At 69.3% G+C, this 57671-nt stretch carries 37 protein-coding genes and 2 pseudogenes (1 of these 39 running past the window's edge); 33 read left to right on the top strand and 6 right to left on the bottom strand.

Features of this window, described 5'->3' with window-relative positions; all coding sequences use genetic code 11:
- From BLU84_RS07705 to BLU84_RS07630, 16 genes are all read left to right on the top strand, one after another.
- Positions 1–8701 carry the 3' portion of a non-ribosomal peptide synthetase gene (locus BLU84_RS07705; protein WP_083382400.1) on the top strand. Its footprint begins 818 nt before the window's first position, so only the last 8701 of its 9519 coding nucleotides appear in the window; its start codon lies beyond the left edge, outside the window; the stop codon is at positions 8699–8701.
- Between the two features lie 16 nt (positions 8702–8717).
- Positions 8718–10526, top strand: a complete 1809-nt coding sequence (locus BLU84_RS07700; RefSeq protein ID WP_074864588.1) for a carbamoyltransferase family protein — start codon at positions 8718–8720, stop codon at positions 10524–10526.
- Positions 10527–10537: 11 nt separating this feature from the next.
- The gene (locus BLU84_RS07695; RefSeq protein WP_074864587.1) at positions 10538–12622 is read left to right on the top strand and encodes an SGNH/GDSL hydrolase family protein; all 2085 of its coding nucleotides are present in this window, start codon (positions 10538–10540) and stop codon (positions 12620–12622) included.
- 122 nt (positions 12623–12744) lie between these two features.
- Positions 12745–13770, top strand: coding sequence for a TauD/TfdA family dioxygenase (locus tag BLU84_RS07690; protein ID WP_074864584.1), 1026 nt, complete (start codon positions 12745–12747; stop codon positions 13768–13770).
- Positions 13771–13817: 47 nt separating this feature from the next.
- The gene (locus tag BLU84_RS07685) at positions 13818–15428 is read left to right on the top strand and encodes an MBL fold metallo-hydrolase (protein ID WP_074864582.1); all 1611 of its coding nucleotides are present in this window, start codon (positions 13818–13820) and stop codon (positions 15426–15428) included.
- A gap of 271 nt (positions 15429–15699) precedes the next feature.
- The gene (locus tag BLU84_RS07680) at positions 15700–16962 is read left to right on the top strand and encodes an efflux RND transporter periplasmic adaptor subunit (RefSeq protein ID WP_083382399.1); all 1263 of its coding nucleotides are present in this window, start codon (positions 15700–15702) and stop codon (positions 16960–16962) included.
- A gap of 72 nt (positions 16963–17034) precedes the next feature.
- A complete protein-coding gene (locus BLU84_RS07675) occupies positions 17035–17757 on the top strand; it encodes an ABC transporter ATP-binding protein (protein ID WP_074864578.1) in 723 nt (240 codons plus the stop codon).
- Positions 17757–20186 (top strand): ABC transporter permease, encoded by a 2430-nt coding sequence (locus BLU84_RS07670; RefSeq protein WP_074864576.1) that lies wholly within the window; start codon positions 17757–17759, stop codon positions 20184–20186. Before BLU84_RS07675 ends, BLU84_RS07670 begins: the two co-directional genes overlap by 1 nt.
- Positions 20187–20480: 294 nt before the next feature.
- Positions 20481–21206, top strand: a complete 726-nt coding sequence (locus BLU84_RS07665) for a thioesterase II family protein (RefSeq protein ID WP_074864573.1) — start codon at positions 20481–20483, stop codon at positions 21204–21206.
- Positions 21203–22027, top strand: coding sequence for an SDR family oxidoreductase (locus BLU84_RS07660; RefSeq protein WP_074864570.1), 825 nt, complete (start codon positions 21203–21205; stop codon positions 22025–22027). Before BLU84_RS07665 ends, BLU84_RS07660 begins: the two co-directional genes overlap by 4 nt.
- Before the next feature lie 48 nt (positions 22028–22075).
- Entirely contained in the window at positions 22076–25057 is a 2982-nt protein-coding gene (locus tag BLU84_RS07655; protein WP_083382398.1) for a non-ribosomal peptide synthetase, read from the top strand.
- A gap of 111 nt (positions 25058–25168) precedes the next feature.
- Positions 25169–26410, top strand: coding sequence for an LLM class flavin-dependent oxidoreductase (locus BLU84_RS07650; protein ID WP_074864566.1), 1242 nt, complete (start codon positions 25169–25171; stop codon positions 26408–26410).
- 116 nt (positions 26411–26526) lie between these two features.
- Positions 26527–28986 (top strand): penicillin acylase family protein, encoded by a 2460-nt coding sequence (locus tag BLU84_RS07645; RefSeq protein WP_074864564.1) that lies wholly within the window; start codon positions 26527–26529, stop codon positions 28984–28986.
- The gene (locus BLU84_RS07640) at positions 28983–30758 is read left to right on the top strand and encodes a cyclic peptide export ABC transporter (protein WP_074864562.1); all 1776 of its coding nucleotides are present in this window, start codon (positions 28983–28985) and stop codon (positions 30756–30758) included. The genes BLU84_RS07645 and BLU84_RS07640 overlap by 4 nt, the downstream gene beginning before the upstream one ends.
- Entirely contained in the window at positions 30755–32110 is a 1356-nt protein-coding gene (locus tag BLU84_RS07635) for a hypothetical protein (protein WP_074864561.1), read from the top strand. The genes BLU84_RS07640 and BLU84_RS07635 overlap by 4 nt, the downstream gene beginning before the upstream one ends.
- A gap of 54 nt (positions 32111–32164) precedes the next feature.
- On the top strand, positions 32165–32953 hold the full coding sequence (locus tag BLU84_RS07630; protein WP_083382397.1) for a hypothetical protein: 789 nt from the start codon (positions 32165–32167) through the stop codon (positions 32951–32953).
- A gap of 103 nt (positions 32954–33056) precedes the next feature.
- Here BLU84_RS07630 and BLU84_RS07625 read toward each other — a convergent pair whose 3' ends face one another.
- On the bottom strand, positions 33057–33830 hold the full coding sequence (locus BLU84_RS07625) for a thioesterase II family protein (protein ID WP_074864555.1): 774 nt from the start codon (positions 33828–33830) through the stop codon (positions 33057–33059).
- A gap of 310 nt (positions 33831–34140) precedes the next feature.
- Here BLU84_RS07625 and BLU84_RS07620 point away from each other — a divergent pair, with 310 nt between their 5' ends.
- The 4 genes from BLU84_RS07620 (at position 34141) to BLU84_RS07605 (ending at position 37509) form a co-directional block, all read left to right on the top strand.
- Positions 34141–35295 (top strand): alkene reductase, encoded by a 1155-nt coding sequence (locus BLU84_RS07620; protein ID WP_074864553.1) that lies wholly within the window; start codon positions 34141–34143, stop codon positions 35293–35295.
- Positions 35296–35462: 167 nt separating this feature from the next.
- Complete coding sequence (locus BLU84_RS07615) at positions 35463–36110, top strand: DUF4166 domain-containing protein (RefSeq protein ID WP_074864550.1); 648 nt, start codon at positions 35463–35465, stop codon at positions 36108–36110.
- A complete protein-coding gene (locus BLU84_RS07610) occupies positions 36107–37042 on the top strand; it encodes a nucleoside hydrolase (protein ID WP_074864549.1) in 936 nt (311 codons plus the stop codon). The genes BLU84_RS07615 and BLU84_RS07610 overlap by 4 nt, the downstream gene beginning before the upstream one ends.
- 224 nt (positions 37043–37266) lie before the next feature.
- The gene (locus BLU84_RS07605) at positions 37267–37509 is read left to right on the top strand and encodes a type B 50S ribosomal protein L31 (protein WP_074864548.1); all 243 of its coding nucleotides are present in this window, start codon (positions 37267–37269) and stop codon (positions 37507–37509) included.
- A gap of 177 nt (positions 37510–37686) precedes the next feature.
- On the opposite strand, the pseudogene BLU84_RS28390 reads toward BLU84_RS07605, so the two are convergent.
- A pseudogene (locus BLU84_RS28390) lies at positions 37687–37746 on the bottom strand (hypothetical protein); the annotation flags it as partial.
- A 452-nt stretch (positions 37747–38198) separates the two neighbouring features.
- Between BLU84_RS28390 and BLU84_RS07600 the strand changes: the two are divergent.
- Positions 38199–39479: a citrate synthase gene (locus tag BLU84_RS07600; protein WP_074864812.1), complete on the top strand. Its 1281-nt coding sequence runs from the start codon at positions 38199–38201 to the stop codon at positions 39477–39479.
- A 114-nt stretch (positions 39480–39593) separates the two neighbouring features.
- On the opposite strand, the gene BLU84_RS07595 is transcribed toward BLU84_RS07600, so the two are convergent.
- A complete protein-coding gene (locus BLU84_RS07595) occupies positions 39594–40616 on the bottom strand; it encodes a hypothetical protein (RefSeq protein WP_139174768.1) in 1023 nt (340 codons plus the stop codon).
- A 65-nt stretch (positions 40617–40681) separates the two neighbouring features.
- Complete coding sequence (locus BLU84_RS07590; protein WP_074864546.1) at positions 40682–41335, bottom strand: hypothetical protein; 654 nt, start codon at positions 41333–41335, stop codon at positions 40682–40684.
- On the opposite strand from BLU84_RS07590, the gene BLU84_RS28385 reads away from it, so the two are divergent.
- Positions 41289–41831, top strand: coding sequence for a DUF6053 domain-containing protein (locus BLU84_RS28385; RefSeq protein WP_425479336.1), 543 nt, complete (start codon positions 41289–41291; stop codon positions 41829–41831). The genes BLU84_RS07590 and BLU84_RS28385 overlap by 47 nt on opposite strands.
- On the opposite strand, the gene BLU84_RS07585 is transcribed toward BLU84_RS28385, so the two are convergent.
- Complete coding sequence (locus BLU84_RS07585; protein WP_074864545.1) at positions 41740–44289, bottom strand: penicillin-binding protein 1A; 2550 nt, start codon at positions 44287–44289, stop codon at positions 41740–41742. The two genes, BLU84_RS28385 and BLU84_RS07585, sit on opposite strands and share 92 nt — an antisense overlap.
- 599 nt (positions 44290–44888) lie before the next feature.
- Between BLU84_RS07585 and BLU84_RS07580 the strand changes: the two genes are divergently transcribed.
- The 11 genes from BLU84_RS07580 (at position 44889) to BLU84_RS07530 (ending at position 57527) form a co-directional block, all read left to right on the top strand.
- Positions 44889–45947, top strand: a complete 1059-nt coding sequence (locus BLU84_RS07580) for a pilus assembly protein PilM (RefSeq protein WP_074864544.1) — start codon at positions 44889–44891, stop codon at positions 45945–45947.
- Positions 45947–46774, top strand: coding sequence for a PilN domain-containing protein (locus BLU84_RS07575; RefSeq protein WP_074864543.1), 828 nt, complete (start codon positions 45947–45949; stop codon positions 46772–46774). The genes BLU84_RS07580 and BLU84_RS07575 overlap by 1 nt, the downstream gene beginning before the upstream one ends.
- Positions 46771–47469 (top strand): type IV pilus inner membrane component PilO, encoded by a 699-nt coding sequence (locus tag BLU84_RS07570; RefSeq protein WP_074864542.1) that lies wholly within the window; start codon positions 46771–46773, stop codon positions 47467–47469. Before BLU84_RS07575 ends, BLU84_RS07570 begins: the two co-directional genes overlap by 4 nt.
- Positions 47469–48011, top strand: a complete 543-nt coding sequence (locus BLU84_RS07565) for a pilus assembly protein PilP (RefSeq protein ID WP_074864541.1) — start codon at positions 47469–47471, stop codon at positions 48009–48011. The genes BLU84_RS07570 and BLU84_RS07565 overlap by 1 nt, the downstream gene beginning before the upstream one ends.
- Positions 48012–48071: 60 nt before the next feature.
- Positions 48072–50135 carry a type IV pilus secretin PilQ gene (locus BLU84_RS07560; protein WP_425479335.1) on the top strand — a complete coding sequence of 688 codons (2064 nt, stop codon included), beginning with the start codon at positions 48072–48074 and terminating at the stop codon, positions 50133–50135.
- Between the two features lie 319 nt (positions 50136–50454).
- Positions 50455–51489 (top strand): AAA family ATPase, encoded by a 1035-nt coding sequence (locus tag BLU84_RS07555; protein WP_074864540.1) that lies wholly within the window; start codon positions 50455–50457, stop codon positions 51487–51489.
- Between the two features lie 55 nt (positions 51490–51544).
- The gene (locus tag BLU84_RS07550; RefSeq protein ID WP_074864538.1) at positions 51545–52441 is read left to right on the top strand and encodes a DUF58 domain-containing protein; all 897 of its coding nucleotides are present in this window, start codon (positions 51545–51547) and stop codon (positions 52439–52441) included.
- Positions 52441–52902, top strand: coding sequence for a DUF4381 domain-containing protein (locus tag BLU84_RS07545; RefSeq protein ID WP_074864537.1), 462 nt, complete (start codon positions 52441–52443; stop codon positions 52900–52902). Before BLU84_RS07550 ends, BLU84_RS07545 begins: the two co-directional genes overlap by 1 nt.
- 100 nt (positions 52903–53002) lie before the next feature.
- On the top strand, positions 53003–54016 hold the full coding sequence (locus BLU84_RS07540; RefSeq protein WP_074864536.1) for a vWA domain-containing protein: 1014 nt from the start codon (positions 53003–53005) through the stop codon (positions 54014–54016).
- Positions 54013–55770, top strand: coding sequence for a VWA domain-containing protein (locus BLU84_RS07535; protein ID WP_074864806.1), 1758 nt, complete (start codon positions 54013–54015; stop codon positions 55768–55770). Before BLU84_RS07540 ends, BLU84_RS07535 begins: the two co-directional genes overlap by 4 nt.
- A 5-nt stretch (positions 55771–55775) precedes the next feature.
- On the top strand, positions 55776–57527 hold the full coding sequence (locus BLU84_RS07530; protein WP_083382395.1) for a BatD family protein: 1752 nt from the start codon (positions 55776–55778) through the stop codon (positions 57525–57527).
- Between the two features lie 40 nt (positions 57528–57567).
- Here the strand turns inward: BLU84_RS07530 and BLU84_RS28380 are convergent.
- Positions 57568–57642: pseudogene (locus BLU84_RS28380) on the bottom strand (DUF6053 domain-containing protein); the annotation flags it as partial.
- Between the last annotated feature and the right edge of the window lie 29 nt (positions 57643–57671).

The following is a 57671-nucleotide window of genomic DNA, read 5'->3' as shown; positions in this document are numbered from 1 at the left end:
GTCGGCGGCGCCGATCGTGCATTCGCTGCCGCTGGACTTCGAGCGGCCCAAGGTCAAGAGCCAGCGCGGCGAGCTGTTCCGCAGCCGCGTCCCCGCGGCCCGGCTGGGCGAATTGCAGGCCTTCGCCGAACGCCAGGACATCACTTTGTTCATGCTGCTGCACGGCGCGTTGTCGCTGGTGCTCGCGCGCTACGGCTCGGAGCCCGACGTGGTGGTGGGCACGCCGGTGGCGAACCGCGGCAGCAGCCAGCTCGACGAGCTGATCGGGTTCTTCATCAACACCCTGGTGCTGCGGGTGTCGTGCGAGGAATCGCAGAGCGTGCGCGAGTTCTTCGCGCAGGTGCGCGAAGTCGATCTGGGCGCGCAGTCGCGCCAGGACATTCCGTTCGAGATGCTGATCGAGCGCCTGGACATCCCGCGCAGCACCGCGCACACGCCGTTGTTCCAGGTGATGCTGTCGCTGGACAACAACGCCCGCACCGCCAGCAGCGGCGGCGCGTTCGAGGTGGAGGCGGTGGACGTCGGCATCGGCCAGGCCAAGTACGACCTGACCTTGAACGCCGGTATCGGGCCGCAGGGCCTGGAGCTGAGCTGGGTCTACGACACCTCGCTGTTCCGCGCCGAGACGGTGCGCCGCCTCGACGGCCATCTGGACGTCCTGCTGCAGGCGCTGACCGGCGATCCGCAGCGGCGGCTGAGCGAACTGGATTCGCTCGGGCCGGAGGAGCGCGCGTTCGTGGCCGACGACCTGGTCGGCGAGACGGTCGCGATCGACCCCGAACTGCTGCCCGACCGCCAGGTCGCGGCGACCGCGCGCCTGCGCCCGGATGCGGTCGCGGTGCGCGCCGGCGGCGCGGCGCTGAGCTACGCCGAGTTGGACCGCCAGATCGACCACGTGGCGAACCTGCTGGCTGCGCGCGGCATCGACCGCCAGGATCGCGTCGGCATCGTGCTGCCGCCGTCGCCGGCGATGGCGGCCGCGGTGCTGGCGTGCCTGCGCGTCGGCGCGGTGTACGTGCCGATCGATCCGGCCGCGGCGCAGAAGAAGATCGACCACATCGTCGCCGACAGCCAGATCAAGCTGCTGCTGACGGTGTCGACGCTGCCGGACTTCACCCGCGCCAGCGGCGTGCAGGCCTGCTACCTCGACGAAGCGCTCGAGCGCGCCGACTGGCGCGCGGCCGCGCCGGCGCCGGTGGCGGACTGCGGCGCCGACGATCTGGCCTACATCCTCTACACCTCCGGTTCGACCGGCCAGCCCAAGGGCGTGGCGATCGCGCGCGGCGGCCTGAGCAACTACCTCGGCCACTGCCTGCGCGTCTATGCCGGCGAGCGCTTCGAGGAAGCGGTGATGAGCTCGCCGCTGAGCTTCAACGCCACCATCACCACCTTCTTCACTCCGCTGATCTGCGGCGCCACCTTGCGCATCCTCGATGCGCGCCAGGAAGCGCTGGCCCGCGAGCTCGGCGAGCTGATGCTCGGCGATGCGGTGTCGCGCCTGTTCAAGCTGACGCCCGCGCACCTGGACCTGCTGCTGCGCTACTGGCGCGAACAGGACGAGACGCGGCGCGGGCGAGCGCCGGTGCAGGTGGTGATCGGCGGCGAGCAATTGCTGAAGAAAACCCTGGAGCCGTTCCTGGATCGGCTCGCCGCGGGTTCAACTTTCGTCAACGAATACGGCCCGACCGAGACCGTGGTGGGCTGCTGCACCTACACCGTGCGCGAGCGCGCCGACTTCGCCGGCGACGGCGCGGTGGTGCCGATCGGGCGGCCGATCCAGAACACCCGCCTGCAGTTGTTGCGCGAAGGCGGCCTGAGCCCGCTGGGCGCTACCGGCGAGCTGTTCATCGCCGGCGCCGGCGTCGCCCGCGGCTACCTCAACCAGCCCGAGCTGCAGCAGCGCCATTTCGTCGAGCGCGAAGCCGGCGGGCGGGCGACGCCGTTCTACCGCAGCGGCGATCTGGCGCGTTACGGCGACAATGGGCAACTGATCTTCGTCGGCCGCAACGACGAGCAGATCAAGCTGCGCGGCTATCGCATCGAGCCGGCCGAAATCGAAGCCTGCCTGTGCGCGTTCGCCGGCGTGGCCGAGGCCTGCGTGCTGCTGTCGGACCGCCTGGCGACGCCGTCGCTGGTGGCGTATGTGGTCGCCCCCGGCGCCGCCGGGCGCGAGGACGCGCTCGCCGCGCAACTGCGCGATTGGTGTAAGGCCGGGCTGGCGGCGCCGCAGGTGCCGGCGGCGTTCAAGTTCGTCGCCCAGCTGCCGACCACGGCCAACGGCAAGGTCGACAAGCGCGCGCTGGCGGCGCTGCCGCTGAATCTGCAGCCGACGACGTCCTACGCCGCGCCGGAAACGCCGATCCAGCAGGCGCTCGCCGAACTGTTCGCTGGCCTGCTCAAGCACGAGCGGGTCGGCATCCACGACAACTTCTTCGACCTCGGCGGCGATTCGATCCTGGCGATCCAGACGGTGTCGCGCGCCAAGAAGGCGGGGCTGCAGATCACCACCCGGCAGATCTTCGAACATCAGACCGTGGCCGGGCTGAGCAAGGTCGCGGTGAAGTTGGGCAGCCAGACGGTGGGCGTGGAAACCGGCGCCGGCCCGTTCGCGCTGACGCCGATCCAGCAATGGTTCGTGCACGCCCAACCGCAGACGCTGAACCACTACAACCAGAAGCTGTTCCTGGAAGCGCCGGCGCAGCTGGACGGCGCCGCGCTGGCCAGGATCGTCGAGGCGCTGCTGCGCCGGCACGACGGCCTGCGCTCGACCTTCGCCGAGCGCGATGGCGCCTGGGCCGCGCACGAGCGGCCGTTCGACACCGCATTGCTCGAACGCAGCGTGGCGGTGGAAACGCTGCCCGACGGCGTGGAGGAAAGCCGCCGCTTCATCGCCGCGCGCTGCAACCACTACCAGGCCAGCCTGAACCTGGAGCACGGGCCGTTGTTCAAGGCCGTGCTGTTCGCCGGCGAACGCGGTTCGCGCTTGCTGATCCTGGCCCATCACATGGTGGTGGACGGCGTGTCCTGGCGCGTGTTGCTCGAGGATTTCGAGCGCGCCTGGCGCCAGCTCGCGGCCGGCGAGCCGATCGCGCTCGGCGCCAAGGGCACGTCCTACCAATACTGGAGCGGGTTGCTGGCGCGCACCGCCGCCGGCGATGCGGTCGGGCAGGAACGCGATTACTGGCGCGAGCAACTGGCGGCCGACAACTTCGGCTTCCGCGAGTTCGAGCCGGCGCAACCGCCGGCGGTGGCCAGCGGCAAGCAGGTGGTGCTGGAGTTGTCGGCGGACGACACCGCGGCGCTGCTGACCCACGCCAACACGCCGTACGCCACCCGCACGCTGGAACTGCTGCTGGCCGCGGTGTACCTGGGCCTGGCGCCGTGGGCCGGCCGCGACGCGTTCGCGGTGGAACTGGAAGGCCACGGCCGCGAAACGCTGGAAGCCAACCTGGACCTGTCGGAAACCCTGGGCTGGTTCACCTGCATGTACCCGCACGTGCTGCGCGGCGTAGCCGGCGACGTCGGCGCGACCTTGCGCGCGATCAAGGAAGACGCCCGCGCCATTCCCGGCGGCGGCATCGGCTTCGGCATGCTCAAGTACCTGGCGCGCGAGCCGTCGCTGCAGGACGAGCAGCGCGCGCCGCACATCGTGTTCAACTACCTCGGTCAGCTCGACCAGGGCGGCCCAGCGCAGTCGGCGTTCGCCCTGGCCAACGAAGACGCCGGCGCCGAGATCGCGCCGAACGCGCGCCGCGGCCATCGCCTGGTGATCACCGCCTTCGCCCTGGGCGGCCGCATGCGCCTGAACCTGGACTACAGCCAGGACGAGTACAGCCAGGCCACGGCCGCGGCGATGGCGCAGTCCATCGTCGCCGCCGCGCAGGCGCTGGTGGAGCATTGCGGCAAGCAGCACGCGCGCGTGTTCACGCCTTCGGACTTCCCGCTGGCGGCGATCGGCCGCGAAGCGCTGGACCGGCTGCAGGCGGCCGAGGAGATCGGCGATCTCTACCCGAGCACGCCGATGCAGCGCAGCATGCTGGCGGCCAACGAGCTGCACCGCTCGGCCTATGTCGCGCAGTTCTATCCGATGTTGCGCGGCGCGCTGGACCCGGCGCTGTTCGCCCAGGCCTGGCAGGGCGTGGTCGACCAGTACGTGGTGCTGCGCACCCGCTTCGTGGTCGAGGACGGCGTGCAGCATCAACTGGTGCGCAAGCGGGTCGAGGCGGCGCTGGAGTACGTGGACCTGTCGGATTGCGGCGAAGCGCAGCAGCAGGCCCGATTCCGCGCCCTGTGCGAACGCGAGGAAACCCTGGGCTTCACCGGCGCCGAGCCGGCGATGTACCGGATCGCGCTGGTGCGGTTGAGCGCGGATCGCCACCGCCTGTTGTTCACCAGCCACCACAGCATCCTGGATGGGTGGTCCATTCCGTTGCTGTTGAACCAGTTGCTGCACAACGTCAAGCAGCTAAGTCGGGGCGAATCGCTGAAGCCGGCGGCCGAGGCCGATTACGACGCCTACATGGCCTGGTTGCTCCGGCAGGACGCCGATCGCGCGGCCGAGGTCTGGCGCGATTATCTGGCCTGCGATGTCGCTCCGGCGACCTTGAAACTGCCGCGGCACGACCAAGGCGAGCATCCGACCCACGCGCTGTCGCAGGAAGTCATCGACGCCGAACAGACCCGGGCGATCCGCGACTTCGCCCGCAGCTACGGCGTCACGTTGAACACCTTGGTGCAGTTCGCCTGGGCGCTGGTGCTGCGGGCCTACAGCGGATCGTCGGACGTGACCTTCGGCGCGGTGGTGTCCGGCCGGCCGCAAGAGGTCGAGAACGTCGACCGCATGGTCGGACTGTTCATCAACACCTTGCCGGTGCGGGTCAAGATCGAATCCGGCCCGTCCGGCCCGCAGCTCAATGCGCTGCAGAAGGTCTTCCACCACAACAACGGCTACGCCTTCCTGGCCTACAGCGAGATCAAGCGCAACGCCGGCTTCAGCGGCGAGGCGGCGCTGTTCGAGACCTTGATCGACTTCAAGAACTATCCGATCAACGAGCACGAATCCGACGGCGGCGGCGCCGAACTGGCGGTGGAAGCGCCGGAAGGCTACGGCACCAACAGCTTCGATATCTCGCTGACGGTCGGCGTGTACGAACGCATCATGTTCAACTGCAACTACCGCAGCGACCTGTACGACGCCGGCTATGTGGCGCAGATGCTGTCGTACCTGTCCGAAGCGCTGGTCGGGCTGGCGCAGGGCCGCGCGGTCGAGACGATCGTGCCGGCTCTGCCCGATCTGTCCGAGCCGCCGGCGCCGGCGTTCGCGCCGCCCGCGCACGCCGAGGCGGACGCGGACCTGCCGCTGCACTGCAGCTTCGAGCGCATCGCCGCGGCGTCGCCCGGGCGCGCCGCGCTGAGCTGCGGCGACCGCACGCTGAGCTTCGGCGAACTCGATGCGCTCGCCAACCGCATCGCCCGCTCGCTGATCGAGCAGGGCGTCGGCGCCGGCGAACCGGTCGGACTGATGTTCGAGCGCGGGGTGGAATCGATCGCCGGCCTGTTGGGCATCTTTAAGGCCGGCGCTGCTTACCTGCCGATCGATCCGGCCTACCCGGACGAGCGCAAGCGCTACATGATCGAAGACAGCGGCCTGCGCCACCTGTTGTGCGCCGGCGATAGCGGCCCGGCGGCGCTGAGCGGCGTTCGCCAGCATCCGATCGACCGCGCCGAGGCGCTGGCCGGATTCTCCGCCGAGCCACTGTCCGCCGCGCCGCCGGCGCCGGCGAGCCTGGCCTATGTCATCTACACCTCCGGCTCGACCGGCAAGCCCAAGGGGGTGATGGTCGAACACCGCAACCTGCGCTATCTCGCCGACGGCATGCGCGCGCTGGGCTTCGACGGCAGCGGCTGCTGGGCGGCGGTGGCCTCGTTCTCGTTCGACGCGTCCTTGCAGGGCGTGTGCCATCTGCTTCAGGGCGGCCACCTGGTCGTGCTCACCGACGAGGAAAAGATCGACGCGGACCGGTTGCGCCAGCGCTTGCTCCAGCATCGCGTCGACGTCGTCGATTGCACGCCGACGCTGCTCGACAGCTGGCTGGAGCAGGGCGCCGAGGACGTGCTGCCGAGTCTGGTGATCGGCGGCGAAGGCATCCCGGAGGCGTTGTGGCGGCGGCTGGCCGAACGCCGGCGGCCGGGAATCCGCCACTTCAACGCCTACGGGCCGACCGAGTGCACGGTCAACGCCAGCATGGCCGAGATCGAAGGCGAGCGGCCGCACATCGGCCGTTGCCTGGCCGGCGCCTATGGCTTGGTGCTCGATGCGCAGGGTTCTCCCTGTCCGGTCGGCGTGGCCGGCGAGCTCTACCTCGGCGGCCGCGGCGTCTCGCGCGGCTATCTGGGCAAGGACGAACTGACCGCGCAGCGCTTTCTCGCCGACACCGTCAGCGGGCGCGCAGGACGGCTGTATCGCACCGGCGATGCGGTGCGCCTGTCGCCCGACGGCGATTTCGAGTACCTCGGGCGCCTGGACGATCAGGTCAAGATCAACGGCCACCGGATCGAGCTGGACGAAATCGCGCGCGTGCTGGAAAGCCATCCGGCGGTCGAATCGGCGCTGGTGCTGACCAGCGACGCGGACACCGGCCGCACCCAACTGGTGGCCTGCGTGCGTTCGCCGGAGCGCGCCGACAGCGCGAGCCTGCCGGCCGAGCTGAGCGACTGGCTGCGCCAGCGCCTTCCGGCCTACATGCAGCCGAACCGCTACGTCGCGACCGACGCCTGGCCGATGACCGGCAACGGCAAGATCGACCGGCGCCGCTTGCTGGCGGCCGCTTCGGCGCAGGCCGCGGCCGGACGCGCCGAGGCCTCGGCGAGCGCCGCGGAAATCCTGCTGCGCGCGCTGTTCGCCGAGGTGCTGGGCCGGGATTCGGTCGGGCTGGACGAGAATTTCTACGAACTCGGCGGCGACTCGATCCTGGCCATCCGCCTGATCGCCAAGGCGGCCAAGGCCGGGATCAAGATCAGCATCAAGCAGTTCGCCGCCCATCCTTCGGTGCGCGCCCTGGCCCAGGCCTGCGCGGGCGAAGCCGCTACGGCGCCGCAGTCGCGGTTGCGCGAGACCCTGCACGGATTGTTCGCCGAGGTGCTGGGCCGCGACAGCGTCGGCGCGGACGAGAACTTCTACGAACTCGGCGGCGATTCGATCCTGGCCATCCGCCTGATCGCCAAGGCGGCCAAGGCCGGGATCAAGATCAGCATCAAGCAGTTCGCTGCTCATCCCTCGGTCGCGGCGCTGGCGCGGGTGTGCGGGCAGGCCGCGGGCGAAGGCGAGGGCGCCGCGGTCGAAGGCGCGCAGCGGCTGCTGCCGATCCATCACAAGGTCGTGGTCGAGCAACTGCACGTCGGCGCCGAGGTGTTCGACCACTTCAACGGCGGCTCGCTGTTCGCGGTGCCGCGCGGCTTGGACCAGGCGCGCCTGGACGAGATCTACCGCGCGCTGCGGCGCAAGCACGACGCGCTGCGGCTGGCCTTCGACCTGGCCGGGACGGAACCGGCCGCGCGCTATCTGCCGGCCGATGCGGCGGTATTCGCCGACGCCGTGTCGGTGCGCGAGGTCGATGCGGGCGAGGCCGACATCGCCGCGGCGGTGAGCGCGCTGTGCCGGCCGCTGCAGAGCGGTTTCCGGCTGGCCGAGGGCGGCTTGTTCAAGCTGGTCCTGATCCGCGCGTCCGACACCGACCGCTTGCTGATGCTGGCGCATCACGCCATCGGCGACGTCGTGTCCTGGCATGTGCTCGTCGCCGATCTGGCCGACGCCGTCGGCCAGGCGCTGCGCGGCGAAACCGTGCGCCTGCACGGCAAGAGTTCGTCCTACCAGGCCTGGGGCGACTACCTGGACGCCTGCGCGAAGAACGGGACGTTCCGCGCCGAGCTGGATTACTGGAAGGCGCAACGCGATCCGGCGCGGTTGGCGCCGGTGGCGCTGGATGCCGAGGTGACCGCCGAGCTGGGCCATTGGCGCCAGGCGCCGCTGGCGCTGGATGCGCAGGCTACGGCCGATCTGCTGGAAAGCGCCGCGGCCTATCCGGGCGCCGACGTCAACGCGCTGTTGCTGGCGGCGCTGTACCGCGGGCTCAAGCGCTGGAACGGCGGGCGCGGTTACTGCGTCCTGCTGCAGAGCCACGGCCGCCATGCCGACGCGACCGCGCTGGACCTGTCGCAGACGGTCGGCTGGTTCACCCAGAACCATCCGCTGCTGCTGGATTTCGACGCGGCCGGCATCGACCGCGACATCGCCGCGGTCGGCGCCACCTTGGCCGGTGTGCCCAATCGCGGTCTGGGCTACGGCGTGCTGCGTTTCCTTGCCCGCGAGCCGGCGTTGCAGCCCGCCGGGGCGGAGCCGTTCCAGGTGCTCTTCAACTATCTGGGGCGTTTCGATTCGATGGTGCGCGACGCCGCGCCGCTGACGTTCCTGGCCGAGGACATCGGCCCGATCAGCCATCCGCGCCTGCCCAGCTCGGTGCCGATGGGGTTCCAGGGCGGCGTCTATTCGGGACGGTTGTCGATGAACCTCGAATTCGACGCGCGCCAGTTCTCCGACGAGCGGATGCGGCGGCTGGCCGCCTGCGTCCGCGACGAGTTGTTGGCGATCGTCGACTTCTCGCGCGAGTTCCAAGCCGAAGCAAGCGCTTCCGACATCACTTGACACAACGAGAGCAAGCATGGATACGCCCAAAAACAGCAAGACGTCCCGAGTCGTGATCGGCCTGTCGTTCGGCTATCACGATTCGGCCTGCTGCATCCTCAAGGATGGCCGCCTGGTCGCAGCGGTACAGGAAGAACGGTTCAGCCGGGTCAAGAACGACAAGTCGTTCCCGAAGAAGAGTTTGCGCTACTGCCTGAGCGAGGCCGGCGTGAGCCTGGACGAGGTCGATTGCATCGCCTACTACGAGGAGCCGGAGAAGAAGCTGTCGCGGCAGATCTGGATGGGCAGCATCGACGACGCCGATCCGGTGCGCAAAGCCGACGTGATGAAGCACCTGTGCGCGCAGAGCCCGCAGCAGACCATCCGCGACGTGCTGGGCTACGGCGGCGCGATCGAGATCGTCGACCACCATCTCTCGCACGCGGCCAGCGCGTACTACTTCTCCGGTTTCGACGAGGCCGCGGTGCTGACCGTGGACGGCGTGGGCGAGTGGGCGACGACCAGTTACTGCGTCGGCGCCGGCAAGGAGCTGACCTTGTTCGAGGAAGTCGCCTTCCCCGATTCGCTGGGCCTGTTCTACAGCACCATCACCAGCTTCCTGGGGTTCAAGGTCAACAGCGGCGAGTACAAGGTCATGGGCCTGGCGCCGTACGGCAAGGAGATCTACGTCGACCGGCTCAAGCAGCTGATCCAGGCCGGCGAGAACGGCCAGTACCGCCTGGACATGCGCTATTTCGATTTCCTGCGCACCAGCCGCATGTACTCCGACGCGCTGATCGAACTGATGGGGATCGCTCCGCGCGTGCCGGAATCGGACATCGACCAGGTCCACATGGACATCGCCAAGAGCCTGCAGGTGGTGCTGGAGGAGATCCTGCTCGACAAGGTGCGCTATCTGCACGGCAAGGTGCCGAGCAAGAACCTGTGCATGGCCGGCGGCGTCGCGCTGAACTGCGTGGCCAACGGCAAGATCCTGCGCGAAGGGCCGTTCGAGAACCTGTTCGTGCAGCCGGCCGCGGGCGATGCGGGCTCCGCGCTCGGCGCCGCCGCGGTGGCCTGGGTGCGGCTGTTCGACGAACGCCCGGCCCAGCGCGATATGCCGCACGCCTACCTCGGCCCGAGCTACAGCGCCGACGAGGTCTATCGCCTGCTCAACAGCACCGGCGTGCGCTTCGACGACTATCGCGGCAGGCAGGACGAGCTGATCGAATTCACCGCCGGGCAGATCGCCCAGGGCAAGGTGATCGGCTGGTACCAGGGGCGCATGGAGTTCGGCCCGCGCGCGCTGGGCGCGCGCTCGATCCTGGCCGATCCGCGCGACGGCGACATGCGCGAGAAGATCAACGCGCTGGTCAAGATGCGCGAGGCGTTCCGCCCGTTCGCGCCGGCGGTCAAGGCCGAATCGGCGCGCGAGCATTTCGCCCTGACCTCGGCCTCGCCGTTCATGCTGCAGACCTGCGACGTGGAATCGCTGCTGGATTTGCCGGCGATCACCCACGTGGACAACTCCGCGCGCGTGCAGACGGTCGAGGCCGACGTGAACCCGCGCTTCCACGCCCTGCTGTCGGCGTTCGAGCGGCTCACCGATTGCCCGATCCTGCTCAACACCTCGTTCAACGTGCGCGGCGAGCCGGTGATCTGCACGCCGCTGGACGCGGTGATCTGCTTCGTCAGGGCCAGGATCGACTTGCTGATCCTGGAGGACTTCGTCATCCGCCAGACCGACATACCGGAGATGTGGCGCGTGGGCGTCGGCAACACGCCGGTCGTTCCGCCGCGCAAGGACGCCCGCGCCATCGGCCACGCCGTTTATACCTTTCTGTAGGAATCACCGTCATGTCGAACAATCATGCGTTGAAACAGCTGTCCGACGAGATCGCCGCCCAGGTCCACCGCGGGCAGAGCGGCGATTTCGCCCAATTGTTGAGTTTCGCCAAGCTGATGGGCAACGCGCCGGCGGCGCCCGCGGCGGCGGCCGATGCGCCGGGCCGCATCGGCATCTGGAAGCTGGACGCCGACGCGGGCGTGTTCTCGCGCGACGTCGCGGCCACGTCCGACTGGGCGTATTGGGCCCAGGTGCAGAACATTCCCGCCAAGAGCGAGCGCCAGCGGATCTTGTTGCTGGGCGAATCGGTGGCGCGCGGCATGTTCTACGATCCGGGCTACACGCCGGCGCAGGTGCTCGAGCAGCTGATGTCCGGCCACCTGGGCGGCGAGGCGCCGCAGGTGATCGATCTGGCCCGCACCAACGCCACGATGGCGACGCTGCGGCGGATCGCCGAGCAGGCCGAACAGCTCGCGCCGGACATGGTCGCGATCTTCGCCGGCAACAACTGGGCCGGCAATCGCTCCTACCTCGGCGAAGGCCACGCCTACGCCTTGCTCGCCGGCCTGCGCGAGGGCGGCATCAACGGGTTGCGGCGCAAGCTGGAGACGATCCTGGCGGCCGAGATCGGCAAGCTGGTGGACGCCATCGCCGAGCTCTACGCGCGCCGCGGCGTGCCGGTGTGCTGGGTCCTGCCGGAGTTCAACCTCGGCGACTGGCGCGACCCGAAGGTGTACGTGCACTGGCTGCAGACGCCGGAAGCCAACGAGCGCTGGCTGGCGCTGCTGGCGCAGGCCGAAGCGGCGCTGGCGCAAGGCGAATTCGCCCAGGCCCGCATCGCCGCCGAGGCGATGCTGGCGCTGGATCACGGCGACTGCGCGACCACCGCCTATGTGCTGGCGGCCTGCCACGAAGGCCTGGGCCAGGACGGCGAACGCCGCCGCTATCTGGAGATGGCCAAGGACGCGTCGATCGTCGATTTCACCCGCAGCTACTCGCCGCGCATCACCGCCGCGATCCGCCGCCAACTGCTGGAAAAGGCGGCCGAGAAGGGCCACCGCGTGGTCGATCTGCAGCAGGTGTTTCCTGCGGCCACCGGCGAGGCGATCGCCGGCAAGGAAATGTTCCTGGACTACTGCCACCTGACCAGCCAGGGCATCCGCATGTCGATGGCCGCGCTCGGCGAAGAGCTGCTGCAGCAGGGCCTGGCCAAGCCGGCATCGCTGGAGGCGCTGCTGCCGCACGCGCCGTGGCCGAGCGATGCCGACGAGGCCGACGCGCATCTGCTCGCGGCGATCCACAACGCGCATTGGGGCCAGGTCTACGACGTGGTGCTGCACTACTGCCGCCGCGCCGCCGACAAATCGGCTTCGGTGCTGGAGCTGATGGGCATCATCGTGGAAATCCAGAACGAGCGTTTGCCGGTATGGATGAACGCGCGCGCCACCGAACTGCTGGAGACGGTGTCGCCGCAGATCAAGCGCTATCTGTTCTCGATGGAGTTCAAGTGCCTGGACCGCCTGCTGCTGGACGCCTTCGCCCAGTGCTGCGCCGAGCACGGCATCGACCTGGCTTCGCGTGTGTCCGAGCTGCGCCTGCGCGCGCATTCGCTGGGCACGCTGGGGCGGGTGGACCTGCTGGATCCCTACTACCACAGCACTTCGTTCTCGAACCAGCAGTTCATCGACGGCGGCGTCAACCAGCGCAACGATTTCTTCAAGGGCTACGAGCCGGTCAGCGAGTTCTGCTTCGTGTCCGACGCCTCCGATGCGGCCACCTTGCGGATCACCCTGAAGTCGGCCGACGGCGCCGACGGCGCGCAGGCGCAGTTGCGCATCAACGGCGAGACCTGGGGCGAGCTGGCGCTGAGCGGGCAGTGGCGCACGCACGAGATCGAGGTTCCGCTCGCGCGGGTCAAGCCCGGCGTCAACCGCGTCGACCTGGTCTGGCCGACCCCGTCGCTGGACGGTTCGGCCCAGATCGATCAGATCGGCCGCGACATCCGCCAGAACGCCATGTCGGAGATCTACCCGATCTACGGGCATATCTACGCCATGGAGGCGCACGCCGGCGCGGGCCGGGCGGCGCTGGCGTGATCGGTTTCGGCGCAGTCCGCGCCGTCGCGCGCGGCGCGGCTTCGGCCTCGCCGCCGCGTCCGTTCCTTGTCCGCTGCCGTGCTCGGCCAGGCAGCGTCCGTGTCCGCAATCGGGAGTGATCCATGAGCGTCCTATCCGAATCGCCCGTCCTGTCCACCGACATCGAACCCCAGTTCGCGCCCGGCAAGCCGGTCATCGTGCACGCGCCGGCGCTGCCGGACATGGACGCGGCGCGCGACTGGCTGGACGGCCGGCGCGAGGCCTTGCTCGCATTGCTGCGCGAGCAGGGCAACTTCCTGCTGCGCGGCCTGCCGGTGTCGTCGGCGGAAGACTTCGCCGTGGTCCGCGATGCGCTGATCGCCCATCGCGCCCAGTACAAGGAGAAGGCCACGCCGCGTAGGGGCTACGGCAACGACATCTATTCGTCGACCGAAATCCCGCCGATGCATGTCATCCGCCAGCACAACGAGAACAGCTACACCCTGGATTTCCCCGGCATGCTGGCGTTCTGCTGCCTGCAAGCGCCCGACAGCGGCGGCGCCACGCCGATCGCCGACGTGCGCAAAGTGCTGTCGGCGGTGCCGCCGGAGCTGGCCCAGCGGTTCCGCCGGCACGGCTGGCTGCTGCTGCGCAACTACAACAGCCAGGTCAGCCTGCCGTGGACGACGTCGTTCGCGACGACCGAGCGGGCCGAGGTCGAGGCGTATTGCGAGCAGCATCTGATCTCGGCGACCTGGAACGACGACGACAGCCTGACCACGCGGCAATACCGCCCAGCGGTCGTCGCCCATCCGGTCACCGGCGAAGAGGTGTGGTTCAACCACGTCGCGTTCTGGAACAGCTTCTCGCTGGACGAAGAGTTGCGCGAGGTGCTGGTCGAGAACTACGGCCCCACCGGGCTGCCGTTCGAGACCTTCCTCGGCGATGGCAGCGCGTTGAGCGCCGACGAGGTGGCGGCGCTCAACCAGGCCTACGACCGTTACACCTGCCGCGAATCCTGGCAGCGCGGCGATGTGATGGTGGTCGACAACATCCTGTGTTCGCACGGCCGCGAGGCTTACACCGGGCAGCGCCGGGTGGTGGTGGCGATGGGCGAGCCGATTTCGATGCTGGACTGCCCGCATTCCCCGCCGCCCCGGGCCGCCTGAGCGGCCGCGGCGCAGACCACGTTTTTGCACATGGAAAGCGGATGCATATGAGTGAGCGCGAACTGTACCTGCGGGAAGACGTCTACTTCGAACCGCTGTTCAACCAGTGGTACGCCTGGCCGTACCTGATTCCGCCGGTGACCGCGGCGCGTTATGTCGAGAACACCCACCTGCGGATCATGAAGTCGTTCGTCAACAACTATCAGCTGCACATCATCGCCGCGCAGGAGCCGACCCTGACCGGCGGCGAGTTCCTGTCGTGCACCGAGCAGCAAGTGGACGACATCAAGCGCCTGGTCGAGCGCATCGAAGGCCAGCAGAAGGATCTGCTGGAGCTGTCCGCGGCGGTGCGCGAGCTCGACGACCTGCTGCTCAAGCACACCAGCGGCGAATCGTTGACGCCGCTGTACGAGAAGGTGCCGGCGCCGCTGCGCGGCTATGTCGAGCTGGTGTTCGACCGCGAGCACCGCGCCTCGTTCCGGCTGATCGAACCCTTGCTCTATCGCAGCGCGCTGTACAAGCCGCAGCTGCAGTCGCTGTCGTTCGGCTCGCTGACCCGGGTCGGCAGCCGACCGTTCGTGCTGAGTACGCCGCGATTGCCGGACGAGAATCACCTGCAAGTCGAGGCCGATTTCAACGCCGGCATCGTCGACCGCATCTTCAAGGCACGCCAGCAGCCGATCGCCGAAAGCGAGCTGGAGGCGATGTTCGCCGCGCATCCCAACGCCGGCGGCCTGCATTACCGCGACCTGTTCACCGCGCAGCCGCCGGCGCGGGGCCCGCGCCCGGTCGAATCCGGGGTGCGGCTGGAGTACACCGGCCACGCCGGCTTCCTGATCCGCTCGCCGCAGGCCTCGATCCTGATCGACCCGGTCATCGCCACCCGCGATCCGGCCGGCGAGCACGACGTGGTCGGGTTCAGCGACCTGCCCGAGACCATCGACTACGTCTGCCTGACCCACAACCACCAGGACCACGTCAACTTCGAGACCCTGTTGCAGCTGCGCCACAAGATCGGCCGGGTGCTGGTGCCCAAGAGCAACGGCGGCAAGCTCGCCGACCCCAGCCTGCGCCTGCTGCTGCGCCAGTTCGGCTTCGAAGTGAGCGAAATGGACGAGTGCGACGAGCTGCCGGTGGCCGGCGGACGCATCACCTCGATCCCGTTCCTGGGCGAGCACGGCGACCTGGACATCCGCAGCAAATCGGCCTGGCTGGTGGAACTGGAAGGCCGGCGCATGTTCTTCGGCGCCGACTCGGCCAATCCCGACATCGCCCTGTACACCCACCTGAAGCGCTATCTGACCGACCTGGACGTCTACGCCATCGGCATGGAATGCGTCGGCGCGCCCTATACGTGGCTGTACGGAGCGCTGGCCACGCGCAAGGTCGGCAAGGCGATCAAGGACAGCCGACGCCTGAACGGGTCGGACGCCCGGCAGGCGTTCGACGTGATCGACATGGTCCGGCCCAAGCGGGTGTTCGTATACGCGCTGGGAATGGAGCCTTGGTACAAGTACTTCATGGGCATCGACTACAACGAGAACTCGACCCAGATGCGCGAGGTGGCGCTGTTCCAGGAGCAGTGCCGCGGGATCGGCCTGGAGGCCGAACCGCTGTTCGCCAGCCGCGAGTACGAAATGGAAGCGCTGCCAGCATGAATGACTGCGACGCGGTGCCGCGAATTGAAGTGATCGCCTTTACCGATTTTGGCTTTCTGCCTATCCTCGCGGAGGGGGTTTTTCCGGCTGAAAAACCGTCCCCGAGCCTGGGGCGGCAGCCCTTGCGCGCCCCGCCGCGGGCGTCGCGTCACGGCGATCGGGAAGGCTGGCGGGCGCCGCTGCGGCGCCGCTGCCGGGCGGCAGTCCGCAGGACGGCGGGCGTGAGCGTGGGTTGAGCGAACACCAGCTTGAGCGAAGACAAAGGAACGCAATGGATATTGTTAAGTCTAGGAACGCCGGATTCGCCCAGAAGTGGTTCGCGTCGAAGAAGTGGCTGCTGATATTCGCCGCGCTGGGCGTGGTGGTGTTCGGCTTCGCCCTGCGCACCAAGGCCTCCTCGATGAACATCAGCCGCGATGCGCTGGTCGTGGGCGTGGTCAAGAAGGGCCGCTTCGACGTCACCGTCGACGGCTACGGCGAGCTCAAGTCCAGCAGCACCCGCCTGATCACCAGCGTCAGCAAGGCCACCGTCGAGGAGGTCGTGCTCAAGCCCGGCGCCAAGGTCGTCGCCGACAGCGTGATCCTGCGCATGTCCAACCCGCAGATCGACCAGGACCTGGACCTGGCCCGGCAGCAGCTGGAGTCGGAAAAGATCTCGGTGCAGGAGATCACCCTGACCAAGCAGCGCGAGCTGCAGGACGAGGACGCCAAGCTGCTGGAGGCGCAGTCGCAGCTGGAGCTGATCGAGATGCGGCAAAAGGCGCTGGCCGACCTGGCCAAGCAGCGCATCCTCAGCCATATCGAGTACGCCGAGATCAACATGAAGGTGGAGCAGCAGCGCCGCAACCTGAAGATCCAGCGCGAACGCTACGCCACCTTGCAGCAGATCAACCGCGCCCAGATCGACATCCACAAGAAGATGGTCGAGCAGAAGCAGCTGGCCTACGACAAGGTCCAGGAGCAGAAGGACAAGCTCACCGTGCGCGCCGGCCGCGAGGGCACCTTGCAGCTGCTGTACGTCGAGCTGGGCCAGAGCATCGAGCCGGGCAAGGAGCTGGCCCTGGTCGGCGGCGACAAGGATCTCAACGCGCTGATCAAGATTCCGCAGTCCAAGAGCGACTCGGTCCGCATCGGCCAGCAGGCGCGCATCTCCATCGGCGGCAACCCGGTGCTGGCCAAGGTCGCGCAGATCAATCCCGGCGTGGTCGACGGCAGCGTCACCGTCGAGCTGCAGCCGCGCCAGGCGCTGCCCGACAACGCGCGTCCGAACTTGAACGTCGATGCCGTTATCGAAGTGGGGTCGTTCGACAACGCCCTGTTCGTCGACCGGCCGGCCAACGTGGTGGCCAATTCCTCGACCAACGTGTTCGTGGTCGACAAGGACGGCGACAACGCCGCGCGCGTCGCGGTCGCCTTCGGCCAGGAATCGGGCAAGCAGATCCAGATCAAGTCCGGGCTGGCCGACGGCGCCCAGGTGGTGTTGAGCGACGTGTCCAAGTACGCGGCGGAAAAGTCGGTGTCGATCGTCGACTGAGGCGCGGTGCGGCAAACCTCCGGCGCCCACGCCGGACGGCGGCAAGGATCGAACATTCTTACGGAGCGAGTCGTGAGCAATCCCAAGATCAAGGTGGAGAATCTCAGCAAGGTGTTTTCGACCGACGAGGTCGACACCTACGCGCTGGCGGACGTGAGCCTGAGCATTCTCGAGGGCGATTACGTCTCGATCTCCGGGCCGTCGGGCTGCGGCAAGTCGACCCTGCTGTCGATCCTGGGCCTGCTGGACACGCCCAGCGCCGGCCAGTACTGGCTCGACGGCATCGATGTCAGCCAGATCGGGCTGAGCCAAAGCGCGGAAATCCGCTGCGAGAAGATCGGCTTCGTGTTCCAGCAGTTCAACCTCATCGACGAGCTGTCGGTGGCCGACAACATCGCTCTGCCGCTGCGCTACAGCCGCAAGAAGCATTCGCGCGAGGAAACCGCGGCGCGCGTGGCCGATTGCCTGGGCAAGGTCGGCATGCAGAACCGCTCCGGGCACAAGCCCAACCAGTTGTCCGGCGGCCAGCAGCAGCGCATCGCCATCGCCCGCGCGCTGGTCGCGCAGCCGGCGGTGCTGCTGGTGGACGAGCCGACCGGCAACCTCGATTCCAAGAACGGCGACGCGATCATGGACCTGCTCGGCCAGCTCAACGCCGGCGGCACCACCATCTGCATGGTCACCCACGACCCGCGCTACGCCAATTTCGCCCACAAGCAGATCAACCTGCTCGACGGCAAGATCCAGCCGGGCGACGCCTACCACGGCGCCGGCCGTCAGGGCGAGGCCGCCTGATGCTGCGCTACGAGCTCTCCGACGCCTGGGTCGGCTTGCGCAAGCGGCCGCTGTTCGTGCTGAGCATCGTGCTGACCCTGGCGGTGACGCTGGGCATCTTGCTGTGCATGGTCAACCTCAACCAGGTGTTGCTGCTCAAGTCGCTGCCGTACCCGGACCAGGACCGTCTGACGGTCGCGGTCGGCACCGTGTACGAGAACAACGAGGTCAAGTTCGCCGACAACATGGCGTATCCGATCGCCGAGCAACTGGAAAAGCACGCCGACGTCGCCGCGCTGGCGCTGTTGAACTACAACGAGGAAATCGTCACCAACATCGACGCCCGGCCCAAGCTGCGGGTGACCAACGCGACGCCCAAGTACTTCCCGATGCTCGGCGCCACCTTCGCCAAGGGCGGGCCGTTCGCCGCCGGCAACGGCGTGGGCTCGAAGGATCCGGTCGCGGTGCTGAGCTACGAGGCGTGGCAGAAGTACTTCGGCGGCCGCGACAACATCCTGGAGGACAAGGTCGTCATCAACGACGTGGCCTACCGCATCGTCGGCGTCGCCGCGCGCGACTTCATCGAGCCCGAACTGTTCCAGGCCGGCCTCAAGACCCAGATCTGGCTGCCGTGGGAATTCAATTCCTGGCCCGAGGACGTGCGCAAGAGCTGGTCGGGCTTCACCGACCAGGTCAAGGTGTTGGCCTTGCTCAATCCCGGCCAGCGGCCGGTCGATGCCGAGCAGTCGCTCAACGGCCTGATCGGCGACCGCTTCCGCCAGGAGACGCGCGGTTCGACCTTCCTCAACAACGCCGATTACCGGATCAAGGTCGAAGGCCTGAAGTCGTATCTGGTCGAGGACGGCAAGGTCTCGGCGCTGCTGTTCCTCAGCAGCAGCATCGCGCTGGCGGTGATCGCCTGCATCAACGTGTTCAACCTGCTGCTCTCGCGCGCGGCCGAGCAACTGCGCCAGCTGGCGATCAAGGCCACGCTGGGCGCCAACAAGGGCCACATTTTCCGCCAGGTGTTCGCCGAGCATCTGCTGCTGATCGGCAGCTCGATGGCGCTGGCGCTGGCGCTGGCCGCGGTGGTCACCCACTTCATGAAGGAGAACATCGCCGGGCAGTTGCCGCGCATCGCCGAACTGGGCATTTCGCTGGTGACCATCGCGGTGGCGGTGGCGCTGATGGCGGCGCTGGCGCTGGCGTTCTCCGGCCTGGTCTCGCACGTGCTGGACTACCGCCGCCTCGCCGGCCAGCTCAAGGCCAGCGGCAAGGGCTCGGGCCTGCAGGTGTCGTCCTCGATCCGCAACTTCCTGGTGATCAGCCAGATCGCCCTGGCGGCGTTCCTGCTGGTCGCCATCGCCAGCGTGCTGAAGCTGTCCTACGCCACGGTGACCCGCGACCCGGGCTTCCGCGTCGACGATCTGGTGTTCGCCAATCTCAGCATCGGCTCGATGAATCCCAACCGCGACGAGCGGCTGCGCTACATCGACGACATCACCGAAAAGCTCAAGCAGCTGCCGCAGGTCAAGCAGGTCAGCAGCGCGCTGTTCGTGCCGATGATGAGCAACCGCTGGACCAGCTCGCTGAAGCTCGACGCGGCCGGCAGCCAGACCGTGTCGGTGGCGACCAACCTCATCGACGACACCTACCTGGGCGTGATGGGCGAGGAGATCATGCGCGGCAACAACTTCAGCCGCGAGGACGTGAACTATTCGGCCAAGAAGGTGCTGGTCAACGAGGAGCTGGCGAAGAAGATCTCGCCCGACGGCGACGTGATCGGCAAGCAGGTCTATTGGCAGAGCGACGGCCAGCAAGAGTTCAAGCCGCACCAGATCATCGGCGTAGTCCGCGATGTGGCGATCCCGCGCACGCCGCCGACCCCGCGCATGTATGCGACCCGCTTCAGCGGCCTGCGCTTCATCGTCGAACTCACCCCGGGCAGCACCTTGTCGCGGCAGGAATTCCTCGGCGTGCTCAGCAGCGTCCACAAGCAGTTCAACCTGTACGAGTACGAGCGCGTTCGCGACATCTACGACAGCCTGGTGCTCAAGGACCTGTTCATCGTCTGGGTGGCGATCGGGCTGGGCGTGCTGACCGTGCTGCTGGCGAGCATCGGCATCTACGGCGTGCTCAATTACGGGATCCTGCTGCGCCGTTACGAGCTCGGGGTGCGCATGTCGATCGGCGCGGGGCCGGCGCGCATCGCCGGGATGATCTATCAGGAGAACCTGATCCTGTTCGCCTACGGCGCGCTGGCCAGCCTGGTGATCCTGATCGTGTCCGACCGCTTGCTGGCCAAATACGCCGGCTACGAACTGCCGCTGTCGTTGAGCGCGGGCGTGGCCGGTTATGCGGTGATCGTGGTGTCGGTGGCCACGGCGTGTTTCCTGACCTTGCGCGCCATCGTGACCCGATGGCCGATTTTCGCCTTGCGCACGGACTGAACGCGCGGGCGGCGCGAAAGCAACACACGGGCGCCGGCCGACCGCTGCGGCGTCGATACGGCTCGCGCGCAGCGCGCGGGCCGGCGGTGCGCAACGACGCAGTCGGCGGGCGCGGCGGATCGCGCGGCGTGCGGCATCCAGGCGACGGATCGCTCTGCGACCCGGCGCCCGGGCGGCAACATCGGTGGCCTGGAGAGGCGGTGGGCGCGGCGACGCGGCCGTCGTCGATTCCCCGGCCGGGTTCTGTTTCGCTCCCGCATCCGTGGGATGGCGGGCGACATCAAAGGTGAGCTTATGGAAAAGATCCAGTTGATCTGCCTGCCCTTCGCCGGCGCCGGCGCGTCGTTCTTCAAGGAATGGAAGGATGTGGAGCCGACGTTGGAGATCCGCGCGCTGCAGCTCCCCGGCCGGGAAAAGCGCTTCCTGGAAACGCCGCACGTCGACGTGCACAAGGCCGCCGACGAGCTGATCCAGCAACTGCGCGACGACGATGCCCTGGATGCGCCGAGCGTGGTGTTCGGCCATAGCCTCGGCGCGGTGCTGGCGTTCGAGCTGGCGCGCCGGCTGGAAGACGCGGGGCGCGGCGCCTTGCTGGGCCTGGTGGCCAGCGGTTCGCCCGATCCGTGGACCCAACGCAGCGACCGCGCCACCGGCGTCGACGACGACGATGCGTTCCTGGCCAAGGTCTCGCAGTTCTCCGGCTACAACCATGAAGCGCTCGACGACCCGATGATGCGCGAACTGCTGCTGCCGACGCTGCGCGCCGACGTGCGCATGCACGAGGACTACACGCCGCGCAGCGCGGTAGCGCTGGGGGTGCCGGTGATGACCGTGCGCGGCGACGCCGACCTGCTGGTTTCGCGCGCCCAGGTCGCGGCCTGGGACAAGGCCTCCAGCGGCGCGGTGAGCCACGAAGAACTGGCCGGCGGCCACATGTACTTCATCGGCCAGCCCGCGCCGCTGCTGGCGCGGATCGCCGCGTTCGCGCGCGCCGCCGCCTCCGTGGAAACGGCGCGATGAGACTGCAGGGCAAAGTCGCCGTGGTCACCGGCGCCGGCCGCGGCCTAGGCCGCGAATGCGCGCGCGCCTTCGCCCGCGAGGGCGCCGACCTGGTGCTGATCGACGTGGGCGGCGACATCGACGGCGTTCCGTATCCGCTCGCCAACGCCAGCCAGCTGGCATGCTCGGAAGCGCTGTGCCGCGAGGAAGGCGCCTCGGTGTTGGCCGAGTTCGCCGACGTGCGGCGCATGGACCAGATCGGCCGCGTCGTCGACAAGGCGCTGGCGCGCTACGGCCGCATCGACATCTTGTTGAACAACGCCGGCATCGCCGCACCCTCGGGCAAGGTCGTGCACGAGATTTCCGAGGACGAGTGGAACCTGATGGTCGATGTCGACCTCAACGGCGCGTGGCGGATGATCAAGGCGGTCGGCAAGATCATGACCTCGCAGCGCGCCGGCAGCATCGTCAACATCGCCTCCACCGCTGGCACAGTGGGCTATCGAAATTTCTCCGGCTACGTCGCCGCCAAGCACGGCGTGGTCGGGCTGACCAAGGCCGCTGCGCTGGATTACGGGCCGGTCAAGGTGCGGGTCAACGCCATCTGCCCCGGTTCGGTGCGCGACGCCGAACACGTCGAGGGCCGCATGCTCTCGGAGATCGCGCGCTCGCTCGAGGTCGACGTGGCCGAGCACGAGAGCGTGTTCGTGCAGGCGCAGCCGATGAACGAACTGATCGAGCCGGCCGACATCGCCGATGCGGCGGTGTGGCTCGGATCCGATGCGGCGCGACGGGTGACCGGCAGTGTGGTGACGGTGGACGCGGGATTCACCGCGCGTTGAGCCGCGCGGATCGATCGGAAGCGAACGGACGGACTCTGGGAGCGTTTCATGTCACTTAGGCAACAACTGGCGGCCGCCGACGCGGTCGCCGGCCGCACCGACAGCCTGTTCGCACGCGCGCTCGGCGACGACGCCGGCGCGCGCATCCACGCGCTCAGCGCGCGGCTGGACGCGCCGTTGGACGAAGCCTTGCTGCAAACGCGCTTCACCGCCGCCGTCGCCGCATTGCGCGCGCAGCGGCCGGAGCTGACGACCGCGCCGATGCATCTGTTCGTCGAGCGCGTGCCGCATCGCGCCGACAGCGCCCAGGCACAGGCCTTGTGCGAGCGCGAGCTGCTGCGCAGCCCCGCGCCGGCGATGGAGCTGTCGTTGCGCGTTGTGCAGTTCGTGTTCGAAGACGGCGCGGCGCGGATCGTGCTGAGCGCCGCGCGCGCGTTCGCCGGCAAGGCCTTGTTGCTGCGGTTGTTGGCGCATCTGGTCGAAGGCGGCGGGTTCGAAGTCGCACCGGCGCAGGCCGCGGGTGAGGCTGGCGGCGCGCAACGCGACTGGAGCGATTGCCCGCCGCTGGCGGCGTGGGCCGCGCCGGGGCGCGGCGACGGCGCGGCCGCGTTGGGCCCGGTCGCGGTACGGGCCGGATTGGAGCAGGTGATGCCGGCGCTCGCACGGGTGCTGCACGCCTTCACCCAACAAACCGCGGCGTGCCTGCCGGTGTTGATCGACGCTGCGCCCGCCGCAGCGAGCGGCGGCGGCTGGGCGCTGCGCGATTTGAACGCGGATCGCGCGCACCCTGCGCGGATCGACGCCGATGCCGGCGCCGGCGAAACCTGGCTCGACGACGCGCGATTGAGCGCGTTCGCCACGGCCTGGGGCGGCGAAGCCGGATTCGCGCTCGGGCTGGTCGTCGCCGACGCCGCGCCGCTCGCGCTGGCCGGCGTCAGCGAGCTGCGCTATCGCGCGTTCCAGCGCCCGCCGTTGCCGATCACGCTGTTGGTAGAGCGTAGCGACGACGACAAGCTGGCGATTTCGCTTCACCACGAACTCACCGCACTCAGCACCACCGACGCGCACTGGCTGCTGAGCTGCGTCGCCAATGTCATGCGCGGCCTCGCCGCGGCGCCGGAACAAACGCCCGAGCGCATCGCCCTGCTCGACGAGGCCGACCAGCGCGCAGTGCTGGCGCTGGGCCGCGGCGGCGGCGAGCGGCTCGCCTCGCCGCTGCGCATCGACCAGCGCATCGCCGGACTGGCCGCGCTGCAGCCCGACGCGGCCGCGGTCAGCGACGCCGACGGCGCGCTGAGCTATGCCGAACTGGAGCGCGAAGCCGCGCATCTGGCGGCCGGACTGGCCGCGCGCGGCGTCGGCTGCGGCGATCACGTCGGCCTGTGCCTGCCGCGTTCGCGCCATCTGGTGACCGCGGCGCTGGCGGTGCTCAAAGCCGGCGCGGTGTACGTGCCGATCGATCCCGACTACCCGGCCGAGCGCATCGCCTACCTGTGCGAAGACGCCGCGCTGACCCTGGCGATCTGCGACGACGGCCGCGAGTTCGACGCGCCCGGCGCGACGGTGCTGGCGATGTCGCAGTGGCGGGCGACGCCGGCCGCCGCGGATTGGCGGCCGAATCCGGACTGCGCCATCGACGACCCGGCGTACATGATCTACACCTCCGGTTCGACCGGCCGGCCCAAGGGCGTGCGGGTCTCGCACCGCAGCGTGCAGGCCCTGCTCGGCGCGGTCGAGCGCGACTTCGCCTTGACCGGCGCGGACGTGTGGAGCTTCTTCCATTCCTTCGCCTTCGACTTCTCGGTGTGGGAAATCTGGGGCGCGCTGATCACCGGCGCGCGCGTGCACGTGGTCGCGCACGCGACCTCGCGCGACCCCCAGGCCTTCATCGCCGAGGCCAACGCCCAGGGCGTGAGCGTGCTCAGCCAGACCCCGTCGGCGTTCGGCCAGTTGATGGCCGCCGACCGCGAAACGCCGCTGGGCGCGCAACTGCGCCTGGTCGTGTTCGGCGGCGAGGCGCTGGACGCGCGCGCGCTGCTGCCGTGGTTCGACCGCCACCCCGAAAGCCAGTGCCGGCTGATCAACATGTTCGGCATCACCGAGACCACGGTCCACGTCACCGCCAAGGACATCCGCCGCATCCATGCGCTGCAGGGCTCGCGCTCGGTCGGCCGGCCGATCGACGGCTGGCGCGCCTACGTGCTCGACCCGCAGGGCAGCGTGCTGCCGCCGGGCATCGACGGCGAAATCTACGTCGCCGGCAGCGGCGTGGCGCTGAACTATCACCAGCGGCCCGAGCTCAATCAGCAGCGTTTCCTGCCCGACCTGCTCGGCGAGGGCCGCATGTACCGCAGCGGCGACCGCGGCCGGCTGCTGCCCGACGGCGAGCTGCTGCACCTGGGGCGGCTGGACAACCAGATCAAGCTGCGCGGTTTCCGCATCGAGCTCGACGAAATCCGCAACGTGCTGCTGCGCTGCCGCGGCGTGGAAGCGGCAGCGGCGTTGTTCAGCCAGCGCGACAAGCTCGACGCGGCCACCGCGCGCATCGACGCCTACGTGATCCTCGCCGACGGCAGTTTGAAAGACGTGTGGCAGCAGGCGATGCAGTTGCTGCCCGAGTACATGCTGCCGACCTCGATCGCGCGGGTCTCGGCGATGCCGCTGACCGCCAACGGCAAGCTCGACGCCAAGGCGATCGGCGAGCGGATCCTGGAAAAATCCGGCTCGCCGGAGCGCATCGCGACGATCGCGGTGGCCGCCGGCGCGGCGGTGGAAAGCGCAGTCGCCGACAGCGCGCCCGCGGCCGACGCCGGCGACGAGGTCGAGCGCCATCTGATCGAAATCTGGTCGGAGCTGTTCGACCAGCCGGTCGGCCGCAGCGACAACTTCTTCGACCTCGGCGGCAATTCGCTGTTCGCGATCCGCCTGTCGTCGAAGGCGCGCGAGCGCGGGCTGCCGGGATTGAGCCTGCGCGACCTGTACGTGCACCAGACCATTTCCGGGCTGTCGTCCTACCTCAGCCGGAATTGAACGCGGCGGGCGGGCGACCGCGCGCGGATCGGAACGTCCTGGGCTGGGACGCCGATCGGGAAACCCCAGCCGGGCGGTACGGACAGAACCAAGGGAAAGGGAGATCGGGTCATGGCTGTCGACAAGATTCTTGAGCGTTGCGCCGAAGAGAACATCGCGCTGACGATCGAAAACGGCGAGCTGAGCGTGAAGGTGCTGGCGCCGCCGAAGGACAAGTCCCTGCTGCTGGACGTGAAGCGGCTGCGCAGCGAGATCGAACGCGCGCTGCTGGACGCTCAGCGCAACGCCGCGCAGGGCGACGGCGAAGGCCGCACCACGATGAGCCTGTTCTATTTCTCCAGCGACGAAGGCGTGGCCGACCGCAACAAATACCGGTTGCTGCTGGAAGGCGCGCAGTTCGCCGACCGCAACGGTTTCGAAGCGGTGTGGACGCCGGAGCGCCATTTCGCCCAGTTCGGCGGCCTGTACCCGAATCCTTCGCTGATGGCCTCGGCGCTGGCGACGATCACCCGCAACGTCGCCCTGCGCGCCGGCAGCGTGGTGCTGCCGCTCAACGACCCGCTGCGCGTGGCCGAGGAGTGGGCGGTGGTGGACAACCTGTCCGACGGCCGCGTCGGCATGGCCTTCGCCTCGGGCTGGCAGCCCAACGATTTCGTACTGGCGCCGGACAACTACGCCACCCGCCATCAGTTCATGTACGACGGCATCGAGCAGATCCGCGGGCTGTGGCGCGGGCAGCCGGTGACGCGGCGCAACGGCGTGGGCGAACAAATCCAGGTCAACTGCCTGCCGCGGCCGATCCAGCGCGAGCTGCCGGTGTGGATCACTGCGGCGACCAGCCCGCAGACCTTCGAATCGGCCGGCAAGATCGGCGCCAACGTGCTCTCGCATCTCACCGGGCAGACGCCCGAGGCGCTGGCGGAGAAGATCAAGCTGTACCGCCAGACCCGCGCCGCCGCCGGCTACACCACGCCCGGCCGGGTGACGGTGATGATCCACACCTTCATCTCCGCCGACCAGGACACGGTGATGAAGGTGGCCAAGGAGCCGTTCAAGCGCTACCTCTCGCAGTCCATCGGCCTGCTCAGCAACCTCGCCGCGCAGGTCGGCATCGACGCCGAGCGGATCAGCCCGGCCGATATGGAAACCCTGCTCGAGCACGCTTTCCATCGCTATCACCGCACCAGCGCGCTGCTCGGCACGCCGGAATCCACGCTGGAATTCGCCGCCCGCTTGCGCGCCATCGGCGTCGACGAAATCGCCTGCCTGGTGGATTTCGGCATCGACACCGACACCGTGCTCGACAACCTGCCGTATTTGAACGAACTCAAGAACGCGGTGGCGGTGCTGTAAGCCCGCCCCGTGCACTACGCGACGTATCGCCCGGCGCCCCGGATGGATCGGGTCGCAGGCATGGACAGGACGGCCGCGACGCTACGCCCGAAGGCGTCGCGCGCCAGGAGCGCCAGATGATCGGTTTCAGGAAACACCCGCTGCTGCTGCGGTTCGCGCTGTGGATCTGCCTGCCGCTGGCGGTGGCCGGGTGGTTCGGCTATTCGCAGCTGCGCGCCAGCCTGCCGCAGACCGGCGGCGACGTCGCCGTGCGCGGGCTCAAGGCCAAGGTCAGCATCGCCCGCGACGACAACGGCGTGCCCTACGTTCGCGCAGCCAGCGACATGGACGCTTACTTCGCCCTCGGCTACCTGCATGCGCAGGACCGGCTGTGGCAGTTGGAAGTCGCGCGCCGGCTGGCCCAGGGGCGCCTGAGTGAAGTGCTCGGACGCAAGGCGCTGCCCGAAGACGTGTGGATGCGCACGCTCGACCTCTACGGTTCGGCGCGCAGCGCCTGGCCGGCGTTGAGCGAGCCGGCGCGCGCGTCGCTGCAGGCCTACGCAGACGGCATCAACGCCTACCTCGGCGAGAAGCGCACGCTGCCGCCGGAGTTCCTGCTGCTCGGGGTCGAGCCGCAGCCGTGGCATCCGATCGATTCGCTGGCGTGGTTCAAGGTCTTCAGCCTCAACCAGTCCGACAGCATGCGCACCGAGGCCAATCGCTACGTCGCGCGCAAGTATTTGCCGGCCTCGCAGTGGGCGCTGCTGGAACGCGACTATCCCGCCGACGCGCCGGTGACGGTGGACGCGCTGCCGGCGATGCAGGACATCGCCCAGATGGGTATGCGGCTGGAGGACGAACTCGGACTCGGCGGCAAGTACGTCGGCAGCAACGCCTGGGCCGTGTCCGGCAAGCACACCGCCGACGGCAGCCCGCTGCTGGCCAACGATCCGCACATGGGTTTGCAGATGCCGTCGCTGTGGTACGTCGCCGACCTGTCCGCGCCGGGCTTCCACGCCTCCGGCATGTCGGTGGTCGGGCTGCCGAACATCGTGTTCGGTCGCAACGGCCGCATCGCCTGGGGCGGCACCAACATGATGGCCGACACCCAGGATCTGTACGTGCTCGACACCGATCCCGAGCGGCCGAACCACTACAAGGCAGATGGCCAGTGGCAGGCGCTGGACGTGCGCCAGGAAGAGATCCAGGTCAAGAACGATTTCCCCGCGGCGCTGCGCAAGGCGCTGGACCCGGTGCGCATCCAGGTGCGCCGCTCCACGCTCGGGCCGGTCATCAGCGATGCGCTGCGCTCGGTCGATCAACCGGTGGCGTTGCGCTGGCCGGGGCTGGACCCGGGCGACACGTCCTACGAAGGCATTTTCCGCCTGGCCTATGCCGGCAACTGGCAGGAATTCAACGCCGCGCTCGCGGTCATCGTCGCGCCGGCGATCAACGTGGTCTACGCCGACGCCGACAACAACATCGGCTACGCCGGCGCGGGCCGGATTCCGCGCCGCGGCGCCGGCGACGGCACCTTGCCGGTTCCCGCCGCCGATCCGCGCTACGCCTGGCAGGGCTACGTGCCCTTCGCCGAAATGCCGCGGGTGTTGAACCCGGCCAGCGGATTCGTGGTCAGCGCGAACAACAAGGTCGCCGGCGAAAACTACCCGCACTTCATCTCGCGCGACTGGGCGCCGCCGGCGCGGGCCGAGCGGATCACCGCGATGATCCAGGGCGCGATCCGCGGCCCGGGCAAGATCCGCGTGGAAGACGTCGAGAAGATGCAGGGCGACGTCAAGGACCTGGAAGCCGGCGAGCTCAAGGACTATCTGCTGGGCCTGCTGCCGGCCTCGGCCGCCGCCAGCGCGCCGGTGCGTCAGCTCAAGGCCTGGGACGGTTCGATGGCGCGCGACCAGGCGGCAGCAGCGGTGTTCAGCCTGTGGCTCAAGAACCTCAAGCAGCGCATGTTGCTGGACCGGTTCAAGGACGCCGGCGACAACGTCGTCCAGCTCGAGGTGTTGCGCGGCTACGTCGCCGGCGTCACCCCGCTGCAGATCAAGCGGATGCTGATGAGCGGCGAGCGCGAGTGGTGCGGCGGCGATGCCGGCGCGCAGCGCTGCGCCGAGCTGGCCGATGCTTCGTTGCACGACGCGTTGAAGGAGCTGGACAAGTGGCAGGGCGATGAGAGCCGCTGGCAGTGGGGCGAACTGCACCAGGCCACGTTCCAGCACCTGCCTTTCAGCGACGTCAACCTGCTCGACCGGGTGTTCGGCCGGCGCATTCCCAGCCCAGGTTCGGAGAACTCGGTGGACGTGGCGGCGAGCCGCTACAAGCCGATGAAGGGTTTCGAACAGACCTTCGGCGCGGTGTTCCGCCAGGTGATGTCGCTGGCACCGGGCGAGGGGCGCCATCGCTACATGAACTCGACCGGCCAGTCCGGCAATCCGCTCAGCCGCCACTTCGACGACATGCTCGAGCCGTTCAACCGGGTCGAGTTCTTCGCCCTGCGCGCGCCCGCCGCGACGCCCGCCGGCGCGGCCGGCGGCGACGTGTTGACCCTGACTCCGTCCGCGCCAGTGCAGGGAGCCCGCCAGTGAAACTGTTCGATCTGTTCATCCAGCGCGCGCCCAACCGCATCTTTCTGTCGATCGTGCTCGGCGCGCTGTCGGGCATCTGTTACTCGCTGCTGATCCCGCTGGTCCAGGCCGGCATCAACGGCTCGGGCGGCGCGGCCAGCGGCGGCGACAGCGCGGTGTTCCTGGGCTTCGAGGTCTATCAGTACAAGCTGGCGCTGGTGTTCTTCGCGATCTGCGCGTTCGTGCTGGTGACGCGTTCGATCTCGCAGGTCAGCCTGATGCGGGTGGCGATGGACGTCACCACCGAGCTGCGCAAGACCTTGTACCAGCAGATCGCGCGCGCGCCGATCGCCGACCTGGAGCGGATCGGCTCGTCCAAGCTGATCGCCACCATCACCACCGACGTCGGCCGCATCGTGTTCGGCGCGCGCGCGCTGCCGGACCTGCTGATCAGCGCGGTGACCATCGTCGGCATGCTCGGCTTCATGGCCTACCTGAACTTCTCGGTGTTTGTGTTCGTGCTCCAGGCCATCGCTTTCGGCGTGGTCACCTACCAGATCCCGGTGTTCATCGCCAACCGCTACTTCCAGCGCTCGCGCCAGCGCATCGACTCGCTGCAGGAGGCGATCCAGGGCCTGATCGCCGGCGCCAAGGAGCTCAAGCTCGACGCCGACAAGCGCGAACGTTACTTCCAGGACGTGCTGATGGAGAACGAGTACGCGGTGCTGGAGGCCGACAAGGCCGGCAACACCGTGATACGCCTGGCCGCCAACTACGGCGACATGATCAGCTTCTTCGTGATCGGCGTGATCGCCTATGTGTTCATCAACTACCACGCCATCACCCCGTCGGAGCTGACCGGGGTGGTGATGGCCATGCTCTACATCACCACGCCCATCGCTCTGGTCATCAACACCGTGCCGTCGGTGGTCATGGCCAAGATCTCGCTCAACAAGGTCAACAGCATCATGCGCAGCATTCCCGCCGAGTCGTATCCGGCGGCGAAAAGCGCCGACGTCCCGGCCTGGGACGAACTGCGCGTGCGCGGCCTGCGTTACCAGCATCGCGGCTCGAAGGACGAGGCCGGCTTCCAGATCGGCCCGATCGACCTGGACATCCGCCGCGGCGAGGTGACCTTCATCGTCGGCGGCAACGGTTCGGGCAAGTCGACCTTGAGCAAGCTGCTGACCCTGCATTACTCGGCCAGCGAAGGCGAAATCCTGTTCGGCGAGCAGCGCCTGGACGCGGACAACTTCGCCGCTTACCGCCAGCGGATCTGCGCGATCTATTCCGACTACTACTTGTTCGACCGCCTGCTGTGCGAGCGCAAGCCCGAGGAGGAGGCGCGGATCAAGGAGTACATGGCCCTGCTCAAGCTCGAGGACAAGCTGGCGATCGAGCAGCGCCGGTTCTCGACCACGGCGCTGTCGGACGGCCAGCGCAAGCGTCTGGCGCTGCTGGCGGCGCTGCTGGAAGACAAGGATCTGTACCTGTTCGACGAATGGGCGGCCGACCAGGACCCCTCGTTCAAGGAAGTGTTCTACCGCCGCATCGTCCACGAGCTCAAGGCGCGCGGCAAGGCGGTGATCGTGATCAGCCACGACGACCGCTTCTTCGACGAGGCCGACCGCTTGATCTACATGGAGCAGGGCCGGGTGCGCGAAACCATCGACCGCCCGCGTCTCGCCCTCGCCGCCGAAAGCGTCGCGCTTGCGGCCGCCGTCATTCCCCAATCCCTCGGGCGTCCTGCGGCCGCGCAGGAGGCCTTCGCCATCGCGGATCAAGAGCCATGACCGACGTCATCGAGAAGAACGGCAACGATATCTCGCTGCTCAACGGCGAGTTCCATCACTACGTCCAGGCCAAGGGCTTGCTGGAGCGCATCCCGTTCCGCGACATGGCCACGACGGATTTCATGCGCAACTACGAATACCCGATCAACTCCTGGCCGTTCTTCGTCTCGCCCGAGCTGGTGGCGAGCATGCAGGAGATGAACGCCAACATCCTGCGCATGACCTACAAGGCGGTGCGCGCGGTGTTTTCCGAGGACCCGATGAAGATGGCCGCGGCCATGAACATGGACCCGGTGCGCTGCTCGTTCTTCTTCAACGGCGTGGAATTCACCGACATCTGCTTCCGCACCGACGCGATCCTCACCGACGACGGGCTCAAGCTGGTCGAGGTCAACGTCGGCACCGCCATCGGCGGCTGGCAGATCCAGTGGATGGACGAAGCCTTCCGCCAGTTCGACGGCTACCGCGAGTTCTTCGACCGCAACGCGGTGACCTGCCGCAACACGCCGGTGACGTTCTTCAAGTTCCTGATCGAATCGGCGGCCAAGGTCGCGCGCGGCGCCCGGGTCCACATCCTGGTCAAGGTGCGCGCGGGCTTCGATGCCGGCGTGTACGGCAGCTTCCTGCAGCAGTACATCGCCGCGGCGGTGCGCGAGTCGGCGATCGACTGCGATATCGGCTTCTACGCCTCGTTCGACGAACTGGAGGTGACCCACGAAGGCACCTTCCATCGCGGCCGCCGCGTGCACCTGGCGACCTTCGGCGACCTGAGCAAGGAATCGGGCCCGCCGCTGGAGCTGCTGCGCAGCATCTTCGCCGGCAAGATCGCCTGCCCGGACTTTCCCACCTACGAACTGCTGTCGGACAAGCGCCACATGGCGCTGCTGCACCACGCCGCCCAGCACGGGCTGCTGTCCGAGCACGAAGCCGCGCTGGTGCGGCGCTACGTGCCCAAGACCTTCATCCTCGGCGGGCCGCTGTTCTCGCAGGCGGTGCGCGACGAACTGCTCGAGAACAAGGACGCCTACGTGGTCAAGCAGTGCAACGGCATGCAGGGCATGGACGTGCACGTCGGCCGCTTCGTGTCCGACCACGACTGGCGCGAGATCATCGCCAACCTGCGCCAGCCCGAGCTGTGGATCGCCCAGGCCTATTGCGAATCGAAGAAGTTCTACGGCCACTCGGGCCAGTCGCGCGACGTGTTCAACTTCGTCTGGGGCGTGTTCCAGTTCGGCGAACGCTTCGGCGGCTCGTGGATCCGGATGATGCCGGAGAAGGGCAAGGAGTACGACGGCGTGATCAACTCCGCGCGCGGCGCGGAAGAACGCATCGTGTTCGAAGCCGCGCGCTGAGGCGGCGCGGTTCCATCATCGGCGACAAGGCAATCGGTAGAGGAGTGCATCTGGATGGCAATCAAACTCGCGGCCCCGGGCCGGCTCCCGCGCGCGGTCTGCGCGCTCGCACTGGCGCTGGGCGCGTGCGCGCCGGCCTGGGCCGAACGCACCGACATCGACGTGCGGGTGCTGGCGCGCGGCGCCAAGTTCATCGGCGGCTACACCGCGTCGGCATCGGTGACGCTGACCGACGCCGACACCGGCGAAGTGCTGGCGCGCGGCCTGACCCAGGGCACCACCGGCGACACCGAGCGCATCCTCAAGGGCGGCGTCAATGGCGACGGGCGGCTCGCCAGCGGCGATTCGGCGGTGTTCAAGGCCTCGCTGGATCTCAAGTCCGCGCGCCGCGTCACCGCCACCGTCACCGGCCCGCTGAGCCAGCCGCAGGCCGCGACCACGGTCGTCAGCACGCAGTGGGTGCTGCCCGGTCGCCACGTCACCGCCGGCGACGGCTGGCTGCTGGAACTGCCGGGGCTGATCGTCGACCTGGTGCAACCTGCCGCGTATCAGTGGTCGGACAAGAATTCGAGCGTGCCGCTGCAGGCCGCGGTGACGATGATGTGCGGCTGCGGGCTGTCGGAAAACGGCCCGTGGAAGGTCGGCGACACCGAAGTGGAGGCCAGCGTGTCGATCAACGGCAAGCCGCAGCCGGTGCAGAAGCTGGCGTTCGATGCGGCCAGCGGAAAATTCGCCACCCAGATCAAGACCCAGGGGCCGGGCATCTACGAAGTGGAAGTGCGCGCCTGGGCCGGGCCGACCAACAACGCGGGCGTGGCGCGCACCGCGTTCTTCGTGCACTGACGCGTATCGGGACGGCGCGCGGATGACGCTGCCCGGTTCGGTTCGCGGATCGCCGCCGACGCGCGCACGGCGCCGGCGGCGGGTCGCTGCGCGCGCTCGCGCGTCAGGCGACCACGCGTTCGAAGCGCACGGCCTGCGCGACCCGCGCGACCGCCGCGTTGACCTTCTCCAGCACCAGCGCGCGGTTGTGCTCGACGAAGAAATGGCCGCCGGGAATCCAGTGGATGTCGCAGCCGTTCTCGCTCAATTCGCGCCAGCCTTCCACCGCCTCGCGGGTGACTTCCCAGTCCTCGGTGCCGGCCAGCACCACCAGCGGGCAGGGCAGCGGCGCGGGCGCGGCGCGGTACACGTCGGCGATCTTGAAGTCGGCGCGCAGCAACGGGATCAGGAACTGGATCAGCTCGCGGTTGTTCAACACCTCTTCCGGGGTGCCGTTGAGCTCGCGCAGCTTGTCGACGAAGGCCGCTTCCGGCAGGTCGTGGACGGACTCGCGCACGGACGGGAAATGCGGCGCTCGGCTGCCCGAGCCGATCAACAGCCGCGGCTGCGGCAGGCCGAAGCCCGGGCATTGGCGGGTGAATTCGAACGCCACCCGGCTGCCGAGGCTGTGGCCGAACAGGACGTAGGGCTTGTCGGACACTTCATGGAAGACCGCGGCGAGATCGGCGACCAGCGCGTTCATCTCCGCATGCGGCCGCTCGCCGATGCGCGAGGCGCGTCCCGGCGGCTGCACCGCGATCAGTTCGACGTCGGCCGGCAACTGCGCGGCCCAGGGCACGTAGGTCGCGGCGGAACCGCCGGCATACGGCAGGCAGATCAGGCGCAGCGCCGCGGACGGTCGCGGCTGCGGACGGACGAACCATTTGTTTGCGCTCAAGAAGCCTCCCAACGATCGGTGATGGCGCGCTGCGGCCGCATCGGCGGCGGGTCGCGCCGGCGGGCGGATGCGGGGGCGCGACGGCGCTCGCAGCGTTCGGCTCGATCCGACGCAGGTGTCGCCACGCGCGCGCATGCGCGCGGTTCGCGAATAGTAAACCGCCGGCGTCGCGCCGGCAGCGAGCGCACGCACAATTGCGCTGCGCCCGGCCCGCGGGCGTGCGCGAACCGGCGCCGGATCGGCTCGCCGTGGCGGGTTTTCGCCCTGTTTTTCGAATTGTTTTTTAGACCTGTCCGCTCCACCAGTCTGGATGACGCCCGTGCGCGCTGAATCGGATTCCGTATTGTTCTCGCCCCATCGGCTGGGCGCGCTGGACCTGCCCAACCGCATCGTCATGGCGCCGATGAGCCGCGCGCGCGCCGGCGCGGGCGACACCGCCACCGCGCTGATGGCGCAGTACTACCGCCAGCGCGCTTCGGCCGGGTTGATCGTCGGCGAAAGCTCGCAGATCAGCCGGCAAGGGCAGGGCTACGCCTGGGCGCCGGGCCTGCACAGCGCGGCCCAGATCGCCGCCTGGCGCGGCGTGACCGATGCGGTGCACGCCGCGGGCGGACGCATGTTCGCCCAGCTCTGGCATGCCGGCCGCATGTCGCACGCCTCGTTGCAGCCCGGCGGCGCCGCGCCGGTGGCGCCGTCGGCGCTGCAGGCGGCTTCGGCCAAGGTGTACATCGATCCGCACGGACGCGGAGCGCCCAGCCGCGACGGCGAACTGGTCGCCGCCTCGATCCCGCGCGCGCTGAGCGCGCAAGACATCGCCGACATCGTCGCCGACTACGCGCGCGCCGCACGCAACGCCATCGACGCCGGTTTCGATGGCGTCGAACTGCACGGCGCGCACGGCTATCTGATCCAGCAATTTCTCGACCCGGCCAGCAACCTGCGCGACGACGGTTACGGGGGATCGCTCGACGCGCGCCTGCGCTTCGTCTTCGAGGCGGCGCAGGCGGTGGCCGCAGCGGTCGGCGCGCACCGCGTCGGTTTGCGCTTCGCGCCGTGGCGCGCGGACGCCGACGCGGCGGCCGAATCCGACGCGCTGGCGTTGGCCGCGCGCATGGACGCGCTGGATCTGGCGTATCTGCATGTGTGCGAAGACGACACCGGCCAACGCCCGCCGTTGTCGGACGCGTTCCGTCGCGATCTGCGCGCGCGTTTTCGCGGCAGCTTGATTTATGTCGGCGGCTACACCGCGCAACGTGCCGAAGCGGCGTTGCAGGCGGGCTGGGCCGACCTGATCGGTTTCGGCCGGCCGTTCATCGCCAACCCCGATCTGCCGCATCGGCTGCGTCGTGGCCTGGCGCTGGCGGACGGCGACCGCGCGACTTATTTCGGCGGCGCCCAGCAGGGCTACACCGATTACCCGACGGCGAGCGATCCGGAAACGGTGGCCGAGGCGGAAACCGCCTGAGCCGCCGCGCGGCCGCGGGCGCTCGGCGGCGACGCAGCCGCCGGTCACGCGCCCGCGCCGGCGGCCTTGCCGGATCGGCCGGTTCGCCGCGCCCGCCGCGCCGGCAGGCCCCACAAGCGCGTTTTTTTTGGCATATAGTGTCCCGCCCGCTGGAGATACAGCCCCGGATGCCGGGACTTCCCCACAACGCGGCGACCCACTGGTTCGGCCCGGCGTTCGAGCGTCTGCACCCCTTGCTGCAGGCGCTGCACCGCGACGGCGGCGCCCTGGCCGGCGAGATCGACCTGCGCACCGGCACCGGCCCCGCCGGCGTCCTCGGCCGCCGCCTCGCGCGCCGCCTGGGCATTCCCACCGACCGCGCGCGCCGCGGATTCCGCGTCGACATCGTCCACGAACCCGAACGCATGCTGTGGCTGCGCCGCTTCGACGACGGCAGCGAACTGCGTTCGGTGTTCCAGCCCGTCGGCCGGTTTCCCGACGGCCATTGGCTCGAAGCCACCGGCCCGGTGCGCATGCGCCTGAGCGTGGATCTGGGCGACGGCGGCTGGCGCTGGCGCCTGCTCGGCCTGAGCGCGCGCGGCCTGCCGCTGCCGCGTTTTCTTTTCCCGCGTACCGATGCCTACAAGCGCATCGAGCGCATCGACGGCGAAGAGCGCTATCGCTTCGCCGTGTCGTTTTCCTGGTTTCCCTTCGGCGAACTGCTGCGCTATGAGGGCGCACTGCACGCTGTCCCGGCCGTTACGGCCTCCACGGCCGCTCCGGCCGGCGCGGCGAATGTCGCTGCGCATTGTTCCGCACAACGAGTGACTTCATGACCGATCGCATTCCCTTGCTCATCGACACCGATCCCGGCGTGGACGACGCCCTGGCGTTGTTGATGGCGTTCAACGACCCGCGCCACGAAATCGTCGGCCTGACCATCGCCGCCGGCAACGTCGGCCTCAAGCACACCGTGTCCAACGCGCTCAAGCTGTGCGAAGTGGCCGGCCAGGACATCCCGGTGTTCGCCGGCGCCGACGCGCCGCTGCTGCATCCCTCGCCCGACGCCGGCTACGTGCACGGCCAGGACGGTTTCGGCGATGTCGGCTACGAAGCCGCCAAGCGCCAGGTCGAGGCCGAACACGCCGCGCTGGCGATCATCCGCCTCTCGCACGAGCACGCCGGCAAGCTGCTGCTGGTCGCGCTGGGCCCGCTGACCAACGTCGCGCTCGCGCTCAAGCTCGACCCGACACTGCCGCAGCGCATCGCGCGTTTGGTGGTGATGGGCGGCGCGGTGACCTGTCAGGGCAACATCACTCCGGCCGCCGAGTTCAACATCTATTTCGATCCGGAAGCCGCGCACATCGTGTTCGAAGCGTTCGAGCGCCTCGACCTGGCCGATTGGGAAGCGGTGATCGCGCACGGCCTGCACCACGATCGCGTGGTCGGCTGGCTCGCCGCCGGTTCCGAGCGCGGCCGTTTCTACGAGCGCATTTCCGAGAAGACCCGCTTGTGGTCGATCGACCGCCGCGGCGACGAATGGCATGCCGCCGATGCGCTGGCGATGGCGTTCGCGCTCGAGCCCGACGGCGCGCTGGACGTGCAGGAACGGCCGGTGTCGATCGAACTGGAAGGCACCCACAGCCGCGGCGCCACCATCGTCGACTGGCGCCGGCAGGAAGGGCGGGCAGACAAGGCGGCGATTTTGATGAAGTACGACCAGGCCCGGTTCGAGCGCTTGATCGCGGCGGCGCTGGCCGCGGGTTGAGTCGGAGCGGTTCGCTCGGGGCCCGGATCGGGCCTCGGGTTGGGCGGCGGGGCGCGTCCATCGGCTCGACCGGGCTCGGTCAGGGCCTGATTTGGTCCGATCGGGGCGGGGGAGGGTTCTCAGTAGCCCCTGCGATGAATTTCTTTGCCCCGCATGGACTTGCGCGAACCGCTATCAGGTGTCTATACTGCCCGACTTTCCCGCACACCTTAAGGTTGAGTGCCATGAAGGCAGGCATCCATCCCGAATACCGCGACGTCGTGTTCCAGGACGTCACCACCGATTTCCAGATCCTGACCCGTTCGACCCTGTCGAGCAAAGAAACGGTCAAGCTCGACGGCGCCGAGTATCCGCTGATCAAGGTCGACATCTCGTCGGCTTCGCACCCGTTCTATACGGGCAAGCACAAGATCATGGACACCAGCGGCCGCGTCGACAAGTTCCGCAAGCGTTACGCGCAGAAGTAAGCGCGTACCGCGCCGGAGCGATCCGGCAGGGACTTGGTTTCACGCACATCGCTGTACGCACAACGGCTGCCCGCGAGGGCGGCCGTTTGCGTTTGCGCCGGTTTTGCGCGGGGCATTGGTTGCGGTGTTTTTCGATCTGATCGGAAGGCGTCGGGACTGAAGTCCCTCCCACAAGAATCAGGTGGATCGGCCGCAAGCTCTTGTGGGAGGGACTTCAGTCCCGACGCTTCTCTGCCAGTCTTAAGCGATTCCCGCCGCAAGGCGAGCCCACCCGGCGCCATGCCGAATTGAGCTACCGGGCCACAACCACGCCCCTGCGGCCCTGTCCCGCCGCCCCGCACGCCCTCAGCCGCCCAGTCCGGCAAGCCGCTCACTGCTTCCATACCCGAACCGCCGCCGCCGAATCGACATCGGCGCGTCGCCGCCCGCTGCCGTCGCTGCGGGCACGGCCAGCCGCCACATCGCGGCAATCGGCCGGTCGAATACTGACCGCCGGCGGCCCGCGCGCCGCAACGCAGCGTCGCGTCCAGGCCTGCGTCCCGACCAAAGTCCGAGCTTGGGCTCGGAATGCGTTGTGCGATAATTCACTATCGCAACGTGCTTGCGACCCCCCGTTCCCCTCCTGTCGCGGCCACCCCTGCGGCAGGCAGACTGAGGAGTGTTTCGTGTCCGAAGATTCCAACAAACGCCTGGACCAGGTGAGCGTCACCGCCGGCGACAAGAACTTTGCGCTGCCGGTGCAGCATCCCACCCTCGGCGCGTCCTGCGTCGACATCGGCAAGCTGCCGAAGGAAACCGGGATGTTCACCTACGACCCGGGCTTCACCGCGACGGCGAGCTGCAAGTCGGCCATCACCTACATCGACGGCGACGCCGGCGTGCTGCTGTACCGCGGCTACCCGATCGAGCAGCTGGCCGAGAAGTCGAACTTCCTCGAAGTCGCCTACCTGCTGATGAACGGCGAACTGCCGACCGCGGGCGAGTTCTCCAAGTTCGAGCACGAGGTCACGCATCACACGATGATGCACGAGGCCTTCCGCACCTTCCTCTACGGCTTCCGCCACGACGCCCATCCGATGGCGATGCTGGTCGGCATGCTCGGCTCGATGGCGAGCTTCTATCACAACGAACTCGACCTGGAAGATCCGGAACAGCGCCGTCTGGCCGCGATCCGCCTGATCGCCAAGGTGCCGACCATCGCTGCGGCCTGCCACCGCTATTCGATCGGCTGGCCGATCCGTTACCCGAAGAACAGCCTCGACTACACCACGCGCTTCCTGCACATGCTGTTCGAAGTGCCGAGCGAGCCGTTGGAGCTGAGCCCGGTCGCCGCCAAGGCGATGGACCTGTTGTTCATCCTGCACGCCGACCACGAGCAGAACGCCTCGACCTCGACCGTGCGTCTGGTCGGTTCCACCGGCGCCAACCCGTACGTGAGCGTCGCCTCCGGCGTCGCCGCGCTGTGGGGGCCGGCGCACGGCGGCGCCAACGAAGCCGTGCTCAAGATGCTCAACGAGATCGGCCGTCCGGAGAACGTCAAGTCGGCGGTCGAGAAGGCCAAGGACAAGGAATCGGGCTTCCGCCTGATGGGCTTCGGCCACCGCGTCTACAAGAACTACGACCCGCGCGCCGCGCTGGTGCGCAAGATGACCCACGACGTGCTCGGCGAGCTGGGCATCAACGACCCGCTGCTGGACGTGGCGATGAAGCTGGAAGAAGCGGCGCTGAAGGACGATTACTTCGTCCAGCGCAAGCTCTACCCGAACGTCGACTTCTACTCGGGCATCATCTACAAGGCGCTCGGCATTCCGGTGGAAATGTTCACCGTGATGTTCGCCATCGCCCGCACCGCCGGTTGGGTGTCGCATTGGCTGGAGCAGCAGAACGATCCGGAAAACAAGATCGGCCGTCCGCGCCAGATCTACACCGGCCACGGCGTGCGCGATTACGTAGCGTCGGACAAGCGCTGATACCCACTGCGATCCGCGCAATGCGGATCGCGGCGATCGCAGCGAACAAAACGCCCCGCTTCGGCGGGGCGTTTTCGTTTTTGGCGAGGGTGCTGGCGGCCGGCGCGCGGCGGTTCAACGGTCGATGTCGGGGAAGCGGCTGCGCGCACAGGCGCGCAGCCGCTCGGCGGCATCGGGCTCGCTCTCTGACAGCTCGTCGGCCAAGTCCATCTGCGCGCCCGGGTCGCCGGCCTGCGCCGCGCGCCAGCGCAGCCGCGCCGACTGCTCGCGCTCGGCCGGTGCGGCGCTGCCGTGTTCGTAAGCGTTGGCCGCGCCCAGGCTGCGCGCCAGCGCGTTGTAGCCGGCCGGGACGTCGCGTTCGAGCAGCCACGCGGCGATGGCCTGGGCCGATTCCCAGTCGTCGTCGTACAGCGCCAGCTTGGCCAGCGCGGCGGCTGCGCGCCAATGGCCGGCGCGCGCGGCGGCGACCAACTCGGCCTCGCCGGCGGGCGTGCGCGGGTCGGCTTCGAGCGCGGCCTGGAAATGGCGCTGGCCGGCGTCCGGCAGCGGAGGGGCGACGCCGGCCTTGGCGCAGTCGAACTCGGCCGGCGTGCGTTGCGCAGGTGGCGTCTTCTCCCACGGGCCCTGTGCGGCGAGCGTGCGGCGCAGGCGCTGCGTCACGGCTTGCGCGTCCAGGCCGGTCCAGGCCGCGCGCTCGCGCCGGCGCTGCAGGGCTTGTTCGAGCTCGCGTTCGGATTCGGCCTCGGCCTGCGCGCGGGCGCGCGAGGGGCCGGCCTTGCCCCACTCGATGCAGCGTTCGAACTCCGCCTGCGGCCGTTTCCAGCAGGCGGCCGCGATCCGCACCGGATAGCGCATCACTACGGTTTCCAGCGCGTGGCGCTCCTGACCGGGATGCGCGGCGACCACAGCGCGTGCCTGCGCATCGCTGACGCTGCGGCTGAGCACGGTGCCGTCGTCGAGCTGCCATTGGTAGGGCTCGTCGGTCCAATGCGGATCGAGTTGCAGATAACGGGTCTGCCCCGCAGCGGGTTCGGCGGCCGCGGCGCTGCCGACGGGGACGAGCATCGCGAGCGCGGCCAGGGCGAAGGCAGGCAACGCGCTCGGCGCGATGCGGCGGTGCGGACGATGGGCGGCCATGGTGCGGTCCTTTGCGGCGTCGGCGCAGTATTCCATGCGCCGCGCGCCGCCACGCCCCGCAGCGTTCAACCGCGCTCGTACAGCGCGATGTCCTCTTCGGCCAGCAACTGCCGCAACTGCGCGGCCGAAGCGCGTTTCATCGGTTTTTCCTCGACGTTGGACAGCGGCGCCTGGCGCAGCACGTCCAGCGGCAGCACGGTCAGGTCGAAGCCCAGCTCTTCGGCGCTGAACACCCACACCGGGAAATCCTCGCTGCGCTCGCGGTCCAGGCGCAGCCGGCGCTCGCGCGTCTCGGCGGGGATGTGGTGCTGCTCGAGGAAGCGCGGCACCGCTTCGAAATCGTCGCAGTACAGGTGCAGCGCGACCGGGCTGCGGGCGTCGGCGGTGCCGTCCAGGACCGGGCCGACCAGGCGCGGTTCGAACCCGGCGAAGAACTCCATCGCCCGCAACGCGGCTTCGCGGCGCTGGCGCAGGCCGTCGGCGTGCTCGCGCTGGAACAGGCGCTGGTATTCGCGCAGCGCGTCTTCGATTTCGCGGTTGGCCGGCAGCGAGGCGTCGTCGAAGATGCCGAGCCGTTCGGCGGCCTTGAGCTTGGCCTGGTGGTAGTCGCGGTAGCCGCTTTCGGCCATCAGCCGGGCGGCTTCGTGGGCCACGCGCCGGCGGCGTTCGCGGGTGCGGGTCTGCGCATGCTGGTGTGCGTGCTGTCGGGCCTGTTGCATCTCGACCTCCGGGCGGGCACGTCACGGCGAGGGCGCTCGCCGCGGCCGGCCGGGCCGGCAGGCCAAAGCTAGCACGTCCGTGCGGCTCGACAATGTCCGCGCCGGGCCGCGCGGCGAGGCGCCAGAACGGGCAAGCGGGGCGGCGTTCAGGCGGTTGTGGGCGCTGCGCGAACAGCCGTGGATCGTGCTCCCTGAGGCGCGCTGGGTTGTTGTGGGAGGGCCTTCAAGCCCGATGCTCTTGTTTCAGATCGCCGCGACCTGGCCGGAAAGCGTCGGGCCTGAAGGCCCTCCCACAACAGCTTGGAGCATCGGGCTTGAAGCTTCCCGCCAAGGCCGCAGCCCGGGCAGAAAAAAAGCCGCACGCGCGAGGCGTGCGGCTTTGGTTTCTCGCGGCGAAGCGCCGATCAGAAAATGTCGAAGGATTCTTCCGACGGCGCCTGATCTTCGTTGCCGTAGTCGGTGTAGGTCTGCATCCGCTCCAGATCCTCGGCCTTGACCCACTCGACGATGCCGCCGGCGCCGTCGGGGATCAGCGAGCCGTTGGCGCCGACCGAAACCTTGACCATGCCTTCGGGCGGCTCGTTGGGCTGGATCGGCTTGTCCTTGAGCGCCACGCGCATGTAGTCGATCCAGATCGGCAGCGCGGCCTTGCCGCCGTACTCGCGATAGCCCAGCGACTTGTAGTTGTCGCGGCCGACCCAGACGGTGGTGACGTACGGCCCGCCGAAGCCGGAGAACCAGGCGTCGCGGTGGTCGTTGGTCGAACCGGTCTTGCCGCCGACGTCGTCGCGGCCGAGCACCTTGGCCGCGGTGCCGGTGCCGCGCTTGACCACGTCGCGCAGCATCGAAACGATCTGATAAGCGATGCGGTCGTCGATCGCGCGCGGCGCGACCTTGAGCTGCGCGATCTCTTCCGGCGTGAGCTTCTTCGCCGGCTCCTCGGGCTTGTCCTTCTTCTTGTCCTTGTCCTTCTTCGCGTCCTTGGCGTCGGGCTTCTTGGCGTCGGCGACCGTGCCGGGCGCCGGGCCGAGATTGAAACCGTCGACGATGTTGCTGGCCGGCAGCGCCGCGCTCGCGGTGCCGCCGCGGCCGACGCACTGCGCGCAGGCGGTGGCGGGCTTTTCCTTGAACACCACCGCGCCGGCGCGGTCCTTGACCTCGTCGATGAACCACGGATCGACGCGGAAACCGCCGTTGGCGAAGGTGGCGTAGCCGCGCGCGACCGACAGCGGGGTCAGCGAGGCGGTGCCCAGCGACATCGACAGGTTCGGCGGCAGTTGCTCGATGTCGAAGCCGAAGTGGCTGATGTACTTGCGCGCGAAGTCGACGCCGATGGCGTCGAGCAGGCGCACCGAGACCAGGTTGCGCGATTGCACCATCGCCTCGCGCACGCGCATCGGGCCGGCGAAGTTGCCGCTGTCGTTCTGCGGACGCCAGATGTGGCCGCGGCGGTCCTTGAACACCACCGGCGCGTCGAGCACGATCGAGGCCGGGTTGTAGCCGCGCTCGAACGAAGCGGCGTACACGAACGGCTTGAAGCTCGAACCCGGCTGGCGCCGCGCCTGGGTGGCGCGGTTGAACTTGGCGCCGGCGAAGCTGTAGCCGCCGGACAGCGCGCGCAGCGCGCCATTGGACGGTTCCAGCGAAACCAGCGCGGCCTGCGCTTGCGGCAGCTGGTCGAGGCGGTAGCTCACTGTCGGCGGCGCCGCGGTTTCGCCGGGCTTGGGCTCGGCGGCGGCGGTTTCGAGCTTGGCGATGCGGGCCAGGTCGCCGCGCTTGAGCAGGCTGCCCGGGCTGCGGCCGAGGAAGCCCTGCTTCTCGCCGAGGCTCAGCTCGGTGCCGTCGGCCAGCACCACGGTGGCCTGCGCGCCGGCCACCGACAACACCACCGACGGCAGCAGGTTGGCCTGGGCCGGGATGCCGCGCAGGCGCACGCGCGCGGCGGTGGCGTCTTCGCTCGGCGCCAGGTCGAAGTGCTGCTCCACGCCGTGCCAGCCGTGGCGGCGGTCGTACACCGACAGGCCGTCGCGGATCGCCTTGTCGGCGGCGATCTGCAGCTCCGGCTCGATCGTGGTGGTGACGTGGTAGCCCTTGGTCAGCGCTTCGGCGCCGTAGCGCGCGACCATCTCCTGGCGCACCATCTCGGCCACGTACGGCGCGTACACCTCGACCGGCCGCTCGTGCGGGGTGGCGTGCATCGCCACCGCCTTGGCCGCGTCGGCCTCGGCGCGGGTGACGAAGTTCTGCTCGGCCATGCGGTCGAGGATGTAGTCGCGGCGGATCTTGGCGCGGTCGGGATTGTTCAGCGGATTGCCGCTGGACGGGAACTTCGGAATGCCGGCGAGCGAGGCCATCTCGTCCAGGCTCAGCTCGTTCATCTTCTTGCCGTAATAGAACTCGGCCGCGGCGCCGACGCCGTAGGCGCGGTTGCCGAAGAAACTCTTGTTCAAGTACAGCTCGAAGATCTCGTCCTTGCTCAGTTCCTGCTCCATGCGCATCGCCAGCAGCATTTCGCCGAGCTTGCGCTTGTAGCTGTATTCCGAGCTCAGGAAGTATTGGCGCGCGACCTGCTGGGTGATGGTCGAGCCGCCCGGCACGCGCTTGTCGTCGGTGGTGGCCAGCAGCCACACCGCGCGCGCGATGCCTTTGTAGTCGATGCCGTGGTGGGTGTAGAAGCGCGAGTCTTCGATCGCGATGAACGCGTTCTTGAGCCGGTCCGGCACGTCCTCGATCGCCACCGGATAGCGCCGGGTCTCGCCGAACATGGCCATCAGGCGGCCATCGCGGGCGTAGACGTACATCGGCTCCTGCAGCTCGATCGTGCGCAGGGTCTCCACGTCCGGGAGCTTGGGCACGATCAGGTAGTACAGCGTTCCGAGCGCGATCGCGCCCAGCAGGGCCGCGCCGATGAACGCGTACAGCGCCCAGCGCAGCCAACGGCGAAGTCGGGACATCTATTGGGCTTCCGGGTGTCGTGTGGTCGTGGCGGGGAAGTATAGAGGAGGCCGGAACGCGACCCAGGCCCCGCTTCGCCGCCGGTCGGGGTGACGCGGCGCGGCACCCCGGCCGGCGGACCTGGGACGCGGCGGAAACGCCGTCGCGCCGGCGCGGCGGCCCCAGGGCGGGATGCCGGGCAGGGGCCCGGCGGCCGTCGCAGCGCTCACGCAGTCTCACCGCTCCAGGCTACGGCTTGCGCGAGCTGTGAACGCCGGCGCACTGCGCAGTGGCGTTTCGCGCGCGATTTGCAGCGGCCCGCACGGAATGCCGCGCGAGCCCGCAAGCAGGATCGGCTGAACCGGGGCCGGCGCCTTCGGAGCAACGCCGCGACGCACGCCCCGGCTGCGCGGACGCCGCCGAAGCGAGGTTCCGGTCGCAGTCATGGCATGTGTCACCCCGGTGGACTGACGGTGGCGGTCACGTGACGCCGAAGGTCAAAAAAGCACGACTGGGTTGGCAATCGTGAAAGAAGTGGTTGCCAGCCTGTGAAAAGTCCGTTATCTAAGCCGGGGCCACACGAAGTGCGCGTAAGCGCTTGTGGCATGGGGAGATAACTGTGGGACTCATCACAAAAAGCCAGCCGGCTCTCGTCGGCGTGGATATCAGTTCGACCGCGGTAAAGTTGCTGCAACTTTCGCGTGCGGGCAATCGCTACCGCGTTGAGCATTACGCGGTCGAGCCGTTGCCGCCGAACGCGGTGGTGGAAAAGAACATCGTCGAGGTCGAAGCGGTGGGCGAGGCGATCAAGCGCGCCGTCGCCCGCTCGGGGACCCGCGCCAAGCACGCCGCCGCGGCGGTCGCCGGTTCCTCGGTGATCACCCGCGTCATCGGCATGCCGGCCGACCTGGACGAGGACGATCTGGAGTCGCAGGTCGAACTGGAAGCGGCCAATTACGTGCCGTATCCGATCGATGAGGTCAACCACGATTTCGAAGTGCTCGGCCCGATGCCGGGCAGCCCGGACATGGTCCAGGTGCTGCTGGCGGCCTCGCGCTCGGAGAACGTGGAGGTGCGCGCCTCGGCGCTGGAGCTCGGCGGCCTGACCCCGAAGGTCATGGACGTGGAGGCCTTCGCGATCGAGAACGCGTTCGCGCTGCTCGCCGACACCCTCAGCAGCCCGCGCGACGGCCTGGTCGCCCTGGTCGACTCCGGCGCGACCATGACCACGCTCAACGTGCTGCGCAACGGCCGCAGCCTCTATCACCGCGAGCAGGTGTTCGGCGGCAAGCAGCTGACCGACGAGGTCATGCGCCGCTACGGCCTGAGCTACGAGGAAGCCGGCCTCGCCAAGCGCCAGGGCGGGTTGCCGGAAAGCTACCAGGCCGAGGTGCTGGAACCGTTCAAGGAAGCCATGGTCCAGCAGGTCAGCCGCCTGCTGCAGTTCTTCTACGCCGGCAGCGAGTTCAACCGGGTCGACCAGATCGTTCTGGCCGGCGGCGGCGCCTCGATCCCGCGCATCGCCGAAATGGTGGAAGAACAGCTCGGCATCCCGACCACGGTCGCCAACCCGCTCGCCCACATGACCCTGGGGCCGCGCGTGCAGGCGCACGCACTGGCGCAGGACGCGCCCGCGCTGATGATCGCCTGCGGCCTGGCCCTGAGGAGCTTCGACTGATGGCACGCATCAATCTCCTCCCGTGGCGCGCCGAGCGCCGCAAGGCCCGGCAGAAGGAATTCGTCGCGATGCTGGGCCTGTCGGCCCTGGCCGCGGCGGCGCTGTCGGTGCTGATCGTCTTCTATTACAGCAACGAAATCAGCGGCCAGCAGAAGCGCAACGAGTTCCTCGACGGCCAGATCGTCGAAGTCGACAAGAAGATCAAGGAGATCGAGGAGCTCGACAAGAAGAAGGCCAAGCTGCTCGCGCGCAAGGAAGTGATCGAGAAGCTGCAGTCCAACCGCTCGCAGATGGTGCACCTGTTCGATTCGCTGGTGCGCACCATTCCCGACGGCGCGGTGCTGACCGCGATCAAGCAAGACGCCGAGACCCTGACCCTGGAAGGCCGCGCGCAGTCCAACGCCCGCGTCAGTACCTACATGCGCAACCTCGAGGTCTCCGGCTGGATGAGCAAGCCGGACCTGACCATCATCGAGGCCAAGGGCGGTGGCGGTAAGGGCCTGCCGTACGAGTTCAAGCTGACGGTGAAGCTGGCCAACCCGAACGCGCCCAAGGACGAGGACGGCGACGGCATTCCGGACGCGCCCGTCGCGGCCCCGGTCGCCGCTGCGGCGCCCGGCGCGCCGGCGCCCGCCGGCAACGGCGCGGCCGCTCCGGCTGCCGCCCCGGCGGCAGCGCCGGCCGCGAACGGCGCCGCTCCGGCCGCCGCCAAGCCCGGCCAGGCGCCTGGTGCGCCCGCCGCGCAGCCGGCCGCCAAGCCCGCCGCCGCTCCGGCCAAGCCCGCCGCGCCCGCGGCCGCCCCCACCAAGACTGGAGCCGCGTCGTGAGCAAGAAGGCTTCGATGAAGAACTTGGACTTCAACAACATCGGCAGCTGGCCGCGGCAGGCGCAGATCATGTTCTGCGCACTGATGGGGCTGGTGATCGTCGGTCTGGCCTGGTACCTGTTCGTCAGCGACAAGCGCACTGAGCTGGAAAGCCTGGAGCGCAAGGAAACCGAGCTGCGCCAGACCTTCGAGACCAAGCAGGGCCGCGCCGCCAACCTCGAGCCGCTCAAGCAGCAGCTCGCGCAGATGGAACAGCAGCTGCAGCAGATGCTGCGCCAGTTGCCCAGCAAGACCGAGATGCCCGACCTGATCGTCGACATCTCGCAGACCGCGCTGGCCACCGGCATCTCCAACGAGCTGTTCCAGCCCGGCGCCGAGGTTCCCAAGGAGTTCTACGCCGAGAAGCCGATCGCCCTGCGCATGGTCGGCACCTACCACCAGTTCGGCGCCTTCGTCAGCGGCGTAGCCTCGCTGCCGCGCGTGGTCATCATGACCATGCACGACATCTCGCTGAAGCCCAAGGGCAACAACAATAAGGACGCGACCGGCGGGATCACCCCGAACAGCCCGCTGGAGCTGGCCGGCACGGTCAAGACCTATCGTTATCTGGACGAGGAAGAGATGGCTGCTCAGAGCCCGCCCGCCGATGCTTCCGGCGGCGCGTCCAAGCCCGCCGACAAGAAGGAGGGCACCTGATGCGCGCGCAACCTCTGTCGCGGCTGGCCGCCGCCTGCGCCGTGGTCCTGGCGCTGTCGGCCACCGGCTGCTTCCGCAGCATCACCAGCACGCCCGGCGAGGCGCCCAACCTCGAGAAGTGGGTCGCCGAGGTCAAGGCGCGCCCGGCGCCGCCGCTGGATCCGCTGCCGGTGATGCAGCAGTTCGAAACCTTCGAGTACGCCGCGCAGGACATGCGCGACCCGTTCAGCACCGCCTTCACCGACGAGGACACCAGCTCCGGCCCGCGTCCGGACAAGGTGCGCCGCAAGCAGGCGCTGGAAGCCTTCCCGCTCGACGGCCTGGACATGGTCGGCACCCTGGGCAGCGGCAAGAACATCGTGGCGCTGGTGATGGCGCCTGACAAAGTGACTTATCGTGTTCAACCGGGTGCGTACATGGGGCAGAACGACGGTCGCGTGACCGGCGTGTCTGAGGAACGCATCGACTTGGTGGAACTGGTGCCGGATGGCGCAGGCGGTTGGCTGGAACGTCCGGCTTCCGTGGCGCTGGAAGATCAATGATTAGGGGATAGCATGATGATCGTATTCAACGCCAACAACATGCCGTCGGACCGACGCCCCATGGCTTCCGGCGCCCGCATGGCCGCACCGCGCCTGGCCGGGCTCGCGCTCGGCCTGCTGGCCGGCATCAGCGCGGTCAACGCCGCCGAACCCGTCGCCGCCGCCAAGCCGGCGATGGCGCCGGTCGCGACGGTCGCCCCGACTCCGAGCAACGATCCGGCCAAGCAACTGCCCGGCACGATCGCGGTCGCCAACATCGACTTCAAGCGCGGCGACGGCGGCTCCGGCAAGCTGATCCTGCGCTTCAGCGGCGAAGGCGCGGTGCCCGACATGCGCAGCCAGGGCTCGCAGGTCACCATCGACGTCGGCAACGCCAAGTTGCCGCCGGAGCTGCAGCGCCCGCTCAACGTCGCCGACTTCGCCACCCCGGTGCAGCGCATCGACGCGCGCGCCAGCGGCACCGGCTCGCAGCTGGTGCTCAACACCGCCGGCGCCTACGACACGATGGCCTACCAGACCGGCCGCGACTACATCGTCGAAGTCGTGCCGCGCAGCGCCGAGGCGGGCAACCGCGCGGTCGGCGCGGCCGGGTCGAAGCAGGCGTCCTCGGGCGCCGCGCCGACCTCCGGCACGATCGGCGGCAGCGCTCCCGCCGCCGGCGTGCGCAGCTACTCCGGCCGCCCGGTGACCTTCAACTTCCAGGACGTGCCGGTGCGCACCGTGCTGCAGTTGGTCGCCGAGGAATCCAACCTCAACATCGTCGCCGCCGACACCGTGCAGGGCAACGTGACCCTGCGCCTGGTGAACGTGCCGTGGGACCAGGCGCTGGACATCGTCCTGCAGGCCAAGGGCCTGGACAAGCGCCGCAGCGGCAACGTGGTGTGGGTCGCGCCGCAGGCCGAGGTCGCCAAGTACGAGCAGGATCGCGAAGACGCGCGCATCGCGCTCGACAACCGCGTCGACCTGGTCACCGAGTACGTGCAGGTCAACTACCACAACGCCAGCCAGATCTATAAGGCGCTGACCGAGGCCAAGGGCATCGGCGGCGGCGGCGGTGGCGGCAGCGGCGGCGCCACCGGCAACAGCGAAAACGGCTTTCTCTCGCAGCGCGGGCGGCTGGTGGCGGACGAACGCACCAACACCCTGATGATCAGCGACATTCCGAAGAAAGTCGCGCAGATGAAGGAACTGATCAAGGTCATCGACCGTCCGGTCGACCAGGTCCTGATCGAGGCCCGCATCGTCATCGCCAGCGAAAGCTTCGCCCGCGACCTGGGCGCGCGCTTCGGCGTGTCGGGCCAGAAGGGCGATGTGATCACCAGCGGCACGCTGGAGAGCATCAACAACTACCGCAACACCACGGCCAAGAACGACCTGATCCGCAATCAGGCCGCGAGCCTGACCGAAGACGCCGTGCGTTTCCGCAACGCCGGCAACACGACCAAGGCCGAAGCGCTGCAGGACCAGGCCCGTTCGCTGCTGCAGACCCTGACCAACCCGGCGTTCCTGTTCCCGGCCAGCCTGAACTCGAACATCAGCGCGCTCAATCCGGCCGGCGCGATCGCCTTCACCATCCTCGGCAAGTACGTCAACTTGGACATGGAGTTCAACGCGATGCAGACCGAGGGGCGCGGCGAAGTCGTGTCCAACCCGCGCGTGGTGACCAGCAACCAGCGCGAGGCGGTGATCAGCCAGGGTAAGGAAGTCGGCTACGTGACCATCGCGCCGCAGCAGGGCGGCAACAACATCCCGATCCCGAACGTCCAGTTCAAGGACGTGCTGATGGAGATGAAGGTCAACCCGACCATCACCAACGACGGCCGCGTGTTCCTGAACCTGGACGTCAAGAAGGACGAGGTCGACGGCTACATCAACACCTCGATCGGCGACGTGCCGCAGATCAACAAGCGCAACATCAACACCGCGGTGCTGGTGGAAGACGGCCAGACCGTCGTGATCGGCGGCGTGTACGAGTTCCGCGACCGCAGCGATCTGACCAAGGTGCCGTTCCTGGCCGACATCCCGTTCCTGGGCAATCTGTTCAAGCGCAAGAACCGCAGCAAGGAAAAGGCCGAGCTGCTGATCTTCGTGACCCCGAAGGTGATGAAGGTCGCGCAGCGCTGATCGCGGCTGCGTGCAAGCGGAGAGGGCCTTCGGGCCCTTTTCGCGTTTGTGGAGGCCGCGATGCAGGCCGCCTCCCAGGCCCGGCCGGCCCAGCGTCGCCCGGCCGCCCGCGCGCGCGACTGAGCCGCCGGGCGCGGCCGCCGCGCCGGACGCGCTCGCGCAGACCTGTTAACGTCGCGCAAAGACGGCCAAAATCGCGGCGAAAATCGCCGCGCCGCACCGTCGGTTGAACCTCGGGGCCGAACTTCGGTCAAAATCGCCCCGACCGCTGCAAGCCGTGCCCCGCACGCTTGCCCGTTTCGCCCGCAATGGATTCCGGATGGACAGCGCTACCGATCGCCCCCAAACCCCCGGCGCGACCCCCATCGTCGCCCCCGCCGAAGTCGCCCGCCTGCACGATGCGTTCAAGCAGCTGCGCGATGCCCTCGCCGTCGAGATCGTCGGCCAGGCCGAACTGATCGAGCGCCTGTTGATCGCCTTGCTCGCCGACGGCCATTTGTTGGTCGAAGGCGCGCCCGGGCTGGCCAAGACCAGCGCGGTGCGCGCGCTGGCGGCGCGGCTGGAGGCGGATTTCGCCCGCGTCCAGTTCACCCCCGACCTGCTGCCGGCCGACCTCACCGGCACCGAGGTGTGGCGCCCGCAGGAAGGCCGCTTCGAATTCCAGGCCGGGCCGATCTTCCATCCGATCCTGCTCGCCGACGAAATCAACCGCGCGCCGGCCAAGGTGCAGTCGGCGCTGCTGGAAGCGATGGGCGAGCGCCAGGTCACCGTCGGCCGCGCCACCTACGCGCTGCCGCCGCTGTTCCTGGTGATGGCGACCCAGAACCCGATCGAGCAGGAAGGCACCTTCCCGCTGCCCGAAGCCCAGCTCGACCGTTTCCTCATGCACGTGCGCATCGGTTATCCCGAAGCCGCGGCCGAGGCCGAGATCCTGCGGCTGGCGCGCGAACGCGCGCGGCAGACGCTCAAGCCCGAGCCGACGCCGGTGACGCGGATGCCGCTGGCGGACGTGTTCGCCGCGCGCTCGGCGGTGCTGGACCTGCACGTGGCGCCGGCGGTGGAGCGCTATCTGGTCGAAATCGTGCTGGCCTCGCGCGACGCGGCCCGTTACGACGCGCAACTGGCGCGGCGCATCGCCTGGGGCGCCAGCCCGCGCGGCTCGATCGCGCTGGAGCGTTGCGCGCGCGCCCACGCCTGGCTGGCCGGGCGCGATTTCGTCACCCCCGACGACGTGCGCGCGATCGCGCCGGACGTGCTGCGCCACCGCATCCTGCCCAGCTACGAAGCCACCGCCGAAGGCTGGGACGGCGAGCGCCTGCTCGGCGAACTGCTGAAGAAGGTGCCGCTGCCTTGATCGTCGTTGCGCGACGGTCGCGCGCGGCCAGGCACATGGTTTTCGGGACGGATCGATGAGCGAAGGAATCGCGCCGACTTTGGCCGAACTGGTGGCGCTGCGCGCCGTCGCGACCGGCCGCCGCAGCGCCCGCCAGGGCCGCCACGGCGTCAGCGGGCAGGCGTTGTCGCCGCTGCGCGGACGCGGCATGGAGTACGCCGAATCGCGCGAATACTCCAACGGCGACGACGCCCGCCACATCGACTGGCGGCTGACCGCGCGCACCGGCCGCGCCCACACCAAATTGTTCCAGGCCGAGCGCGAGCGCTTGAGCCTGATCGTCGCCGACACCGCGCCGGCGATGTACTTCGGCACCCGCGTGCGCTTCAAGTCGGTGCAGGCCGCGCGCGCCGGCGCGGTCGCGGCCTGGGCCGCGGCGCGCGACGGCGACCGCATCGCCGCGCTGCGCGGCAGTCTGCGCGAGCCGCCGGTGAATCCCGGCAGCGGCCCGCGCGGCGCGCTGCGCGTGCTCGACGCGATGGTGCGCTGGTACGCGCAGCCGCCGGCCGAGGACGCCGGCCTGGAGGTCGCGCTCGACCACGCCGCGCGCCTGCTGCGCCCCGGCTCGCGCATGGTGGTGCTGGCCGAACCCGGCAGCGTCGCCGCGCTGCCGCAGCGGCGCTGGGCGGTGCTGGCCCAGCACCACGAAGTGATCGTGCTGCTGCTGACCGACCCGATCGAAACCGCGCCGCCGGCCGCCGCACTGCCGTTCAGCCGCGACGGCCAGCGCATCGAGCTGGACCTGGGCGCGCCGGCGCAACGCCAGCGCTGGCACGCCAATTTCGTCGGCCCGATCGAGGCGGCGCTGGAGAAACTGCCGGCGCGCGGCGTGCGCGTGCAGGCGCTGTCGACCGACGCGGCCAGCGAAGCCTGGCTGCCGCTGCTGGGCCGCGCGCGCCCGCTGGTGGCCTGATGGCGGCGCCGCAAACCCTGGCCCTGCGCGACGTGCATCTGCCCGGCGCGCCGTCTTGGTGGCCGCTGGCGCCGGGCTGGTGGCTGCTGCTGGCGGCGCTGGCCGCGCTGTCGCTGTCGCTGTGGTGGTGGCAACGCCGCCGCACCCGGCGCCGGCGCGAGGCCGAGCGCGTGTTCGACGAGGCGCTGGCCGTCGCGACCACGCCGGCGGCCGAGGTCGCGGCGATTTCCGAACTGCTGCGCCGCGCCGGCCGCCGCCGCGACCGCAACGCCGACACGCTGACTGGCCAGGCGTGGCTGGAATTCCTCGATCGCGGCAGCAAGCGCAGCGATTTCGCCGACGGCCCCGGGCGCCTGCTGCTGGAAGGCGGCTACCGGCGTCAGGTCGATCCGGCCCAGGCGCGCGCGCTGCGTGAACTGGCGCGGCGCCGCTTCCTGCAATGGATGGGCGTGCGCGCATGAGCCTGTCGGTGTCGAGCCTGGGCTTGTCTAGCGCGCTGCTGTCGAGCGCGCTTGCGGCGAGATCGTCGCTGCCCAATCCGCTTTCGTCGGGCCCGCAGCGATGAGCGCGCTGACCTCGCTGTTCGCCGAATGGCGCGACCTGCTGGCCTGGCCGTGGTGGCTGGCCGCATTGCCGTTGCCGCTGCTGGCGCGCTGGCTGCTGCCGCCGGCGCGCGACGGTTCGGCGGCGTTGAAGGTGCCGTTCGGCGCGCGCCTGGATGCGGTCGCCGCGGCCGGTGGGCGCGGCCTGCGCGGCGGCGGCGCCGGCTGGCTGCTGTGGCTGGCCTGGGCGCTGCTGTGCGTGGCCGCGGCGCGGCCGCAACAGCTCGGCGAGCCGATCCGGCCGCCCCAGGTCGGCCGCGGCATGATGCTGGCGCTGGACCTGTCGGGCAGCATGAGCGAACAGGACATGACCCTGGGCCGCCGCACCGTCGACCGCCTGACCGCGGCCAAGGCGGTACTGGCCGACTTCCTCGACCGCCGCGTCGGCGACCGCGTCGGCCTGGTGGTGTTCGGCAGCCGCGCCTACGTGCTGGCGCCGCTGACCCTGGACCGCGACACCGTGCGCGACCAGCTCGGCAACAGCGAAGTCGGCCTGGCCGGGCAGGAGACCGCGATCGGCGAGGCCATCGGCCTGTCGGTGCGGCGCCTGCGCCAGTTGCCCGAGCACGAACGCGTGCTGATCCTGCTCACCGACGGCGTCAACAACGCACCGCCCGACCCGATGCGCGGCGCCCAGATCGCCCACGACGAAGGCGTGCGCATCCACACCATCGCCTTCGGCGGCGACGGCGGCATGACCCTGTTCGGCGTGCGTCTGCCCACGCCGGGCGGCGCGGCCGAAGTCGACGAGCCGACCCTGCGCCGGATCGCCGAACAAACCGGCGGCCGCTTCTTCCGCGCCCGCGACACCAGCGAGCTGGCCGGCATCTACGCCGAGATCGACCGGCTCGAACCGGTCGCGCGCGAAGGCAAGGCGGTGCGTCCGCGCATCGAGCGCTATCCCGTGCCGCTGGGCGGCGCGCTGGCGCTGGCCCTGCTGGCGTTCCTGTGGCCGCGACGGAGGCCGGCATGAATCCGTCGTCCTGGTTCGAACATCTCGCGCCGCTGATCTTCCTGCGTCCGCACTGGCTGTGGGCGCTGCTGGCGCTGCCGCTGCTGGGCGCGTGGTGGTGGCGCGGCCGCCGCCGCCGCAACGTCTGGCAGGGCGCGGTCGATGCGCATTTGCTGCCGCACTTGCTCGATGCTGCGCCCGGCCGGCGCTCGCAACTGGCGGTCGGCGCGGCGGCATTCGGATACGCGCTGGCGGTGCTGGCGCTGGCTGGGCCCAGTTGGTCGCAGGGCGAGCAGCCGCTGTGGCAGAGCAACATGCCGATGGTGGTGGCGCTGGACCTGTCCAGCCGCAGCCTCGCCGGCGACCTGCCGCCGAGCCGCCTGGCCCAGGCCAAGGCCAAGCTGGCCGAACTGCTGCGCCGCCGCGCCGGCAGCGGCCAGACCGCATTGGTGGTCTACGCCGACGACGCCTTCACCGTCGCGCCGCTGACCGACGACCCCGACAACGTGCGGGTGTTCCTCGACGCGCTGGCGCCGGACATCATGCCCGGCGACGGCCAGAACGCCGACCGCGCGATCGCCTGGTCGGCGCGGCTGCTGCGCCAGGGCGGCTTCAACCGCGGCCGCATCGTGCTGATCACCGACCGCAGCGACAGCTCGGTCGATCGCGCCGCGTCCAAGGCTGCGGGCGACGGCTACGCGGTCTCGGTGCTGGGCCTGGGCAGCGCCGCCGGCGCCGCGTTCCAGCGGCCCGACGGGCGCATCGTCAAGGTTCGGTTGGACGCGCCGTCTCTGCAGGAGCTGGCCCGCGCCGGCGGCGGCCGCTACGCGCCGCTGAGCGCCGACGACGCCGACCTGCGCGCGCTCGACATCGCCAGCGGCGGCCGCGGCGAAGCCGGCGCCGGCCTGGGCGAGAAACGGCTGGCGCGCGAAGACGACGGTTACTGGTTGCTGCCGGTGCTGCTGGTGCTGGGATTGCTGGCGTTCCGCCGCCGCAGCGGCGCCGGCGCGCTGGCGCTGCTGCTGTGCCTGGGCCTGCCGCTGGCGCCCGCGCCGGCGCGCGCGCAGTCGCTGTGGCAGCGCGCCGACCAGAGCGCGCACGCGCGCGTGGTCGAAGGCAACGATGCCTACCGCGCCGGCCAGTTCGAACGCGCCGCCGAACTCTACCAGCGCGGCCAGGGCGCCGATGCGCAGTACAACCTGGGCAACGCGCTGGCGCGCCAGGGCCGCTACCCCGAGGCGATCGCCGCCTACGACCGCGCGCTCAAGCAAACGCCGGGCATGGCCGACGCGATCGCCAACAAGCAAGCGGTGGAAGCGGCGATGAAGCGGCCGCCGCCGAAGAACCAGAGCGGGCAGGGCCAGCAGCCCAAGCCCGGATCGCAGCAGCAGAAAAACCAGCCGCAGCCGCAGGATCCGCAGCGCAAGCCCGACGGCAAGCCCGAGGACAAACCGCAGGACCGGCCGCAAAAGCCCGATCCCGACGGCCAGCAAAGCCCGCAGCCCAAGCCCGCCGACGACCCGGAAACCCAGCGCCGCGCCGACCAGGAACAGCGCGAGCGCATGCAGCGCGAACTCGAGCGCCAGCGCGGAAAGCAGCCGGCGCAGCCGCCCAAGGGCGAGCGCGAACCGGCGCGCACGCCGGCCCAGCGCGAGCGCCAGCAAGCCAACGACGCCTGGCTCAAGCGGGTGCCGGACGACCCCGGCAGCCTGCTGCGCGAGCGGTTCAAGATCGAATACATGCGCCGGCAGATGTCGGCGTTGAACGGAGAGTGAGGCCGATGTCGCGCAACCTGCCCAACCCCGCCGCGCGCTTGCGCCTGGCCTGTGTGCTGCTGGCCGGCCTGCTGTTGGCCGGTTTCAGCGCCGGCGCCGCGGCGCAGGCGCGCGCCTGGCTGGATCGCAGCAGCATCCGCGCCGGCGAGACCGCGACCTTGAACGTGGAGACCACCGCCAGCGTCGGCGGCCAGCCCGATTACTCGCCGCTGGCGGCGGACTTCGAACTGCTCGACCGCGGCGTCGACACCCGCATCGAGCCCGGCGCCAACGGCATGATCGCGCGCAGCCGCTACACCGCGGTGCTGCGGCCGCTGCGCAGCGGCCGGCTGACGATCCCGGCGCTGAGCGTGGCCGGCGCGCGCACCGCGCCGCTGGACCTCACCGTCGAAGCCGCGCCGGCGCCGGCGCCGGACCAGGCGGTCGGTACCGCCGAGCTGTACATGGAATCGGTGCCCGACGACAGCAACCCTTACGTGCAGCAGGCGGTGGGCTGGGTGGTTCGGCTGTACGCGGCGATGCCGGTGCTCAGCGGCAAGCTCGACCAGCCCGCGCCGGACGGCGCCTCGCTGACCAAGGTCGGCGAAGACATCCAGTACCAGCGCACTTACAACGGCACGGTCTACACCGTCTACGAACGCCGCTACCTGCTGGTGCCCGAGCGCAGCGGCAGCCTGGTGATGCCGGGCGCGGTGTTCGAGGGCCGGGTCGGCACGACCATGATCGAGCAGCTGATGGGCAGCGGCGGCGACCCGCGCCGCGCCGCCAGCCGCTCGCGTCCGCTGCAGGTGCGCGCCGCGCCGGCCGACGCGCCGCAGCCGTGGTTGCCGCTGCGCAGCCTGACCCTGAGCTACCGCTCCACCCCGCAGCAACTGCGCGTGGGCAATTCGGCCAGCATCATCGTCGAGGCCAGCGCCGACGGCGCCGGCCTGGCGCAGATGCCGGAACTGCAGTTGCCGCCGATCGACGGCGTGCAGGTATTCGCCGATCCGGTCCAGGCCGACGAGACCTTCGTCGGCGGCCGGCCGCGGGTGAAGCTGACCCGCAAGTTCTCGCTGGTGCCCGCGCGCGAGGGCGAGGTGCGGCTGGAAGGTTTGCGCCTGGATTGGTGGGACGTCGGCGCGCGCACCAAGCGCACCGCCAGCCTGCCGCCGCTGAGCTGGACTGTGGGCCGCGGTGTCGCCGGCGCCGCCGCGGCGACGAATCCGGCCGCGGCCGCGGCGCGCAACGATGCCGGCGGCGCGTCGCCGGCGGCCGCGGCGCCCACCGATGCCCTCGAGCCCACCGCCGCCGACGGCGCGGTGCACAAGGGCTGGGCGATCGCCGCGGTGCTGTTCGCGCTGCTGTGGCTGGGCACGCTGGTGTGGGCGCTGCAGCGGCGCGCGCCGCTGCGTGCGGCCCTGCCGGCCGCCGCGGCCGCCGCCGCGCCCGGACAGGCCGCGCCGGCGACGTTGAAATTGAATCTGCCGGCGCTGCGCGAGCTGATCGACCGCGGCGATTTCGACCACATCGCCAGCGTGCTGCGCGGCCTGGCCACACCGCCGGCCGCCGACGACGATGAACTGGTCGAACGCCTCGGCGACCCGGCCCAGCGCGACGCCGTGCAGGCCCTGCGCCGCGCGCGCTGGGGCGGCGGCGACGGCGTCGCCGCGCGCAACCGCCTGCGCGCCGCGTTCGCGCAAGGCCCGCAGTGGCGCCAGGGCCGCGCGCAGCCGGCTTCGCCGCTGCCGCCGCTGTATCCGCCGTCCGCGACCTGATCGCGGCGGCTCCTCTTGCGGGAGGAACTTGTGTGGGAGGGACTTCAGTCCCGACGCTTTCGTGCCGGATCGCCGCGATCGGATAGGAAAGCCTCGGGGCTGAAGCCCCTCCCACAAAAACAGGCCCGCTCACCGCGAGCCGGC

Source organism: Lysobacter enzymogenes (assembly GCF_900106525.1).
Taxonomy (GTDB): Bacteria; Pseudomonadota; Gammaproteobacteria; order Xanthomonadales; family Xanthomonadaceae; genus Lysobacter; species Lysobacter enzymogenes.
This window is presented reverse-complemented; position numbering and strand designations above follow the sequence as displayed.

Excerpts from the sequence above, each read along its gene's own strand:
- BLU84_RS07700 (WP_074864588.1), top strand. The coding sequence starts at position 8,718 with ATGGATACGCCCAAAAACAGCAAGACGTCCCGAGTCGTGATCGGCCTG.
- BLU84_RS07695 (WP_074864587.1), top strand. The coding sequence starts at position 10,538 with ATGTCGAACAATCATGCGTTGAAACAGCTGTCCGACGAGATCGCCGCC.
- BLU84_RS07690 (WP_074864584.1), top strand. The coding sequence starts at position 12,745 with ATGAGCGTCCTATCCGAATCGCCCGTCCTGTCCACCGACATCGAACCC.
- BLU84_RS07685 (WP_074864582.1), top strand. The coding sequence starts at position 13,818 with ATGAGTGAGCGCGAACTGTACCTGCGGGAAGACGTCTACTTCGAACCG.
- BLU84_RS07680 (WP_083382399.1), top strand. The coding sequence starts at position 15,700 with ATGGATATTGTTAAGTCTAGGAACGCCGGATTCGCCCAGAAGTGGTTC.
- BLU84_RS07670 (WP_074864576.1), top strand. The coding sequence starts at position 17,757 with ATGCTGCGCTACGAGCTCTCCGACGCCTGGGTCGGCTTGCGCAAGCGG.
- BLU84_RS07665 (WP_074864573.1), top strand. The coding sequence starts at position 20,481 with ATGGAAAAGATCCAGTTGATCTGCCTGCCCTTCGCCGGCGCCGGCGCG.
- BLU84_RS07660 (WP_074864570.1), top strand. The coding sequence starts at position 21,203 with ATGAGACTGCAGGGCAAAGTCGCCGTGGTCACCGGCGCCGGCCGCGGC.
- BLU84_RS07655 (WP_083382398.1), top strand. The coding sequence starts at position 22,076 with ATGTCACTTAGGCAACAACTGGCGGCCGCCGACGCGGTCGCCGGCCGC.
- BLU84_RS07650 (WP_074864566.1), top strand. The coding sequence starts at position 25,169 with ATGGCTGTCGACAAGATTCTTGAGCGTTGCGCCGAAGAGAACATCGCG.
- BLU84_RS07645 (WP_074864564.1), top strand. The coding sequence starts at position 26,527 with ATGATCGGTTTCAGGAAACACCCGCTGCTGCTGCGGTTCGCGCTGTGG.
- BLU84_RS07635 (WP_074864561.1), top strand. The coding sequence starts at position 30,755 with ATGACCGACGTCATCGAGAAGAACGGCAACGATATCTCGCTGCTCAAC.
- BLU84_RS07630 (WP_083382397.1), top strand. The coding sequence starts at position 32,165 with ATGGCAATCAAACTCGCGGCCCCGGGCCGGCTCCCGCGCGCGGTCTGC.
- BLU84_RS07620 (WP_074864553.1), top strand. The coding sequence starts at position 34,141 with ATGACGCCCGTGCGCGCTGAATCGGATTCCGTATTGTTCTCGCCCCAT.
- BLU84_RS07615 (WP_074864550.1), top strand. The coding sequence starts at position 35,463 with ATGCCGGGACTTCCCCACAACGCGGCGACCCACTGGTTCGGCCCGGCG.
- BLU84_RS07610 (WP_074864549.1), top strand. The coding sequence starts at position 36,107 with ATGACCGATCGCATTCCCTTGCTCATCGACACCGATCCCGGCGTGGAC.
- BLU84_RS07605 (WP_074864548.1), top strand. The coding sequence starts at position 37,267 with ATGAAGGCAGGCATCCATCCCGAATACCGCGACGTCGTGTTCCAGGAC.
- BLU84_RS07595 (WP_139174768.1), bottom strand. The coding sequence starts at position 40,616 with ATGGCCGCCCATCGTCCGCACCGCCGCATCGCGCCGAGCGCGTTGCCT.
- BLU84_RS07590 (WP_074864546.1), bottom strand. The coding sequence starts at position 41,335 with ATGCAACAGGCCCGACAGCACGCACACCAGCATGCGCAGACCCGCACC.
- BLU84_RS07585 (WP_074864545.1), bottom strand. The coding sequence starts at position 44,289 with ATGTCCCGACTTCGCCGTTGGCTGCGCTGGGCGCTGTACGCGTTCATC.
- BLU84_RS07575 (WP_074864543.1), top strand. The coding sequence starts at position 45,947 with ATGGCACGCATCAATCTCCTCCCGTGGCGCGCCGAGCGCCGCAAGGCC.
- BLU84_RS07565 (WP_074864541.1), top strand. The coding sequence starts at position 47,469 with ATGCGCGCGCAACCTCTGTCGCGGCTGGCCGCCGCCTGCGCCGTGGTC.
- BLU84_RS07560 (WP_425479335.1), top strand. The coding sequence starts at position 48,072 with ATGGCTTCCGGCGCCCGCATGGCCGCACCGCGCCTGGCCGGGCTCGCG.
- BLU84_RS07555 (WP_074864540.1), top strand. The coding sequence starts at position 50,455 with ATGGACAGCGCTACCGATCGCCCCCAAACCCCCGGCGCGACCCCCATC.
- BLU84_RS07550 (WP_074864538.1), top strand. The coding sequence starts at position 51,545 with ATGAGCGAAGGAATCGCGCCGACTTTGGCCGAACTGGTGGCGCTGCGC.
- BLU84_RS07545 (WP_074864537.1), top strand. The coding sequence starts at position 52,441 with ATGGCGGCGCCGCAAACCCTGGCCCTGCGCGACGTGCATCTGCCCGGC.
- BLU84_RS07540 (WP_074864536.1), top strand. The coding sequence starts at position 53,003 with ATGAGCGCGCTGACCTCGCTGTTCGCCGAATGGCGCGACCTGCTGGCC.
- BLU84_RS07535 (WP_074864806.1), top strand. The coding sequence starts at position 54,013 with ATGAATCCGTCGTCCTGGTTCGAACATCTCGCGCCGCTGATCTTCCTG.
- BLU84_RS07530 (WP_083382395.1), top strand. The coding sequence starts at position 55,776 with ATGTCGCGCAACCTGCCCAACCCCGCCGCGCGCTTGCGCCTGGCCTGT.